The organism is Zooshikella ganghwensis (assembly GCF_018263875.1).
GTDB classification, from domain to species: Bacteria; Pseudomonadota; Gammaproteobacteria; order Pseudomonadales; family Zooshikellaceae; genus Zooshikella; species Zooshikella ganghwensis.
Genome location: NZ_JAEVHG010000018.1, coordinates 57,672 through 115,342 on the forward strand (window position 1 = coordinate 57,672; position 57,671 = coordinate 115,342).

42 protein-coding genes (2 of these 42 cut by a window edge) are annotated in these 57,671 nt (G+C 37.9%); 14 read left to right on the forward strand and 28 right to left on the reverse strand.

Going from position 1 to position 57,671, the window contains the following annotated elements:
- Nucleotides 1-177, forward strand: the 3' end of a protein-coding gene (locus KHS79_RS20340) for a type 2 periplasmic-binding domain-containing protein (protein WP_212721366.1). It extends 624 nt beyond the left edge of the window; 177 of the gene's 801 nt are visible here — the last part of the coding sequence; its start codon lies beyond the left edge, outside the window; it ends in the stop codon at nt 175-177.
- Nucleotides 178-186: 9 nt separating this feature from the next.
- Here the strand turns inward: KHS79_RS20340 and KHS79_RS20345 are convergent, their stop codons facing one another.
- The 5 genes from KHS79_RS20345 to KHS79_RS20365 form a co-directional block, all read right to left on the reverse strand.
- The gene (locus KHS79_RS20345; protein WP_212721367.1) at nt 187-906 is read right to left on the reverse strand and encodes a response regulator; all 720 of its coding nucleotides are present in this window, start codon (nt 904-906) and stop codon (nt 187-189) included.
- 76 nt (nt 907-982) lie between these two features.
- Nucleotides 983-1,297 (reverse strand): hypothetical protein, encoded by a 315-nt coding sequence (locus KHS79_RS20350; protein WP_212721369.1) that lies wholly within the window; start codon nt 1,295-1,297, stop codon nt 983-985.
- 66 nt (nt 1,298-1,363) lie between these two features.
- Nucleotides 1,364-2,923, reverse strand: a complete 1,560-nt coding sequence (locus KHS79_RS20355; RefSeq protein ID WP_212721370.1) for an ATP-binding response regulator — start codon at nt 2,921-2,923, stop codon at nt 1,364-1,366.
- A gap of 3 nt (nt 2,924-2,926) precedes the next feature.
- Nucleotides 2,927-4,144: a sensor histidine kinase gene (locus tag KHS79_RS20360; protein WP_212721372.1), complete on the reverse strand. Its 1,218-nt coding sequence runs from the start codon at nt 4,142-4,144 to the stop codon at nt 2,927-2,929.
- Between the two features lie 8 nt (nt 4,145-4,152).
- Nucleotides 4,153-4,518 carry a PAS domain-containing protein gene (locus tag KHS79_RS20365; RefSeq protein WP_212721374.1) on the reverse strand — a complete coding sequence of 122 codons (366 nt, stop codon included), beginning with the start codon at nt 4,516-4,518 and terminating at the stop codon, nt 4,153-4,155.
- A gap of 101 nt (nt 4,519-4,619) precedes the next feature.
- Between KHS79_RS20365 and KHS79_RS20370 the strand changes: the two genes are divergently transcribed.
- Entirely contained in the window at nt 4,620-5,831 is a 1,212-nt protein-coding gene (locus KHS79_RS20370) for an AMP-binding protein (protein ID WP_212721376.1), read from the forward strand.
- 228 nt (nt 5,832-6,059) lie between these two features.
- On the opposite strand, the gene KHS79_RS20375 is transcribed toward KHS79_RS20370, so the two are convergent.
- The 5 genes from KHS79_RS20375 to KHS79_RS20395 all read right to left on the reverse strand — a co-directional run bounded on the left by KHS79_RS20375 (nt 6,060) and on the right by KHS79_RS20395 (nt 13,009).
- On the reverse strand, nt 6,060-6,791 hold the full coding sequence (locus tag KHS79_RS20375; RefSeq protein ID WP_212721378.1) for a response regulator: 732 nt from the start codon (nt 6,789-6,791) through the stop codon (nt 6,060-6,062).
- Between the two features lie 19 nt (nt 6,792-6,810).
- On the reverse strand, nt 6,811-8,517 hold the full coding sequence (locus KHS79_RS20380; protein ID WP_212721380.1) for a GspE/PulE family protein: 1,707 nt from the start codon (nt 8,515-8,517) through the stop codon (nt 6,811-6,813).
- Nucleotides 8,518-8,818: 301 nt separating this feature from the next.
- Entirely contained in the window at nt 8,819-9,217 is a 399-nt protein-coding gene (locus KHS79_RS20385) for a response regulator transcription factor (protein ID WP_212721383.1), read from the reverse strand.
- 717 nt (nt 9,218-9,934) lie between these two features.
- Nucleotides 9,935-11,818, reverse strand: a complete 1,884-nt coding sequence (locus KHS79_RS20390; protein ID WP_212721392.1) for an ATP-binding protein — start codon at nt 11,816-11,818, stop codon at nt 9,935-9,937.
- 201 nt (nt 11,819-12,019) lie between these two features.
- Nucleotides 12,020-13,009, reverse strand: a complete 990-nt coding sequence (locus KHS79_RS20395; protein WP_212721394.1) for an ABC transporter substrate-binding protein — start codon at nt 13,007-13,009, stop codon at nt 12,020-12,022.
- A 446-nt stretch (nt 13,010-13,455) separates the two neighbouring features.
- On the opposite strand from KHS79_RS20395, the gene KHS79_RS20400 reads away from it, so the two are divergent.
- Together KHS79_RS20400 and KHS79_RS20405 are read left to right on the forward strand one after the other, a co-directional pair.
- Nucleotides 13,456-13,890 carry a response regulator gene (locus KHS79_RS20400; RefSeq protein WP_212721396.1) on the forward strand — a complete coding sequence of 145 codons (435 nt, stop codon included), beginning with the start codon at nt 13,456-13,458 and terminating at the stop codon, nt 13,888-13,890.
- A 35-nt stretch (nt 13,891-13,925) separates the two neighbouring features.
- The gene (locus KHS79_RS20405; protein ID WP_212721399.1) at nt 13,926-14,675 is read left to right on the forward strand and encodes a sensor histidine kinase; all 750 of its coding nucleotides are present in this window, start codon (nt 13,926-13,928) and stop codon (nt 14,673-14,675) included.
- A 42-nt stretch (nt 14,676-14,717) separates the two neighbouring features.
- Here the strand turns inward: KHS79_RS20405 and KHS79_RS20410 are convergent, their stop codons facing one another.
- The 4 genes from KHS79_RS20410 to KHS79_RS20425 are packed head-to-tail and all read right to left on the reverse strand — an operon-like array spanning nt 14,718 to nt 20,193.
- Nucleotides 14,718-15,188: a response regulator gene (locus KHS79_RS20410; protein ID WP_233468525.1), complete on the reverse strand. Its 471-nt coding sequence runs from the start codon at nt 15,186-15,188 to the stop codon at nt 14,718-14,720.
- A gap of 3 nt (nt 15,189-15,191) precedes the next feature.
- Nucleotides 15,192-16,385, reverse strand: coding sequence for a sensor histidine kinase (locus tag KHS79_RS20415; protein ID WP_212721402.1), 1,194 nt, complete (start codon nt 16,383-16,385; stop codon nt 15,192-15,194).
- Between the two features lie 2 nt (nt 16,386-16,387).
- The gene (locus KHS79_RS20420; protein ID WP_212721405.1) at nt 16,388-17,263 is read right to left on the reverse strand and encodes a CheR family methyltransferase; all 876 of its coding nucleotides are present in this window, start codon (nt 17,261-17,263) and stop codon (nt 16,388-16,390) included.
- Nucleotides 17,263-20,193, reverse strand: coding sequence for a response regulator (locus KHS79_RS20425; RefSeq protein ID WP_212721408.1), 2,931 nt, complete (start codon nt 20,191-20,193; stop codon nt 17,263-17,265). The genes KHS79_RS20420 and KHS79_RS20425 overlap by 1 nt, the downstream gene beginning before the upstream one ends.
- Before the next feature lie 388 nt (nt 20,194-20,581).
- On the opposite strand from KHS79_RS20425, the gene KHS79_RS20430 reads away from it, so the two are divergent.
- The 3 genes from KHS79_RS20430 to KHS79_RS20440 all read left to right on the forward strand — a co-directional run bounded on the left by KHS79_RS20430 (nt 20,582) and on the right by KHS79_RS20440 (nt 26,690).
- Nucleotides 20,582-24,880: a response regulator gene (locus KHS79_RS20430; RefSeq protein ID WP_212721411.1), complete on the forward strand. Its 4,299-nt coding sequence runs from the start codon at nt 20,582-20,584 to the stop codon at nt 24,878-24,880.
- Nucleotides 24,881-25,183: 303 nt separating this feature from the next.
- Nucleotides 25,184-26,011: an SDR family oxidoreductase gene (locus tag KHS79_RS20435; RefSeq protein ID WP_212721414.1), complete on the forward strand. Its 828-nt coding sequence runs from the start codon at nt 25,184-25,186 to the stop codon at nt 26,009-26,011.
- Between the two features lie 391 nt (nt 26,012-26,402).
- Nucleotides 26,403-26,690: a hypothetical protein gene (locus KHS79_RS20440; RefSeq protein WP_212721416.1), complete on the forward strand. Its 288-nt coding sequence runs from the start codon at nt 26,403-26,405 to the stop codon at nt 26,688-26,690.
- Nucleotides 26,691-26,929: 239 nt separating this feature from the next.
- Here KHS79_RS20440 and KHS79_RS20445 read toward each other — a convergent pair whose 3' ends face one another.
- The 4 genes from KHS79_RS20445 to KHS79_RS20460 all read right to left on the reverse strand — a co-directional run bounded on the left by KHS79_RS20445 (nt 26,930) and on the right by KHS79_RS20460 (nt 30,099).
- The gene (locus tag KHS79_RS20445; protein ID WP_212721417.1) at nt 26,930-27,688 is read right to left on the reverse strand and encodes a substrate-binding periplasmic protein; all 759 of its coding nucleotides are present in this window, start codon (nt 27,686-27,688) and stop codon (nt 26,930-26,932) included.
- A gap of 203 nt (nt 27,689-27,891) precedes the next feature.
- Nucleotides 27,892-28,188, reverse strand: coding sequence for a hypothetical protein (locus tag KHS79_RS20450; protein WP_094785598.1), 297 nt, complete (start codon nt 28,186-28,188; stop codon nt 27,892-27,894).
- Nucleotides 28,189-28,337: 149 nt separating this feature from the next.
- The gene (locus tag KHS79_RS20455) at nt 28,338-29,348 is read right to left on the reverse strand and encodes an endonuclease/exonuclease/phosphatase family protein (RefSeq protein ID WP_212721419.1); all 1,011 of its coding nucleotides are present in this window, start codon (nt 29,346-29,348) and stop codon (nt 28,338-28,340) included.
- 94 nt (nt 29,349-29,442) lie between these two features.
- Nucleotides 29,443-30,099, reverse strand: a complete 657-nt coding sequence (locus KHS79_RS20460; RefSeq protein WP_212721421.1) for a 2OG-Fe(II) oxygenase — start codon at nt 30,097-30,099, stop codon at nt 29,443-29,445.
- Nucleotides 30,100-30,538: 439 nt separating this feature from the next.
- Here KHS79_RS20460 and KHS79_RS20465 point away from each other — a divergent pair, with 439 nt between their 5' ends.
- A complete protein-coding gene (locus KHS79_RS20465; protein WP_212721423.1) occupies nt 30,539-31,345 on the forward strand; it encodes a substrate-binding periplasmic protein in 807 nt (268 codons plus the stop codon).
- Nucleotides 31,346-31,384: 39 nt separating this feature from the next.
- Here KHS79_RS20465 and KHS79_RS20470 read toward each other — a convergent pair whose 3' ends face one another.
- The 5 genes from KHS79_RS20470 to KHS79_RS20490 all read right to left on the reverse strand — a co-directional run bounded on the left by KHS79_RS20470 (nt 31,385) and on the right by KHS79_RS20490 (nt 39,050).
- Nucleotides 31,385-33,583, reverse strand: a complete 2,199-nt coding sequence (locus KHS79_RS20470) for a type I secretion system permease/ATPase (protein ID WP_212721435.1) — start codon at nt 33,581-33,583, stop codon at nt 31,385-31,387.
- A 3-nt stretch (nt 33,584-33,586) separates the two neighbouring features.
- Entirely contained in the window at nt 33,587-34,975 is a 1,389-nt protein-coding gene (locus tag KHS79_RS20475; protein WP_212721436.1) for an HlyD family type I secretion periplasmic adaptor subunit, read from the reverse strand.
- 98 nt (nt 34,976-35,073) lie between these two features.
- Complete coding sequence (locus tag KHS79_RS20480; RefSeq protein ID WP_212721438.1) at nt 35,074-37,233, reverse strand: type I secretion system permease/ATPase; 2,160 nt, start codon at nt 37,231-37,233, stop codon at nt 35,074-35,076.
- Between the two features lie 592 nt (nt 37,234-37,825).
- The gene (locus KHS79_RS20485; RefSeq protein WP_212721441.1) at nt 37,826-38,203 is read right to left on the reverse strand and encodes a hypothetical protein; all 378 of its coding nucleotides are present in this window, start codon (nt 38,201-38,203) and stop codon (nt 37,826-37,828) included.
- A 283-nt stretch (nt 38,204-38,486) separates the two neighbouring features.
- Nucleotides 38,487-39,050, reverse strand: coding sequence for a hypothetical protein (locus KHS79_RS20490; protein WP_212721442.1), 564 nt, complete (start codon nt 39,048-39,050; stop codon nt 38,487-38,489).
- Between the two features lie 820 nt (nt 39,051-39,870).
- Between KHS79_RS20490 and KHS79_RS20495 the strand changes: the two genes are divergently transcribed.
- The 3 genes from KHS79_RS20495 to KHS79_RS26165 all read left to right on the forward strand — a co-directional run bounded on the left by KHS79_RS20495 (nt 39,871) and on the right by KHS79_RS26165 (nt 46,709).
- Nucleotides 39,871-42,135, forward strand: a complete 2,265-nt coding sequence (locus tag KHS79_RS20495; RefSeq protein WP_212721444.1) for a hypothetical protein — start codon at nt 39,871-39,873, stop codon at nt 42,133-42,135.
- Nucleotides 42,136-42,769: 634 nt separating this feature from the next.
- Nucleotides 42,770-43,534, forward strand: coding sequence for a substrate-binding periplasmic protein (locus KHS79_RS20500; protein ID WP_212721446.1), 765 nt, complete (start codon nt 42,770-42,772; stop codon nt 43,532-43,534).
- A 997-nt stretch (nt 43,535-44,531) separates the two neighbouring features.
- A complete protein-coding gene (locus KHS79_RS26165; protein ID WP_212721448.1) occupies nt 44,532-46,709 on the forward strand; it encodes a PKD domain-containing protein in 2,178 nt (725 codons plus the stop codon).
- 93 nt (nt 46,710-46,802) lie between these two features.
- Here KHS79_RS26165 and KHS79_RS20510 read toward each other — a convergent pair whose 3' ends face one another.
- The 4 genes from KHS79_RS20510 to glnK form a co-directional block, all read right to left on the reverse strand.
- Nucleotides 46,803-49,493 carry a family 20 glycosylhydrolase gene (locus KHS79_RS20510; protein ID WP_212721450.1) on the reverse strand — a complete coding sequence of 897 codons (2,691 nt, stop codon included), beginning with the start codon at nt 49,491-49,493 and terminating at the stop codon, nt 46,803-46,805.
- A gap of 114 nt (nt 49,494-49,607) precedes the next feature.
- Complete coding sequence (locus KHS79_RS20515) at nt 49,608-50,039, reverse strand: secondary thiamine-phosphate synthase enzyme YjbQ (RefSeq protein ID WP_094785580.1); 432 nt, start codon at nt 50,037-50,039, stop codon at nt 49,608-49,610.
- Between the two features lie 147 nt (nt 50,040-50,186).
- The gene (locus KHS79_RS20520) at nt 50,187-51,434 is read right to left on the reverse strand and encodes an ammonium transporter (RefSeq protein WP_027709602.1); all 1,248 of its coding nucleotides are present in this window, start codon (nt 51,432-51,434) and stop codon (nt 50,187-50,189) included.
- 47 nt (nt 51,435-51,481) lie between these two features.
- Nucleotides 51,482-51,820 carry a P-II family nitrogen regulator gene (gene glnK, locus KHS79_RS20525; RefSeq protein WP_094785579.1) on the reverse strand — a complete coding sequence of 113 codons (339 nt, stop codon included), beginning with the start codon at nt 51,818-51,820 and terminating at the stop codon, nt 51,482-51,484.
- A 598-nt stretch (nt 51,821-52,418) separates the two neighbouring features.
- On the opposite strand from glnK, the gene KHS79_RS20530 reads away from it, so the two are divergent.
- Nucleotides 52,419-52,757: an accessory factor UbiK family protein gene (locus KHS79_RS20530; protein ID WP_212721452.1), complete on the forward strand. Its 339-nt coding sequence runs from the start codon at nt 52,419-52,421 to the stop codon at nt 52,755-52,757.
- A 173-nt stretch (nt 52,758-52,930) separates the two neighbouring features.
- Nucleotides 52,931-54,457, forward strand: coding sequence for a YifB family Mg chelatase-like AAA ATPase (locus tag KHS79_RS20535; protein WP_212721455.1), 1,527 nt, complete (start codon nt 52,931-52,933; stop codon nt 54,455-54,457).
- A gap of 5 nt (nt 54,458-54,462) precedes the next feature.
- On the opposite strand, the gene KHS79_RS20540 is transcribed toward KHS79_RS20535, so the two are convergent.
- Nucleotides 54,463-56,166 carry a putative bifunctional diguanylate cyclase/phosphodiesterase gene (locus tag KHS79_RS20540; RefSeq protein ID WP_212721459.1) on the reverse strand — a complete coding sequence of 568 codons (1,704 nt, stop codon included), beginning with the start codon at nt 56,164-56,166 and terminating at the stop codon, nt 54,463-54,465.
- Between the two features lie 420 nt (nt 56,167-56,586).
- Here KHS79_RS20540 and rep point away from each other — a divergent pair, with 420 nt between their 5' ends.
- A protein-coding gene (gene rep, locus KHS79_RS20545; RefSeq protein WP_094785575.1) for a DNA helicase Rep crosses the window boundary here: on the forward strand, nt 56,587-57,671 show its 5' portion. The gene runs 937 nt beyond the window's last position; only the first 1,085 of its 2,022 coding nucleotides appear in the window; its start codon is at nt 56,587-56,589; its stop codon lies beyond the right edge, outside the window.

Below are 57,671 nucleotides of genomic sequence, written 5' to 3' on the forward strand. Positions count from 1 at the left end.
TTTCCAGATAGCTATTTTCACATTATGATACCAAGAAAACACCCCAAAGCACACCATATCTACCAGTTAATCAATAGCATATTGATTGATCACTCAACGATTAATAAAAAAATAGTAGGCGTAAATCTTAAAGTTAAAGATATCTGCCCTCACATTAACAATCCCCCCTGGAAATAGTATAAATAGCTATTGTAAGGCTTCTATTTCAGCAACTAATTTTTTAAACATGCTTTCTCCATCATTAATTAGATCTTCTACACTATATCCCTTTCGACCCTTAAAGTCTCTAAATAAAAGTTCGAGTTTTTCTGCAGACTCAGATACTGAGTGCATACCATACATTCCAGCTGTACCACATATATTATGGAATTCAATTAAAAGTCTATCTATCAAAACTATATTTAAAGAGTCTTTTTCTACTTCATGCCACAAATCTATTAGCTCATACCTTTTGCTAACCAAATGCTTTTGATACTTCATTACTAATGCTGAAATTTTTTTTGGCATTTTCGCTCTTATATTATCTAGCAGTACATGGTTCGCCAATAAATTCTGAATCCTTGTCGGAAAATCTTCTGGCGAAAATGGTTTATTAATAACACCTAATACATTTTTAGGCTTACCATTTGAAAGTATTAATGACTCATCTAGACCAGAAACAAAAATTATGGGTATATCTGAGTTTATTTCATAAATTTTATGTGCAATATCAATACCCTTATAACCCTTTAATTCCGAATCTAAAAGAACTACATCAGGTATAAAGTTTTTAATCTCATCAACGCATTCTTTAAGGGATACCGCTGAATGCAATACTATATCACTACCTTCAAAAATACACCGAACAAGTTCACGTATAATTTCTTGATCTTCAACATGAAGTAGCTTTCTATATATGTAAGACATAGTCAAACCTATCTTATACTATACTGTTACTTTATTATTTAGCAAACACTTCAAAGCATGTTTCTGTGGCTTATATCTACTCCAGAAAAGACAAAAAAACTTTAATATCGTTACTTAACTCATTATATTTTAGCTTAACTTTGTAACCATTTTTACTTAGAGCAACTAGACTAACTATAGCATCACATATAAAATTTATTTTTTGTCCATTTATTAACGCTTTGCTTAATAGTTTTATACTTTGATTCAAAGTAAGCCTTTCATTTGTTTCTATGATAATACCCATCTCAGATATTGATATAATTTTCACTCTTACAAAGTCATCACCTACTATAATACCTGTTGGCCATGCTACCTTTTTACTATTTTTTCCTCTTACATAATAACTCATTTTAAAATCCCCGATACTTTGATTAGGGAAACATGGCAATAAATATCCATAAATTAATTTTTAAGGTTATGCCGCCAATGGAAACTTAATAATAAATTCTGTTCCATCTGAGCTTGTCGAATAAGATATTAAGCCATTGTTACATTCTATAAACTGTTTAGTGATAGCCAAGCCAAGACCAGTTCCACCAGTCTTATTCTTTGTAACAAATGGTTGGAAAACTGTATCTTTAATGGCGTCTGGAATACCAGGACCATTATCCCTGATTGATAACATCACATGATCGAAAGATGATTGTAAAGAAATTTTAATTATTGGACTGGTTGTGTCATACAAAGCTTCTTTTGCATTATTTACAATATTAAATATTGAGCGGACCACCTGACCTTTATCGACAAAAACAAGATATTTTCTATCATAATCATAAATCAACTTAATATCATCCTCATGACATAGAAAAATATTCTCAGTAATTGAGTCTAATATATCGCACAAATTAACTTTTTCTAAGATTGGTTCTTTTGGATTTGAAAATTCCAATATTTCCTCAATATATCTTTCAATTTCTGCTGATGACTTTTCAATAAGAGACATATATGCCGCTATTTTAGACTGTTCTATTTTTGCTTTTTTTATCAGCGATGTTGCACCAATGATTCCACTCAGCGGTTGTCTTAAATCATGAACAACACAACTTGCTGCTTGTCCCATATCTGATAAACGTTGCTTATGTTCTAGTTCCTTACGTAAGTTTAAATTATCTATAGACTTTGCTGCTTGTTGTACAAACAGCTTTATTAAATAAATCCTACTCTCATCAATTATATTAGTCTTATCATCTTTTAATATTAGTAAGCCATAATGACTCATCGGCATATACATAAAATTATCACTATCTATTTCTACATCTAAAAGTTTATCACTAATAATCTGCTGAAATATTTCCTCACCCATCCCCCTTCTGTCACCAACACTTATAACAATCTCCGGATCATTATGATGAAAGAATAATAATGCTGTTCTATTTGATGTAAGATTAACTATTTGATGAAGGGTGTTTCTAAGAAGTGTATTTAAATCATTACCACATACATTTAAGTCAGACGTAATACAAATGAGATTTTCCAAATCACGAAGTTTTCCCCAGTCACAAATACTCTTTGTCGCTATTTGACGAATTTCATCTGCTTCAAATGGTTTACAGTGGTATCCAACATTAGGCCCTGCTGATTCTAATATAGTTTCTACTGAGTAATCACTATAAGCTGTTACAAATACTATCTCAACTTTACTATCTACCTTTCGTATTTGTTGTACTGTTGTTAACCCATCCCAACCAGGCATTCTCATATCACAGAATATTAACGCATACGGTCGTTTCTCTTCTACGGATTTTTTTACTTTATCTAATCCTTCTTTACCACAAATCGCTTCATCTACCTCAAAATCAAGAAGATTATTATGCTTACTTGATAGTATTTCAGGCTCATCAAATAAAGCCGCTGCAGCCGACATCATTTCATTACTATACTCATTAACATCTTTTGTCTGCAGGATTTCAATAAATGCATCCCTAACTACCTGCTCATCATCTATAACCAATATTCGAGTATTTAAATATTCCATTTGTTAAGCCTCTTCAATTACTGGCAAAGTAATGCTTAGACAACACCCTTTGTCAATCCCTTCACTTGTCAATTCCATACGCCCCCCATGACTTTCAATAACAGATCGACTATTATTTAGACCTATGCCACTACCTTGTATTTTGCTCGTATAATTTCCATCACTTATTTTTTTACCTATTTCACTATCAAACCCAACACCATTATCATTAATATTTATCTGAATACAGTTATCAGCACCAAATAATGTGCTTATTAAAATCTCACCTGATATTTTATCATTACGGGCTACAACAGCTTCACATGAATTTTTCAGCGTATTGACAATCACCTGAGTTAATCTTGTTTTATCGCCTTTTACATACATATCAGTGGGAATGTCATTAATAATACATTGTGTATTCGTTTTAATGAGCAGGTTATGAACGACTGCTTCTGCGTCAAATATAATATTACGGATCGAAACTGGTAACTGTTTTGTTCCTTCACCATCTCGTGCAAATTGTTTTTGAATACTGATAATATCTTGGATGTGATGTACATTCCTTGCAATTGACTGTGATGACTCAATAAAATTTCTCTGACGTGATTCCAATGCACTACAAATACTTGTTATAAACTCAGTAAGTGCTTTGCCTTTTCCAATGCCCAAGCATTCATCTAAATTACTACTATTACTTTTCATAAGCTTAGTAACACGTTGAAGATTATTAATTTCTTCCCAGTTATCTTTAGCAACAAGCTTTGCTGAACTAATTCCAATAGCTGTAATAGCATTACCTATATCATGAATAACACTGGTTGCCATATCCAGCCTTGCAAGACTATCAGCTCTTTTCATCGCTTCTTGTTTTGCACGATTTTCCTGAATAACCATCATCGATGAGTCATAAAAACCAATCATCCAGTGGTTTATGTTAATTCGATATATACTAAAATCAAACCAACATCCATCATCATTATTCTTTTTACTTACCATTACTCTATAGTTTTCACAGACGCTACCTGACTCACCTGTAAAATTTTTTATTTTTGGAATTAAGCTAGGACTAATTTTTTCTAGCACACAATAGAGGTTGTGAAACTGTAGATTTGGTACAAGTGGAATCATTAACTGAACAGCATAGGCATTCATCATATCAATAACGCCATCATTATCAGCACTAATGATTCCGTAAGGCGTTTGGTATAAGAAACTTAATAGTTCCTGTTTTTCAAGCATATATTTTCCTATTGTTTAGCAACGCATAACCATTGGTTATTTCTATACTTTAATAAACGAAGCTTGACATTTGTAGGCTTTAGCTTATAGGTAAATATATAATCTAAGGTTTCATCTAAGTCAGTATTGTTTTCTACAGCAGCATTAAATTTATGAGACACCATATAATTATTGGTACATGGAGCTACTTGCGTAAAGAAATTCTGACCTAGTACTTGATCAACAGAAAGACCAGCCAATTCAGACTCGTATTTATTGTAGAACTCAACTTTACCTTCAGGGTCCAACTTAACAATCCCAAATCTGGCACTATCAAGTTCTGACTCATCAGTTTCACTTAGCGCTTGGCTCAAGTTTTTTTGTGTAAATTCCATTTTTCATTATCCTGTTATATATTGTTTATACTTACAATCTTCATTTGGTTTATAGTTTTATGAAAATTGATTAAAATTTCCTTCTATTTTAAGAGGAATACATGGAAAAGTATAACTCTACTTTATCAAAAGATCAGATCTATCGTATTATCTGTCAATTATTAGCTCATGAAATATCATTACAACGAAAATCACCTGTTGCTTGGCAGCAAATAAACCAATGGGATATGCATCGCCCTATATATGACAATGGTAGTGGAGCAGATTCTATTGAGATTAATTGTCTTCAAATTAGAGTTGAGCAATTTTTTCAACTCAATCGCTCTAATCCACCGCCATTACTCAGTAATGTAGACTCTCTCAATCAGTGGAGCGAAGCTATTTATGACTATTTTATGTCCAATTCAATTTACATTGGTTTTTTGACCTCTGGAACAACTGGTACACCAAAACATTGCATTCACAACCTGAAGACATTACAGGAAGAAATAAGTTACTTAGCAGAATTATTTAAAGCAAGTAAGCGTATAGTTTCCTTAGTGCCCTGCTATCATATTTATGGTTTTTTATTTACCGTTTTACTTCCATTAAAATTAAAGGTTAACTTACTTGATGCTAAAGCTTTATCCCCAATTCAGCTAAGTAATCAACTAGCATCTGGTGATCTAGTAATTGGCTATCCTGATTATTGGAAATACTGTATTAATAACTCGTTAGTAATACCAAAAAATATCCATATTGTTTCATCAACGAGCCAGTGTCCAGATTATGTCAAAAATGCCATGATCAGTTTATCAAACACTTCTTCATTTATTGATATATATGGTAGTAGCGAGACTGGTGGAATAGGTTATAAAATATGGCCAGAAAAGTATTACACTTTATTTCCGTTTTGGGAAAATATAAATTCTCTTTTGCATAGAAAAAGCTTGGAGATAACAAGTAATCATTTTTCGATGCCAGACCGGATGATATGGGTTAATGATAGACAGTTTGAGGTATTAGAACGTTACGATAACTGCGTACAAGTTGCAGGTATTAATGTATCAGTTACTAAAGTAGAGAGGTATTTATGTCAGCACCCAGCAGTCAAAGCATGTTGTGTTCGAAAAATGTGTGAAGACGAGGGTGATAGGTTAAAAGCATTCATTATGATAGAGCCTACACATAATCAAAAGGAGCTAATACTTAGCTTGACACATTGGGTCAACAAGTTCTTAACTGCTGTTGAACGTCCCAAACACTTTACCTGCGGCTCAGAGCTTCCAACAAATGAATATGGAAAACTTACAAATTGGTCTATCACTAGCTAATTTGATCAAGCATTATTTCTACATAAAATATAATTCATGCTAAAATTTAAAAATACTGTAATGCCAGATAAATATGTTATTTTAAATAAAAAATACTACCTTATATCCTTAAACACATGCATAAAGTTGATCTCTGTGTTATTTGTGATAAAGATAAACAGTACACATGTTATCCATCATTCTCTTCTTGCTCGCTTAGTTTCATGCAATACAAACACCCACAAAAAATCATAGTTGATTAATTTTATTTTTTAGAGAGCAATATAATTCATTCCCCTCATCAATTAAATTAGCCATACTGGTATTATTTTTAAAATCCCTAAATTTATTTTCTAAGAGTGCGGCAGTTTTTGATATAGTAGTTAGATTATGGATTCCTGCTGTTCCCGATACTTTATGTAGTTCTAAAACTAATTTATCTAGAATTTTTTCATCATTTTTCTTTGACTGTAAATTTGACCAAAGATACTCGATATCACGTATAACACTATCTTTTAAGTGCTGCTGGTATTTTAGTTTTAGTTCAGAAAGACGGTTATTTTCTAAAGTTAAATTTTTGTTGTGTAACCGGCATCCAGTATTATGTATTTCTTGATTAAGCAATTGTGCTACTTGAGAAGGAAGTTTTTTAGGGATGAAAGGCTTCGAAATAACACCCAGTACGTTATTTGGCTTACCTTTAGTAAAAATCGTTTTTTCATCTAATGCTGAAATAAAGATAACCTGTAAGCCCTTATACTGAGCACTAATTTTGTCAGCCAAATCAACACCATCCATATCTCCAAGCAGTGCATCAAGTAATATCACATCAGGTTTTAAACTTTTTAGTCTATTAACGCACTCATCAAAACTACTTGCTGAGACAAATTTAACCCCAGTGTCTTCAAAACCAAACTCAACTAAATCACGCATCATCTCTTGATCATCAACGTGGAGTACTGTTTTGATCTCGGAATACATATATTCACCTATTATTAAGTCATCCATCATCAAAGAGGTTGACGGAACAAGACACTTCTTCAAACGTGGTCAACCCCATTAGTACTTTTTTTAACCCATCTTTGGCAAAGGGAATATAGTGTTTACTGTTTACCGCAATACGGTAAAACTCTTCATAATCCTGTGTTCTTAATATACAATTTCTCAGGGTATTCGTTATACCCAAAAATTCATGAACGGCAACACGCCCGGAAAAACCAGTTTGTGAACATGCTTCACACCCTTTTCCACGGTATAAATAGGGTAAATGAGTCACTCCACGCAGATCAAAAAAATTACTTAAATACGTCTCTTCTGGTATATACTCTTCTTTGCAGTGTTTGCATATCCTTCGTACCAGCCGCTGTCCTAATATCCCAATGACAGAAGGCGCTATAACAAAGTGTTCAACCCCCATTTCAATCATACGCGTCATAGCTTGTATGACATCATTCGTGTGTAAACTCGTTAATACCATATGGCCAGTTAATGCAGCATTAGCAGCAATGCGTGCAGTTTCTAGATCTCTGATTTCCCCCACCATAATTACATCAGGGTCTTGTCGTAACACCGACCGTAAAACAGAAGAGAATGTTCTTCCCGCTTTTTCGTCTACTGATACTTGTGTGATATCTGGATGCTCATATTCGATAGGGTCTTCAATGGTTATAATATTAATACCCGAATCACAAATATAATTTAATGCGCAGTGCAGCGTTGTTGTTTTACCTGATCCTGTTGGACCAGTTACAAAAATCATACCATTAGGCGCACTGAGTGCTTTTTTTAAGTGTTGTAAAATATCATGTGTAAAACCAAGTTCTTCAAAATTAAGAAATCGGTCTAAAAACTCCGCCCCCAGCAAACGCAGCACCATCGTTTCACCATAAAGAGAGGGAAGACTGGAGACACGTACATCAATGACATGATCTGCAGATAAACTAAAGTTAAACCGTCCATCCTGGGGCTTTCTTCGTTCAGTAATATCAATACCTGCAAGCACTTTAAAGCAGCTGATTAATGGTGGTGCTACTTCCGAGGACAATAAGGCTTTTTCATATAAGACACCGTCTTTACGAAAGCGAATGATCAGGTGATGACTTTTTGGCTCTAAATGAATATCGGTTGCCTTATCTTTTAAAGCCATGTAAATAAGTCTATCGGAAAGCTGTCGAAGCTCATATTTATTCGCTAATTGAGTTAATGGTTCTTTGCTACTGCTTGCCAATAACTTTAGTGCAGGCTCACTATGAACCATTAGGTTATCTAACCCTTCAGATGATCCATAGTACATTGCAATGGTTTTTTGAATCTCATCCTCAAAGCTGAAAAGAGGACTTATAGGGCTTCCAACAAAATTACTGATAATATCTTTAGTAGCTTGATCTAAAGGGTCTTTTAATGCAACGCTCACCCGTGAACCCAGCTTATAGACAACCATTGCAGAATACTTTTTTGCAATTTCATGAGGTATTAACGGTAATAACGATTCATCAATCAGCGTCTCTCTTAATGGTAAGTAAGCATACTGATTTTGATCACCAATTTTACTTCCCCATTTTTTTCTTGAAATATAACTACCTTTTACCAACTCAAGCACCAAAGTACCAATATCATTACCATTTGACTGAAGCAGCTTGTTAAGTACAACATCGTCAATTTTTAGCTCTTGCTGAAGCTCATTCATAAACTCAGAGCTATAAAACATTAGACCCCATTATCCTTATTAAACAGCGCGTCTATATCACTCTGAGAAACTGACTTATCATCCATATTACTCAGAGATATCTTTATTTCTTTATCATTTAAAAATTCATTTAATGAGTATCTCGATGAATAATTTTCTTCATCTAATATCGCTTTATACTGGTTAACTAGGCGCTGACCACATCGCCAACAAAAAAGTGAATTAGAGTAGTTAGCTACACCGCAACAGCAAACCTGGCGATCTAGGTTAATACCGCAAATAGTACAGAATCGAGCATAAGCTTCATTTTTATGACCACATTTCATAATGCACAACAAGATTCTGAGTTTTGATCAATTCCACAAATATCAAAAAGTTTTTGACGTATATAATCATCACCTTGATTTTTTAAAATGTAACCTTGAGCACCATTTTTAATACAGGTTTTAACAATGTGAACAGTATTTCTAGATGTAAGCATAATAATTTTGACATGCTGCTTACGCTTTTTTATCTCTGCGACCAGTTCACTTCCAGGCAAGCCCGGCATCGTCACATCGAGTAAAATAATATCTGGATCTAGTCTTTCTAATTTCTCTAGTGCTTCTCTCGCTCCATTCGCAAAACCAATTACTTTAAATCCAAAAGACTCAATAAGTTCAGTCACATATTCAATTATATGCTCCTCATCATCTATGAGCATGACATTTGCAGTTATCATTTTCACCTTACTCTTTCAGATATTTATTAATTCAATCACTTAAGATATTAAAAAAATATTATTTCTTTAATAAATCTAGGTGGCAAGTCAATTTCCTTATAAAAATATAAACAAACCCGTTGGCAAGGCTCTCGCACCAGTAAAGTCACACTAAAAATGATAAAAATGCCTTTACATGATCATCTCACAACTCAATTTCAATTTCTGTTTTATAAACCATTCGACATAGAACAGTATAGTAAACATATGCAAAACATATAATATTTACTTGCTTTCTGCTGATAATTGCTTTATTAAAATAACTTAACACCCTGATTACTGTTAAAGTTTATAGGAGATTATATTACAGCACCTTCAACAGAGTTCACCAATAATTCTACCTTTACAACCTTTTTACACAAAATCATTACTGCTGGTTACTTTGCTCATTTTATGTTAGATAAGTTTGTATTAAACATTGAATACCATACTAAAAAATAAGGATATTTCAGTGTCTTTTCTGGCAAGACAAAGATGCTTAAATCAGCTTTAAAAGCAAGCGCTTTTAGGATTATCTTGCTCATATAATAAAGATTAAACATATGCACATAATATATGATAAATAAGGATAGCTAAACTAACAGTACGATAATGGCCAAATATTATGTAAGTTATAGATAGTGCCATTCTGGTTTATGACCATTTTTTTAGTTATTAACAATATAAGCCTCGTTAACACTAACTGCTGCTTAACTGTGAAGTTGGTGTTTTCAGTTTTTGTTGATGATTGACAACAATATTACGTGGAAAGCTACACTCAAAGGTTGCCCCAATGCCTTGTTCAGATATGACTGTTATCTTACCACCATGTTGCTCAACTATTTTTTTACATATTGCTAACCCTATACCCGTACCACTATACTCATTCTTGCCATGAAGACGTTGGAAAATTTTAAAAATCTTACTATGATATTTTGGCGCAATACCAATACCATTATCTTTCACACTAAAAACACCCCAGCCATCTTCCCAGTTAAAGGAAATTTCAATGAACGGTTGTTTTTCACAGTATTTCAGAGCATTACTGATTAAATTTTGAAACAGTTGAAAAATCAGTGTGCGATTAGCATGTAGATACGGTAACTGACTATGCTGAATCTTGGCTCTTGTTTTATTGATATTCTCCTGTAAGTTCTGGGATACATTAGCGATTATATCTTCCACACTGATTACTTCTTTGCGTTCTTCAGCATCCAATCTTGAGTAAGTAAGAATATCAGTAATTAACTCTTGTGCACGCGCAGCACCATCGGTGACATAAAACATATATCGGCTAGCTTTTTCATCAAGCAGGCTATCACCTAGTTTCATTTGTAATTTCTCTGAGTAGCTACGAACCATTCGTAATGGTTCTTGAAGATCATGAGAACAAATATAGGCAAAACGCTCAAGCTCTTCATTAGATTGACTCAGTCGTTCAATTAAATTGTCTTTTTCCTGTTGTGCCGCTAATCGCTCACTAATATCAGTAACCGAAGCTAGAATACTCTTACCTGATGTAAATTGTATGGGCGTCAATGTCACCTCTATAGGAATGGTCGAACCTTTTTTATGTAGCCCAAAGACCTTTTTGTCTTTACCCATAGGACGTTTATTCATAGCTTGTTGATAATAACTAAAGTGAGATTTATGTATTTCACGTAAGTCCTGTGGTACCAACATCTCGATAGGCTGACCTAACAGCGTGTTTCGATCATACCCAAAAATAGCCTCTGTCTGTCTATTAACCATAGTGATGATACCGCTCTCATTAACCAAAATGAGTGCATTTGACTCACATTCAACCACCAGACGAATACGTTCTTTCGCCTCTTCAAGATCTGCTTCTAAAATTCTCCGATGCTCAACTTCCTTAACTAAGGAATCCCGCGATACCGTCGTATGAAATAACTCTTTAGCCATCTTATTAAATGATTTTGCTAAATTGCTGATCTCATCCTTTGAGTCGACAAAATCAATGCTATTGGCTTTTTTTAAAGAAAATTGATCCATTTTGGAGCTAAGCTTTGCTATTGGTCTTACAATATAACGGTGATAGTAAATTGTTGATAAAATAACAATAAAAATTAAAAATGCAAACATGCTTCCAGTTGCTATAGATAGCTTACTTTGTAACTTATTAAACTCACCAACAACCTCATTGACTCTTTTTATATTTAAGATCGTTAAATCCTGTAAAATAGCTTCTGTCTTAAGGGATAGTATTTTCCACTGTATAAACGCTGATTCTATTTTGGCTACATCTGATTGTTCTATCGATCGAATGAGCTTACGCTGTATGCTTTGGTTACTGTCTCGTATTCTTGAGAACTGTAAAAATAAGCTTATTTCCTTTTTATCACCTAAGGTTATTTGTAGTTGATCAAGCAGCTTATCTGTTTCATCACTTGCATTTTCAACTGCTTTCAAAAAACGATCATCTTGCATAAACTTGTATGATAACAAATTCACATCTTTCTTTTTTTGTAAGGAGTTTATATGGTTCAAAGTCTGATTTGCAGATTCAACTTTATCGACTGTTCTACGTAACAGTGCTTCAGCTGTTTTTAAATCAGTTAACATATAAGACACGCATACTATTGAAAATAATAGCAATATAGCGTTTGGTAATAATAATTTCGTACTTACAGTCATTATAAATAACAACTATTTAGTAAAAATTAATTTTTTAACTCAACTTTAAAAACATTGTTATTTCGCTGTCATAACAAATAGGGTTCATATCAAGAGTAGGTAAACACAGCATAAAATAAGTGATGAAAACTAGTCATAGAGAGTAACAGCCTTGGGTTTAAGTGCTTCTAAAAACTCAGTGTATATAGTATTTCTAAAATTTGGTACTTCTTCTTCAAATGCACCTTGGTTTTTAAACCAGTTTGCTTCTACTTTCAACGTGGTTAATAAAATATTGTCAAGCCTTAATTCTAATGTAAAATCATTCCAAACATTGCGAATGGTAGACTCAGATAGTTTGGACAAATGCTTAATAACAATATCAATGGCTTGATCGGGATTATTCTGCAAAAACTTTTCTGCACGAATGAGTGCTCGCAAGCAGCGACTTAGCGCTTCCTTACGCGTTTGCATTGTATGAAGCTTACTCACCAAAACAGAAAACTCCGTGTAAACCTCCGAGTAAAATGTGACTGCTAAGTTTTCACCTAACGTTTTTCGAGCCGTAAATAAATTAGTATTCCATGTCGCTACAGCATCAACAAGGCCACTTTTAACCGCTTGCGCCATCATTAAGGGAGGTGTATCAAGCAATATCACGTCATTCTTTGACATACCATGACTTTTAAGAAAAAGGTCAAGAAAGAACTCTGCATTAGTATTTTTTGTGACTCCAATTTTTTTGCCCTGTAAATCAGTAGGTTGCTCTATACCTCGGTCCTTCCTTGCTACCAGTGCGGTGTTTCGAGAAGAGTGGTGTAAACCTGTAATGATTGCCAATTTTTGACCTGCTACAGTTTGCAGTACCACAGGTGTTTCATATACTGTTGCAAGATCCGCTTCTCCAGCAATAACACTGGCTAAAGCATCACGTCCCGATGAAAACGTTTTATACGTTATATCTAAATTTTCGTCTTTAAAAAAACCTTTAGCTTCAGCAATATAGATTAATGCGAAAACCGGTTGTGCCCCTTCTGCAATAATCAACGACTCATTCTGTTGAGGATAGAAAAAACGAACCCCGACGTATATTACACTAATAATAACTATAACTAAAAAAGCTGATCCCCATATCTTCAAAAGTTTTTTCCTTATACGCTTATAGATAGTCATTAATATTCTTAAGATTCAATGTTAATTGTGGATAGAGTAGACTGTATATTACTCACAATATTGAACTATTTATTACAACCATTTTCATTGCGTAGTATGCTTATTTATTTACAAGTCTTACTATATTTATTTTATACTTATAATGAAGTATTTTAGCGGCTTAATCTGAGCTGTTAAGAAAATATTAAATCATAAGTTCTTAAAGGATATAGATTTAAACTCATATACCCAAAACGAAGGGTTTTTAGGGGTGGCAGTTAAATGCTCCTCGGCAATAGCTCCTGCATTGCTCTACTATATGACATCCATGTCATTATGCATAAACTGCATTCCCACCATCCTTGGTGGTCAAAATCGCTGACAACAAACCCTAAAAATGGTTCGTGAAGGGTATACCATAAAGGATTATTGCAATGTGTTCTATTGAAATACTGCTCGTTGAAGATAACCCTGGGGATGTAGAACTTACCCGAGAGGTGTTAGAGGAAGCAAAGATAAAAAATCATTTACATGTTGCTATGGATGGCGAAGAAGCTCTAGACTACCTTTTTCAAAGAGGCAAGCACGAAAGCTCTACGATACCAGATATTATCCTACTTGATCTCAATCTACCAAAAGTCAGTGGACGAGAAGTACTACAAGTTATTAAAAAGTGTCCTGAACGCCGCCGAATCCCTGTTATTGTACTTTCCAGTTCAGAAGCTGCTCGTGATATCCAAGACAGCTATAATCTACACGCAAATTGTTTTATAACTAAACCTGTAAAATTTGAAAAATTTCTATCGGTGGTACAAATGATCGAATCATTTTGGATCGATATAGTTAAACTGCCTAATAAATATGCATAGGTTCAGTGATATAGTTAGTGAGGTACACAAGGACAATGGTCAACGAAGAAGAGTTTGAGGCGCTGGTCTATGGTATTTCTCACGATATGGGTGCTTGCTTGCGTAATATAGCGAGTTTCTCAAACATGTTAAGTGCCCGCCTTGAAACTAAGTTAAATGATAAAGAACGTTATTGGTTTCAGATATTGCAAAACAACGCCGAAAAAGCGCAACAAATGATAAATGCCTTATTAACATACTCCCGCTTGCATCAGCCTCAATCGTCAGTACATATAAATGTTACTGAGTTACTTCAACAAGTGTTTCAAGAAACCAGACAAAAATATCAAAGTGACATATACCAAAACATCAAGCTTTTATCACCAACACAAATACCTACCTTCATAGGTATCGAAAAACATTGGCAGCTTTATTTTAGTAATATCATTGATAATGCATTCTTGTACCAACCTAAAAGCAAGCCAGAGCATACTCCTACAATATGGGTTCATTGTACTGAGTTAATTGATGGTATGTTAAATCTTACGATTGAAGACAATGGAATTGGTGTTTCAGATCAGCAGCTAACCAACTTGGCATGCCCTTTTATGAGAGGACACAGCGATAAAGACTACCCGGGACTTGGTATGGGACTGGCACTATGTACACGAATCGTTCACCTGCACAAAGGTGAGTTACAATTTAGCCACTCTCCTAATGGTGGGCTTACTGTTTCCTGTACTATTCAAATGGTCGGGAATAACGCATCTCAGCTTGAACATACTGCTCAAGAAGCAGTGCTATAAAAGTGGATTCGTGTAAAATTTACTTAAACAACAAAGGAGGGCCTAAATGCTGGCCTCTTCAAGTACTTTTATAAAATAACGCTCTTCTTCTCTTTCATGTAGCTTGAATTTTGGAATATGCTGACAAATATCTTCAAGCGATCGGCCCTCCAATGGTTTGATTAAGTATAAACTTGCCCCCATATTTATTGTATCCTCAACGTCTTTGGGTGATGATGACCCACTTAATATCACCACTGGGGTACCTTCCCATATTTCACTATCTTTCATAAATCGCAACACTTCTCGGCCATTCATCCGAGGTAGGTTAAGATCCAGCAGAATTAAGTCAGGTTTGTCTTGTGTGGTATACAGCAATGGGCCTTTCAATGCCTCAACAAACTCCTCTCCATCGCGATAAAAAGTGATTTTTGCGTGTATTTTATAATACATCATGGTTAACATGGTGAACTCAATATCATCAGGGTTATCCTCAACCATGACTACATGTGCAAGTTGTTTTTCTAAGTCCATATACTATTTCTCTGCGTGAGGAATGGGTAATGTGAAATGAAAGGTTGAACCTCCCCCCTTATGATCAGTCACCCATATCATTCCACCATAACTGGCAATTATCTTACGGCACACAGCCAAACCAATGCCTGTTCCTGGATATTCTTCGCGCCGGTTGAGTTGCTCAAATACATCAAATATTTTTTTTCGGTACGGTTTGGCAATACCAATTCCATTATCCGATACACAAAATTCATAGTATTTGCCATTACAGCTAAAATCAATATCAATAATAATTCTTTCATTATTGTTAAATTTTATAGCATTGCTCACCAGATTCTGAAAGATTTGCAGAATTTGAATTTTATTACCATTTACAGTTGGTAGTTCAGTACAGTTGATGGTAATGTCTTTTTGCTCTAAAACATACACAATGTTTTTTTTAACACTTCTGACAATATCATTACAATCAACCATCGTATGCGCATACAAACAATCCTGAGAACGTGAATATTGCAAAACTCCCTCAATCATCGATAACATACGGCCCGCACTATCAATAATTCTTTCTAAACACGTTTCTTCTGCTTCAGGAGATTTATTTTTATCTTTCTTCATTTGCCTGTAAAGTGTGGCAAAATTAAGAACATTTCGAGCGGGCTCCTTCAGATCATGGGATACGATATAAGCAAACCGCTCCAGCTCTTCATTGTTATACTGAAGAAAATCATTCAGCTGCTGAACGCGTCTGTGTTGCTGGTAAAGCTCAACATATACTTTGACTTTACTTGTTAATATACAAGGGTTGATGGGTTTAAAAATATAATCCACTGCACCAATTTCAGCGGCACGGTTTGCATAACTTTCTTCCTTACTGATGGCTGTGACAAAAATAATAGGCGTTTGACGCATCTGTTTGTCTTCTTGCATCAGCGTTGCTGTTTCAAAACCATCCATACCAGGCATTTGTACATCTAACAGTACTACAGCAAAACGATAACGTAGCATTAATGAAAGCGCCTCATTGCCTGAACTGGCTTCCAAAATATTTACATCTAATGTTTTTAAAGTTTTTCGAGTAGCCACCAGATTTTCAGGGCGGTCATCAACTATCAGAATGTTGGGACGCTCTTGAAGATTGGTTTCAAGCTGATAGGCACCTGATGCTCGATAGCTTGTCTTAGCGCTGAATTCACCCTTCTTTATACTGACTGTCACAGTTAATCTCTCCCTTTTGGAAAAACTTTACGATAAATACTCTGCTCTCTATCTACCAGTTCATAAATATGTTGATAAGGGGTTGAGTAAAGGGATTCATAGCGACCAATGCAAAGAAAGCCACCGTAGCGGAGGCTGTCAGTAAACAGCTGAATAACACGATTTTGTAGATCGTTGTTGAAATAGATTAGGACATTACGACAGCAGATGACATTCATTTCACCAAACACGCCATCGCAGACAAGATTGTGATAGGAAAAAGTTACGCCTTTTTTAAGCACATTATCAAACTTAGCATAGCCATACTGCTTATGGTAATAATCACTTAAAGAGTATTTACTGCCTGATGCATTATAGTTTTCCTCATATGCCGATATTTTATTTAATGGATAAATACCATTGTTTGCAGTATTTAAAGCCTCACGGTTGAAATCTGTTCCGTAAATTATCGACTTTTCGAGAAAGGAGTGCTCTTTTAGCAAAATAGCCATTGAGTAAACTTCTTCACCGGTTGAGCAGCCTGCATGCCAGATTTTGACATACGGAAATGTCTTTAATGTGGGCACCACATTGTTTCGGAAACTGGCGTAAAAACCTGGATCACGAAACATCTCAGTTACCCCTACAGAAAGGGTTCTCAGCAACTCATCAAAGAATTTGGAGTTATACAATATCAGCGGTATTATTTCTGAAATACATTGGATATTGTAGGTCTTTACCATAAGGTACAGGCTTTGTTTGAGTGAACTCGGAGAGTAGAGGGAAAAATCATATCCATACAGTTTGTTTATTGCCCTAATCAACAGATCCAACTCTATTTGTTCTATATCGATCTGCTTACTAGCCGAGTTTATTACTATAGCTGTGCTTTCAGGCATTACGCTTCCTGTTGCTCGAAGAGTAAAACGCGAAAAAGCGTGAGTAAAATGTCAAGATTAACGGGTTTCGTTAAATAGTCATTGGCGCCAGCATCCAAACAGCGCCGCTGTTCATCAGGCATTGATCGAGCAGTCAGTACAATGATAGGTAAATCGTTGTGTAAGGCGCTTGCACGAATATGTTTAATGGCCTCGTAGCCATCCATAATAGGCATCATAATGTCCATTACCACGAGTTCTATGCCAGCTTCGCTATCTAGCTTTTGCAGTGCTAGCTCACCATTATCGGCAGCAACCACCTCAATACCGTAATGTTTTAACTGCTTTGATAATGCAAACACATTACGCAGGTCATCATCAACAATCATAATTTTACGTCCCTGCAAGGTTGTGCTCTCATCACAGTGCATACTGACAATACGTTGTTGGCTAACATCAAGGGATGACTCGACACTATGTAAAAACAAGGATACCTCATCCAATAATCTTTCTGGTGAGTGGTCTCCCTTAATGATGATCGAGCCAGTGTATTCTTCAAGCCAACCTGTTTCTTCTCGAGTAAGTTCACGGGCAGTGTAAACAATGATAGGGGGCAGCGAGGTATCACATTGCTTTTCTGCTAATTTTAGCCACTCAAAGCCTGAAATATCTGGTAACTGTAGGTCTAGAATCACACAGTCGAAACTTTCATTCTGGACTTTATCCAACGCTTCCAGACCATATTTAGTTAGCACAATATCATGGGCTTCACTACGCAGCAGTTTGTAAATCGCTTGTTGATTGTCAGCATTATCCTCTATGACCAATATTCTCTGAAGAGTGCTTTGCTGAATATTAGCCACACTGGCCAATAGCTCGTCCAATTGTTCCGTTGTAACTGGCTTGCTATAGTAATCAACAGCACCCTGCTGTATTAATTTATTTTCATCTGCATCTGAGCCAGAAACAATATGCACCGGAATATGGTGCGTTTTTTTATTTTCTTTAAGCTGCTTGAGCACCTGAAAACCATTGATATCTGGCAGCGTGATATCAAGAATAATGGCAATTGGAGGCTCTGATAATGCCGTTATCAAAGCTCTTTTCCCCGTGGTTTCGTGAACGATATGAAAACCTTTTTGCCTGGCTAGTTTGACTAGCGTATCAGCAAAGTACTGGTCATCCTCAACGATCATCAAGTACTTACCTAATCCACCAGTCGGTAATGTTTGAGAGGTTTCAGAAGATTCAGTGTTAGTGTTATCGATGGCTTTTTGGGTTTCTAAATGAGACGATGACTGAGCTATCGTTTCAAGTGGTAGCCTGACTGAAAAAGTACTTCCTTTGCCTTTTTCACTGTAAAGAGAAACGCTACCACCCAGCAAACTAGAAAGCTGTTTCACAATCGACAGACCCAGACCTGTGCCACCATATTTACGATCGACTGAACCATCCTCTTGTTGAAATGAATTAAAAATGAGTTCTTGTTTATCTTTACTGATGCCTATGCCTGTATCCTGAACAGAAAATACGGCAGTACTACCTTGCTTTTGAAGACGCAGTGTCACACTTCCTTTAGTAGTAAATTTAAACGCATTAGCTAACAAGTTTTTTAAAATTTGTTCAAGCCTATGGCCATCAGTCACTATTTGTTGCGGTAACTTAGCATCAATATCCAGAATAAATTCCAAACCTTTTTCAGTGCTGATAGCAGACAGCTGCCGATACAATTTTTCTGCTATCGTTTTTATATCAACTGGCTGCTTTAAAATATTCATTTTACCGGCCTCAATTCTTGATAAATCGAGAATGCCGTTAATCAGCTCAAGTAACTCCATGCCACTTTCATAAACAATGCTGGCATCTTCAACCTCTTCTTCCGAAAGGTTACCTGCATCATTGTTTTTTAAAGCACGGGCCAGAAGCAACAGACTGTTTAATGGTGTACGCAGCTCATGACTCATATTCGCAAGAAATTCAGATTTATACTGACTAGCCCGCTCAAGCTGTTCTGCTTTTTCTTCAAGCTTTGCTTTTTGTAAAGTTATTTCTTCAGTTTGCTTGAGGATTTCCTGATTAGTTGTTTCTAACTCAGAGGTTTTCTGTTCTAACGCTTTATTCATTTGTTCGAGCTTGACATGCTGATGCTTTAATTCATCCTGGGAGCTTTCAAGCTGAGCTGACTGATCTTTCAGCTGCTCATTGATGAGTCTTAATTCTTGTTGCTGTTTTTGAGTTTCTTCAAGTAATTTTACAGTGTTGTTTCTAGAATCAGCTGCAGTCAGTGCCAAGCCTATACTGTCTGCTATTCGTTGTAGAAATTGCTGGTGTAAATCGGTGAATTCACTACCCGCTATTTCAATAACAGCAATTACATTTCCTTCATATTTAATAGGTATTATCGCCAGTGACTTTGGCAAACCATTGCCGAGACCACTATGAACATTAAAGTAATCACTGGGTAAATCTGTTTTCACAAATACCTTACTTTTTTCAATAGCACTGGCAAGTATGGTATCCCCACGAGGAATATGTCGCTTTGCATTAACAACACCCGTCAGGGCATAGCCATTGAGCAGCTCCAAGTCACCATTTTTAAGTACTCGATAAAAAGCGCCAAGCTCAGTATTCAGGTGAATGCTAATACTGCGTAGCGTGGCATAAGCTAGGTCACGGGGTACAAGATCACCGATTAAGTCCCTTGCCAGTTGCTCTTGTCCAACACGAAGCCACTCTTGATCATGCAGTTGTTGTGTCAAGCGAATGAAACGGCTTGCGACCTGGCCTACAATATCATTTCGTGTGAGCAAAGGTTTGATATCATCAGAAACAATATGAGATGTATTTACGAAATCAAGAAGACTTTTTAACTGTCGTACCATACGTTGAGACAATATGATAACAAGTATACCAACAGCAAAGGATAAACCCAAAGCCAAATAAAATGACACGAGATTTGCTCCTGGCTCACTGGGTGAAAAAAACCATGTAATCACCATTACTACACACCAAACCAGAGCAACTAATAAGAGAGAAAACGCTGAGCTAAAAATCAACTTGCAGTCCTCGATAACCCTTGCAGTAATATCCTTGTGATTACTCAATATGCTAATAATGAACTTTAGACCATACTATAACTACTTACGAAAAGCTAATAATTCAGGGTTGGGATAACTCATTGTAAAAAATACGTAACTTGGTAATCAACCTTGCTTAAAAACATTGCGTCTATAATGTACAGTCTTATGTTACACTACCTAGTTAGTGGTACACAGCTTATGATATGGATATACGCTATTTAGCAAGTCAGAAATACGACTGCCATTCCAAGGAGGCGGAATGCCGAAACGTGTAAACTATATTAATAATAAACATTTTTTTTATGTACTTATTATTTCACTTTTTTTGCTGATCACTGTATCAGCAACATTATTTTATATCGAACGAGGTCGAACCTATGACGAGTACAACCTTCTATTAGAGAGTGAGGCTGAAAAAATACGTTCAAAAATCACTAGCACTATAGAGACCCTAAAAAGGGATTTATTATTTTTAGCATCTACGCCCCCCATTCATGGCATCGCCAGAGCAAAACAAAATAACAACCAAGATAAGCAAGGAAATAGCTCTACCTCTTTATGGAAAAGCCGACTAGAACAAATCTTTACTGTCTATTTAAGCACGCATCAAAATATCCACCAGCTTTATTATATTAGCGTTAAAAATAACGGAACAGAGCTGGTAAAAGTTATTCATAAAAATGGAAAAGCTACTGCTGTTAGTAAAGAATCACTACAGTCTAAAGCGCATAGAGACTACTTTAAAGAGTCCTTAAAACTCCAACCTGGCGAGTATTATATATCAGATATAAATTTAAATAGAGAAAATGGCAAAATAGAAAAACCTTATCAGGCTACTTTACGTATCACTACACCTGTATTTGATGATAAAAATAAATATTTTGGAATACTGGTGATTAACTATGATGCCAATACGTTTTTTGGAGAACTACAAAAAACGTTGCCAGATAACTTTAGTCTTTATTTAACCAAAAACTCAGGTGAATATCTAATAAACCCTGAAGCATCTAAAACATTTAGTTCTGACTTAAATACTGATTACAGTTGGACTAAAGACTTTAAAGATATATCAAAAACGCATAGCTTACCAAAAGATTTGTTAGTTAAAAACTATAATGGCCAACATTTTTTAGTAAAAAGTAAGGTTTTACCCATTTACCAAGGTATTAATGATAAATCATTAACTGTAAAATTAGCGATACCTGAAAATTTTGTATTTTCCCATATAATCAAGAATGTATTTATTGATATTCTTGCGATGTTTGTTAGCGTATTAGCTCTTAGCGGACTTTTATATTTTTATCGTTTAACACGAGTAGAACAGCAACGGATCAGTGTTGAGCAAGCTCGTTCAGCGGCCATTGTAGAAGGGTCGCAAGATGCCATTATTGGTATCACTCTAGATGGTCATGTGACAGACTGGAATAAAGGCGCAGAGTATATATTTGGTTATAATGCTCAGGAAGTACTAGGCAAGCCAGTTCTTGACCTGATAATTCCTTACGACAAAAAAGATGAAGAGCTATTGATTTATAAGAAAATCAAGAGTGGACAACATGTATCACAACTCAATAGCAAAAGACAATGTAAAGATGGATCTTTAGTTGATGCTTCCATCACTGTTTCTCCCATCAGAAACAAAGAAGGAGAAATAGTAGGGGCTGCAAAAATCATTCGTGATATCAGTCAACAAAAGGCCATAGAAGAAGAACTGTGTACCCTTAACGCTTCCTTAGAAGAACAAGTTGCAGAACGTACAGCGGAGATTCAGCATTATTTAAATTTACAGTCAACCATATTAAAACAGGCACACACTGCTATTATTATCACTGACACAAAAGGTACTATCACACTCTTTAACCCTGCGGCTGAAAAGATGCTTGGCTATGTAGCCTCTGAAGTCATTGATAAGCTCAATTATATAACGCTGCTAGAAAAAAACGAAATTATTGAACTTGTCAATATATTTTCAAACAAAATGGACATCGAGGTAGAGCCGAGCTTCAAAGTATTAGTTTTAGAAACGCAATACTCCCTCCACCCTAATAAAGAGTGGATGCTATTGAAAAAAAATAAAATAGCTTTTCCTGCTTATCAGGAAATAACACCTCTACTCGATGCAGAAACAAAAGTAACAGGTTATTTATTTATTGCGACAGATATGAGTCAGCAAGTTGCTGACCGTATTAAGCTGGAAAACATGAAGGATCAATTAGTTAAAGCGTCTGAAGTTGCTAAATTGGGTATTTGGACATGGGATGTCAGAACAAATGAACTTGAATGGAACCCAATGATGTATGAAATGTATGGCGTTAAACCTAAATCTGAAGGTGAAAAGTTAACGTTTAATACCTGGTTTGAATCGTTACACCCTGATGATAAACTGCTTATGCAGGATAAAGTAAAAAAAGCAATCTCTGAAGGCATACCATTTGATCCTATTTTTAGAATTGTAAGAAACGACGGCGAAATTCGTTATATAAAATCAGATGCCACGATAGAGCACGATATAACTGGAAGTACAACAATTATGCTCGGTATCAATCGTGATATTACTGATCAGCTTAGAAAAGAGCAACAACTTCGAAATGCTAAACAAATGGCAGATAAAGCCAATATTGCAAAGTCAGAATTCGTTGCCAATATGAGTCATGAAATTCGTACTCCAATGAATGCCATTTTAGGTATGGTTCAGCTCCTTAAGAAAACTAAGCTTGAAAATAAACAAGTTGATTATTTATTAAAAACAGAGTCCGCTGCAAAAGTACTCCTTGGAATACTTAACGATATTCTTGATTTCTCAAAAATGGAAGCAGGCAAGCTAGTACTTGATCCACATACCTGTCATGTTGACCAACTGTTGAGAAATGTTAGTACGATTACTTCAGTAAACATAGGACAAAAAAATATAGAGGTACTATTTGATATTGACCATAGTCTGCCTAGCCATATTATGGTTGACGAATTACGGTTACAACAAGTCCTTATCAATTTAACATCAAATGCAATTAAATTTACTCATGAAGGGGAAGTTGTACTCAGCGTACAAGTATTAGAAAAAAATAATAGTGATACCCTTTTAAAATTTAGTGTACAAGATACCGGTATTGGTATTTCTCAAGAAAATTTAGAGCATATTTTTAATGTCTTTAGTCAAGCAGAAGCCTCTACCACAAGAAGGTTTGGGGGTACAGGATTAGGCTTAGCTATTTGTCAACGTTTAGTGACCTTAATGGGTGGCAAACTTGTTGTAGAAAGCAAACTTGATCATGGCAGTAAATTTAGTTTTACAATTCCCTGTAAGGCCGTTGAACCATCATCACACTTATCCGTCATTGAAGCAAAAGGTAAGCTACTTTCATTACAAAATTTCAAATTACTAATTATTGATGATAATGATCATGTAAGAACATTGCTCACCAAAATGGCACAAGCCCTAGGCTGGCAAGCAGACGCCATTAAAAGTGGTCAAAATGCTATTAATAAACTACAAAGTGAGCAATACAACTGTATTATTATAGATACTTCAATGCCTGACATGGATGGCTTTGAAACTATTAGGTATATGAAATCCTTTTTCCCAGAAAATTGCTGGCCTATAGTCATTATGATGACTGTACACCAAACTAAAGAGTTGCTGGATCGGCTTTCAGAATATAAAGAAATACAAACTGTGCTAACTAAGCCAGTAACTGCTTCAACTCTATTTGATGCAGTATTAGATGCTGTTAAGCCTGCCGAGATGATGCCTTCAAACGAGCCAGAAATAGTCAGTGAACGTTTAAAAAGTATCTCTATTTTGTTAGCTGAGGATAATTTAACTAATCAACAAGTTGCCAAAGAACTGCTTGAGCTTGAAGGTGCTAAGGTTGATGTTGTTAGTGACGGCTTGGCAGCTGTCAACACGCTTAAAAGGTCTAAGAATGACTTTGATGTAGTACTTATGGATATTCAAATGCCTACAATGGATGGATATAATGCGACTAAAGAAATTCGCAACAACCTGGATTTAAAAACACTACCTATTATTGCAATGACTGCCAATGCGATGCAAAAAGATAAGGAAAAAGCACTATCTATAGGAATGAATAACTATATAGCTAAACCTTTTGAATTAGAACAGGTTGTTAGCACAATTTTAAACGAGGTCAGCAAATATCATGATACATCGAATCAAAACTCAGGAAAACAAGCTTTAACTCAAGCAGCATCTGCCACTCCTCTACTTGATGAGCAAGAAGCGCTTGCTAGAATGGGTGGTGTTCAACGTATTTATCAAAAAGCACTAAATAATTATTTACAAGAAATACCAACGATTATAGAGCAGTTACCTTTAGATACTAACCTGGTTGATCCTGAGGTTGCAGCACGCAAGCTGCACACAATCAAAGGTATGGCAGCCACAGTTGGCGCAAAAGCTGTAGCCCAATTAAGTGAAAGTCTTGAGAAAATGATACGTAATAATGATCAATCAGACTATTCAACGCTAATAAAGCGACTAAAAGAATTAATAGAATCAACAAATAGCAAAATAGAAAAGCGGTCAGTTGAAAAATAACACTATATTCATTGGTTCTGTAACGTTTTACAGGTCAAACAGTACGATAATGAGGCTGTTTTTTCGCCATCAACAGACCTACTAAATACTTCAAAGTTGGTTACTGCATCAATTAGTGTTGTACTACAAGCAGTGTATTATTACCTTTGGTTGATTAACGTAAACTATACCCATAATGAATCATTTTTTGGTGTCAAAATAAAGTGGTATATACTCACAGCGAAGGGCTATTTAGGCGAGGCCACCGAGCGATGGTAACAAAGCCTAAAAATCATTCGCGAAGAGTATAAAGGTCATTAGGCTATGTCTCAAAAGTCGATTCTTATCACAGGATGTTCGTCAGGGATTGGGCAGCACGCTGCTCAGGCTCTGCAACAACGTGGGTATCGTGTTTTCGCAACGGCAAGAAAACAAGTAGATGTTGATTCACTCAATCAAAAAGGACTGGAAAGTATACAACTCGATCTGGATAGCCAAAGTTCAATTGAGCAAGCACTTGAGGAAATTCTACAACGAACAAACGGTACTCTAGACTTTTTATTCAATAATGGTGCTTATGGCCAACCTGGAGCCATTGAAGATTTACCAACAGAAGTATTGCGTCAACAGTTTGAATCGAATGTCTTTGGCTGGCATCACCTCACGAGAAAAGTGCTTAAGGTGATGCGTCAACAAGGCCACGGCAGGATTGTCCAAAACAGTTCCGTTTTGGGGTTTGTGTGTATGCCTTATCGAGGTGCTTATAATGCTTCAAAATTCGCAATTGAAGGATTAACGGATACACTTCGTCTTGAATTAAAAGACTCGCCTATTAAGGTTTCACTGATTGAGCCAGGACCAATCATTTCTCAGTTTCGAGCCAATGCTGCAGCAAAGTTCAAGCAAAACATTGATTGGCAGGCGAGTCTACACGTTGAGAATTATAAAGCTCAGCTTGAGCGGTTGGAGAAGGCTGAAGGTACGACAACATTTACGTTAGGTCCTGAGGAGGTGACAGCAAAGCTGATACATGCCTTAGAAAGCAAAAAACCAAAAGCTCGTTACCGAGTAACTTTCCCAACATATCTATTTGCCTTGTTAAAAAGGCTATTAACCACTCAAGCAATGGACCGATTATTAGTTAAAGGGTAAAGCTTTACGATAGAAACAACCAGCTCATCAGTAAAAATCTAACCAATGCTATCCTAATCCAACACCTATTACCCATGTTCCTCTGAAAGTTATTATTAAACATATAGCAGCTGATAGGTATTATCAGCTGTATGATGAACGAAGGAAGCATCAAGTCGTTTAACACAGAAATACGGTGTTACCGTTATCCCAAAGTAAGCGGCTGTTATCCCTATAAAACACCATGTTATCCCAGAAGCATTAAGTGTTATCCCTTTATTTACTCGAGCTATCCCAAACTTTCTTGTGTTATCCCAAACTCGTGGCAACTGGAAGTCCAGCTAGTTAAAGTGAAAACCACAAAGCAGTTCACTTAACAACAACGAAACGAGTAAAAAATAAGGAAATGATCATGAATAAAGTAGCCATGTTTTTAGGTGCATTAGCATTTACTTCTGTAGCTGCTAATGCAAATACACTGACTAATATTAGTAATGATACTGCAGTTCAAGCACTTACTAATGGTCAATTTTTAATCCATTTAAAATTTAAAAATGCGAGCTCAGACTGGAGTAAATTCAATTATGAGTTGAAAACTCAAGCAATGGATGGACCTATCTATAAGTGCACTAATATAGCTGTTAGCTCTTCGAGCTATACTGTCGTAGAGATTGGCCAAACAGAAAGCTGCTCTCAATGATAGCATTGAATCACAGGGCTTTACGGCCCTGTTGATTACTCTGAACTGGCTATAGCTCCAATCTTTGTATTTTCACAAGCAACTTCAGCCAGGATATCAAACATCATATCTAAGCACTGCCAGCATGCTCTCTGAAACTAATCAGCATAAGTCATCAACAGATAACAAGTTAGAGAAACTTGCCTTAGCGCAGTCTCTACCGATCACAAACTATGTTATAAGCCTTTAGTTGTGCTTTGTTAGAAACGCAACATATCGTAATAGTATTGTTGGTATTTTCCAGACTTTATTAAAACTTCAAGTCCTTCATTGAACTTTTGCTGAAGTAGCAAACTATATTTTTTTCTCTTGCTAAATAAGATATAGTATTTTTGTATATGTATCGGCTTTTTATTGTATGTAATACTTTCAGCTTGCTGTGGCTTAAACTTCTTTTTCAAAATATAATCACCAACCTCTTTAGCAAGAGGAAAAACTTGAATTCTACCTGTCAATAACTTACCAAAATTTTGCTCATCTGTTCTTACACGTTCTACTTTAATAACAGCACTAGCTTCTGCCTGAATAAACGCTTCACCATAGTCGCCATAGCCAATTGTGGCTCCAATCTTTATATTTCTTAAATCTTCAATTTTTTCCCAGTCAAAAGAATATTTTTTCAAATGAAAAAATACCATTTCTTGGCTAAAAACAGGATTACTGAATAAGAACTTTTTATCCCTTTCTTTGCTGAAAATCCATCCGACTGTACCATCAACTAAGCCTTTTTCAGCTTCAGTCAATGCCCTTTTCCAGGGTAGCCACTTATATTGAATATTAATCCCTGATAAAGCATAAGCTTCATAAACAATACGAGATGCGAAGCCTCCATAAGGTAAATCTTGCGACATATAGGGAGGCCACTCTCCATTTGCAAATTGCGTAACTTCGTTAGCAAGACTGACTGTATTGAAAAAGGTTAAACCTATCGCCGTAAAAATAGTCGATATACAGTTCACTGTGCTTTCCTGTACCTTCAAACATATGCTTAAGTTTAGTTAGCTTTTGTAAGATGAACGACTTTATTAGCGTTCATCATAGGCATGATAAGCATGGCCTAAACGCACAAGTTCTCATGGTCACAGTATAGTTAACCGTACCGGTTGAATATCGATTCAATGTCAACCGTTGTTAAATGAGGCTAAAGGACATTAGCAAATGGTTACTCACGAAGGGTATAGTATTTTGCTAGTGTTCTATCAGCACTTGGTACCATTGCATGGGTATTATGCCGAAATGTATCGTACAGCTCTTTACGGTGACATTTCACCGTAACAACACAACTAGAGCACTGGTGGCTATCAGATAAGTTCCATTCAAGTAGCGACACCGTATAATCTTTCCCTTCAAAGCGAACAATATCTTCCTTCGCAGGTAATGCTGTTAGCTCAACAACAAACGACTTCTGATAGCTTTCTGGGTTCTGACGGCTGGCAAAAAAATCAAAGGCAACTTTCATGGTCAGGCTCCTCTAGCCTTTTATCTGCCACCAACATAAGCCATCTTAATGAAAGATAAATGACATATAAGTTACAAATGCAAGACATTTTAAGTCTATCTAAATCAATAAGTTATATAACTTACCCACAAGTCTGTGAGCACATTTCCTTAATCAGCGACTTTATTTAATGCCTCTAGCTCAGAACCTTTATCCACCAAGTGAAGTTTAGTCACAATTGGTAAGTGATCTGAGCCAATATGACCAGTAACTTCCATGGAAATAATCTCGATATTTTCACTATGCAGTACATGATCAATGGGTATCTGTAACAGTGGCAGAGGAGCAGGCCATGTCGGCAGAATGCCAATACCTTGTCTCGCATTTTTAAGCTTTGCCTGCTTCATCAAACGTGTAAAAACAGGGGACCAAGGGGTTGTATTTAAATCCCCCACCAACAGGTAGGGTGCAGCAACACTTTGAAAAAACTTTGCAGTTGCTTCAATCTGAAAGTCTCTTAACAAAGAATAGGAAACACTCACCGGCGGCAAGGGGTGTGTCGTGAACAGTGAAAGCTCGCCTTGCTGTGTTTGAACAGAAACAAATATACTGGGTATTCCGGTATTACTGAGCTGTACTGTTTGCTTATTGTTAAATGGAAAACGGCTGAGTAAGGCAATACCAAAATTACCTTCCTCAGGTTTAGTTATTTGGTATGGATAGTCTTTAATGCCATCTTCAATGCCTTTTAACCATGCCTCAGTGACTTCCTGCAATACAACAATATCAGGTTGATAATCTGACAGCTGTTGTACCAGTTTTTGGTACTGAGTATTGGATGACAGTACATTCGCATGATAAATGACTATAGACTTTTTCTTTTTGCCAGTTGACTTTGGGGAGGATTCTAACGCACTAGAAACTAACATTGATGGTGGCAGGTAAAGCATTGGTACTTGCCAGTTTAGCCCAAGAACAAGCAAAGCTAATACCGCAGGAAACAACCGGCGAGTTACGAGTAGCAATAAAAGTACTATGATAGCACTATAAAAATAAAATGCTCGAAAGTGTGTTAATAACTCCAGCCACCAATGACTACTTCCCCAGTACGCTAATACAGAGCAAAAGGTTGCACTAAGTAATACCAAAAAAATTAGTTTATCTACAACTTTTTTAATCATCTATGCTTACATTATTCCCAAAATAATTTACCCACCGTGTTGGGTATAAGCTACCGATTATAATTCGTGGGTAACTCTTCACTTATGTTACAGCTCACAATCCAAGACTTTTTTCTGCCACGGACTGCCGTCGGAACCAACCCGCAATACTCATGCGTGATCTCAAAGAAGGTAGGACCTCATGAGGAATTTCACAGCTCATAAAGCAAACACAGGTACCTATTTCTGGCAACACCGTTTTCACGACTTTAGAGCTATTTACCGAGTATAGTTTTAAAGCCCCCCCATCCGCCTCAAGCCAACCACTATTCAAATAAAAAACAATACTGACGACTCTGCTCTCATGCCCATTAAAGGCATCCAGATGACGCTTGTAAAAGCTTCCTTTGTCGTAAATAGCATAATGGCATTCAACTTCATCCAGACCAAGCCAGAGATTTTGATTCAACTTAAGCCTGAATACATCTAGCAAACTTAGTAATGCCATCTGTGTTGGTGATCGTCCATCAAGCCATAATGTTCTATCACTGCGAATTGATTGATCAAGCACCTTTTGGTTATGGCGTCCAATCGCAGCAGGCATTAATAATTGTTTATTATCAAAATAATTAATCTCGTCAACCAAACCTTGCAATAATACACTGGGTAAAGCATTTTGTTGAACGGACCATCCTTGTTTAACCAAATCCTCTGTCACTAAAGTAAATAACCTTTCTTGAGAGAAGGATTGAACAGCTGGGCTGCACTCCATATTAATTACACCTCAAAGTATCTATATACTCATTGTGTTATGAAACACCTATGCAATATAAGCAATACCAAGCTTTTGTCAATTTATACCCTTCACGAATCATTTTTATGTGCGCTATCCATAGCGCTCACCCTAACGGGCCAGCGAAGCTGTTCTAATGTGTTCCTGACACATTAGTAGGGTTTGTTGTCCTCGCTCTTGAACACTAAGAATGGTGTAAATGCAGTTTAACGGCCACTCCTAAAAGTCCTTCGTTTTGGGTATATATTTAAGGAGTGATCAGTTTCATTTAATGACCAATAAGCTTACCTAATAGATCAGCAAGTTGGACCTTTGCCAGTATTTTCCATTACCTACAATACAGCTATAATACTACATAATTTCGTTTTATATTTTTATACGAATATATACCCAATACGTCGCCTTTTGAGGAGGTATTATGTTTTCTTATCGCATTAAAAATACCTCTTTATACATATATTTTTCAGTTTTTATATTAACAATCATATTAGTTTATCCAAGCATCAGCCAAGGGAAAACATTACCGATTATTTTCGCCACCTTCCCCCCTATGAATTACTTAGATGACGACGGTGAAATCAAAGGGATCAGTTATGAACTGGTAACCCAGACAGTAGAAGCCATCGGCTACACCCCAGAAGTAACCATATTACCTTGGAAACGTGCTTATAAAGAAGCAGCTGAAGGCAACTTTGCTATTCTTTTTACTTTTACGCAAAACGAGGCTCGCATAAAGCAATTCTTATTTACTGACTATCTGATAAAAATTGCAGATGTGTTTTTTAAACGGAAGGAACTGGATATAACCTGGAATGAATTCACAGACTTAAAAAGTTACGTTATCGGTTATACTGACGGTTATAACTATGCACCGGTTTTTCTTGAGGCCATCCGTAATAAATCATTTGTTGCTCGAAAGTCACCCGCCTTAGAAACGCCAGAAAAACAGCATTTAAAGAATTTATTCAACAAACGTGTTGATCTCATTATTTGTGAAATACACCAATGTAAATTTTATTTAGGTCAAAATAAGAAGTGGAAAAATGCTATTGACTATATCCCTAAGCCTATTGGTAAAGTAAGAACATTTCATGCAGGAGTTAGCAGAGCTTGGCCTAATGCTGAAGAGCTACTTAACCAGTTTAATCGGGAGTATCAAAAGATAAAACAGTCAGGTCTTCGAAAAAATATTGTGCATAAATACATTGATGATGAGCTTGAGTGAGACTGCCGCTCATAAGCGGCAGTCATGCTTAGTGATATTTCAGAGCGTTTCTGCCAAAGAGATACTTTTCCCTGTTTGTAATTTCCATAATTGACTATAACGGCCTTCCAAGTCGATTAATTGTTGATGAAGGCCCTGCTCAAGAATCTGCCCTTTTTCCAGAACAATAATATTATCGCACTGTTGTAGTGTATTAAGACGATGAGCAATCATTATCAGCGTTCTGCCTTTGGCAATCTCAGGGAGTTGCGCCAGAATGACACTCTCTGACTCATAATCTAAAGCACTTGTGGCTTCATCAAAAATGAGGATACTTGGATTCGTAATCAGTGCTCTTGCGATTGCGATACGCTGACGCTGACCACCGGATAAGCTACCTCCACGCTCACCTACAGGTGTCTCATATCCCTGAGCCAGCTGCATGATAAAATCATGAGCGCCTGCCAACTTAGCGGCATGAATCACTTCTTCTTCCGTAGCTTCAGGGTAAGCTAAAGTAATATTATCTTTTACTGAGCCATTAAATAAAAAGCTCTCTTGCAATACGACACCTGTTTTCTGGCGAATCACAACAGGATCGGTGACAGCCAGATCCATTCCATCAATCAGTACTTGGCCACTTTCCGGAACGTACAAACGTTGTACTAATTTGGTGATGGTGCTTTTACCTGACCCTGAAAGCCCAGTAATACCAATCATTTCACCAGCATTAATGGATAAATCCAAGCGACGCAGCACTTCAGGCCCATTATCCTGATAACGGAATGTAACTTTTCTAAGCTCAATATCGCCTTTAATCGCAGGCGGTGTTGACTTACCGCTGCCGACTGCTTCAACAGGTGCATTTAGGATATCTCCAACTCGACGCAGCGATACGCCTGTCTGTTGAAAGTCTTGCCAAATCTGAGCCAATCGTAAAATAGGCATGGTGACATGGCCTGCCAGCATATTGAAAGCCACCAAGCCACCCACTGATAAATCTCCAGTCATTACTAAGTCAACACCAAACCATAAGGTCAGTGCTGCTGTAATTTTTTGAATCAAACCAATACCTTGTCCAGCCCAAATGCCTAGTGTTGCGGCCTTAAACGATGTTTTTACATAAGCTGATAATTTATCTTCCCAGTGACGACAAAATTGCTGTTCTGTCGCTGAGGTTTTTATCGTTTCAATACCTGTTACAGCTTCAGTTAAAAATGCAGTATTTGTGGCATTTTTTTCAAACGTGCGCTGTACGCGATCGCGCATCACTGGAGTGATACAAAGCCAAAATAATGAGTACAAAACCAAAGAACCGACGACAATCCAAGCCAGCAGGTAAGCATAGGAAAATAATAGTGCTAAGAAAATACCAATAAAAAATAAATCCAGAACAAAGGTCAATGCTGAGCCTGTCAAAAAGCTCCGAATTTGGTCCATTTCCCGTACACGGGCAATAATTTCTCCGGTTTGTCTTTGCTTAAAATAATTGAGCGGTAGCCCTAACAAATGCTGATAAAGCCGGGAGCTTAATTCAGAGTTAATTCGACTCGCCGCATGAGAAAATAACCAGGAACGCAAAAGACCAAATAGAGGATCAAAAACAGCTAACACCAAAATAGCAAAAGCAAATACTTCTAAGCTGGCCAAACTTCGGCTGACTAAAACTTTATCAATAACCCCCTGAAAAAGGAGCGGTGTCACAATGGCAAACAACTGAATAAATAGCGAGACAAAAATAACGTTACGAAACTGCGGCCAAAACTTTTTAATTGATGGTATAAACCAACTATAACCAAAAGGTTTTTGCTGATTATTCCCTGTTTCTTCTTGACGTGAAAATAAAATCCATTCTTCAGGCCAGTCGCGCTTTAACTCATCCAATGATTGGTGCCAAGATTGTTGGGTTTTACCGCAAAACCCGTAAACAACACCGTCTTCACATTGTTCTACCACATAAAAGCTGTCACCTATCTTTGCCATTACCGGTAATGGTGTCAGCTCAATCCGATCTGGTTTAACCAACACTTGCTGGGTACGTAAACCCAATCGTTGAGCACAGCGAGCAACATCTAATGCCTCATAAACTGTATGATATTTGCCATGCCGGTGAACCACTTGTAAAGGATCAACCGCAATATCAAACAGTTTACCAAGTTGCACCAAACAATAAATGGCACTATCAAGTGGCTGGGTATTGTCATTAAGCTTTCCATTATCTTCAGCCATATGACGGGGCAATGCAGCGTCCATATTCATCGTTTAACGCTCCCGTAACGCTTCTGACTGATATTCTTGTAAGGGGCTTAATAAATATTCAATCACCCGGCGATCGCCTGTTTTAATTTCAGCCGTAATACTCATACCAGCCCCAAGCTTAATCTCTTCACCATCCACATTGATAACGTCTTTTTCCATTTCAATACGGGCTGGAAAAACTAAACCAAGCTGTTCATGTTCAACGGCATCGCGTGACACATGCTTAATAGTGCCAGCAATTGTTCCGTATTTTGTGTAAGGAAAACTATCAATTTTTATTTCTACCGGTTGCCCGGCTACCACAAAACCAATGTCTTTATTTAAAACCAGTGCTTCAGCTTCCAATAATGCATTTTCAGGTACAATAACTAATAATTGCTGTGCAGGACTGACAACACCACCAATGGTGTGAATTTCTAATTGCTGGACAACACCATCAACAGGCGCCTTTAACGTTTGCAGACGATTTTTTTCAATCGCTTTAATACGTTCCTGAGTGTATTCTGCCACCCGTTTCTGTGCTTCATTTAATTCCTGTCGATCCTCACGCGACCACTGCCGTATAGTTTGCTTGCGTCGATCTTTGATTGTCACTGCAGCGGCTTCAAGCTCTTTAACTTTATTGCGTAAAACTCCCAACTCGCTGCGTAATGACAGTGTTTCCTCCTCCAGCTCCAGCATCTGTAACCGAGGAAATGCATCCCGCTCCACCAGTTTACGCTGCGCCGCCAAACGTTTTTCTTTAGTGGTTAATACTTTATTCTGACTGATAATCTCTGCTTCAGTTGAACTTAACTGAGCCGCATTTTGACTAAGTTCACTATCAATGGTTTCCAGCGCTGCTTCTCGCTCATCTACCTGACTTTGCAATAAATGCCGAGCTTGCTGAACATAGTGCTCTGGTGCATTTATTTCAGGTTTAAATAAGTCTACTGGATTTTCTTGCCGCAATGCCTGCCAACGCGCAATATCCACTTTGGCAAACTGCAGTTGTTCCGTAAGACGTTTTACATCGGCAGCAGCACCTGTCGGGTTAAGCTCAATCAGTACATCGCCTTTTTTGACAAACTGTCCATCCTGTACATGAATACCTATGACTTCAGCCGTTTCAATGGGCTGAATAACTTTGGTGCGGCTACTGACAATTAATTTACCGGTGGCACTGGCGATAATGTCGATACGCCCAATAATGGACCACGCCAGCGCAATAATCACTAAAGCACAAATACCGAGTAAAAATGCACGTCCGTAAGGCGTCGGTGGACGCTCTGTTACTTCTAAATAAGCAGGTAAAAAGTCATATTCATGGGCTTTTCGTTTTTCTGGTTTAGGTTCTTTGCGCTGTTGTCGCCATGCAGAAAGTGCGACTTTTAAATGCTGTTTGATGCTCACTTTACTACTCCAGAAGGGCTTTACTTTTACCCTTCATGTATAAAATCTAATCGCTATGGGTATACCCGTGTTATTTCAGCTAAAAACAGCACTACGTGCTAAATCGTAATACTATTTTCTTGCTCCATATTTTCCTGTTGAGCCCACAGGCGGGCATATAGTCCATCTTGTGCTAATAACTGTTCATGCTGGCCCATTTCCACAATTTGCCCATCCGCTAGTGCAATTATGCGGTCACACTCTCTTACTGTGGATAAACGATGCGCAATCACGATGACGGTACGACCACGACAAATGTCGCGCATATTACGTTGAATAATTTCTTGGGAAACATCATCCAATGCACTGGTAGCCTCATCAAAAATGAGCAGGGCAGGGTCTGTTAATAATGCTCTGGCTATGGCAATACGTTGCCGTTGTCCACCGGATAATGAGCTTCCCCCTTCAGCAATAATGGTATCGTAACCATCTGGCAGCTCTAACACAAAATCATGCGCACCGGCCATTTTGGCCGCAGCAATGATTTCATCTAACGGTGCGGCAGGGTTTGATAAAGCAATATTATCCCGAACAGAACGATTAAAGAGATAGTTTTCCTGTAAAACCACCCCAATCTGTTGACGCAGACTCGATGGCTCAAGCTGTGCGACATTTGCCCCATCAATAAAAATATCACCTTGCTGTGGTAAATATAAACGCTGAATAAGTTTAGTTAATGTGCTTTTCCCTGAACCTGACGGACCCACCACCCCTATAATCTCGCCAGGCTTAATCATTAAATTAATACCTTTTAATACTGGAGGTAAATCAGGGCGATAACTAAACATCAAGTTTTGTATTAACACCGAGCCTTTTACACGTTGCACTAAATCCTTTTGGCCTTGTTGCTGCTCCATCGGTGTATTCAGTACATCCCCCAACCGGTCAACAGATACTCTAGCTTGCACAAACTGCTGCCATAACTCAGCTAAACGAATCACAGGCTGGCTGACATGATTTGCCATCATATTAAACGCAATTAATTGACCTATAGATAATTCGAGATTTATGACCATCCTGGCGCCAAACCAAAGCACCAATGCCATCGTGACTTTTTGTATTAACATTACGCCATGTGAAGTAAAACTTTGTAACTGCTGGGTACGATAGTTTGCATCAACAAAGTCTTGCGTCTGGCCTTCCCAGCGCTGCTGCATTTGTGGTTCAACCGCTAGGCTTTTAACCGTTTCTGCCCCTGATACTGTTTCAGTTAAAAAAGCATTATTTAGCGCACCGTACTGAAATTGTTCTTCAATACGCTTTTGCATGGGGTTAGTGACTAAATAGGAAAGCAATAAATAAATGGGCACTGAAGCTAACACTATCCCCGTTAAAAACGGTGAGTAATAATACATCACTGCAAAAAATACGAAGGTAAACGCTAAATCTACAATAAGCGTCATACCAGCCCCAGTAATGAACTCGCGGACTGTGGATAACTCCCGAATTCGCATAACCGTCACACCCACACTACGTGCTTTAAAATACAGCAGGGGGAGACGCATTAAATGATTAAATAATTTCGAGCCTAGATGAATATCAATACGATTGGTGGTATGAGCAAATATGTACTCCCTTAAGCCTTTTAATACAACCTCCAAAATACCCACAACAATTAAAGCAATGACCAATACATCCAGCGTGGATCGGCTCTGATGGACCAGTACCTTATCCATCACCACCTGAAAGCCTAGTGGGGCTAATAAAGCTAACGTCTGAAGAAAAACCGAGGCCAGAAGGACTTCACCTAAAAGGCGTCTAAAGCGAACAAACTCAGGAATAAACCAGGTTATATCAAACCGCCGGGTTGCTCCCGCCTGGCGTTTTTCACCTGACACTGAAATTATTTTCCCAGCCCATATCTCAGCTAATTTATCCACTGGAATTATTTCTGGTTGGGGTTTATCAGGATGTTGAATCAATGCCTTACCATCAGCAATTTTAGCCAGTACAAAATACTCGCCGTCCTTCGAAGCAAAGGCTAATGGCAGTTGATCTTGAGAAAGTTTTTTATACTCACACTTAGCCACTTTAACTTTCAATTTTAACGCTTTGGCAAATGCTTTTGCCGCTGTTTCTAAGCGTTGTTTTTGAAACTGCTGTTTAAGTTCATTGGCTTGTTCGGTGTCGGTTATTTCCTGAAATAACAAACCCAGTGTGGTTATACAGCCTAGTGCTGTACTAACGTCCCGCGGTAGCGAGGTTGATTGCTCAGTCATTGACTACCTTATTTAACTGCAAACTGATCCTTCACGAGTACTTTTAAAATCTCGCTGAAGATAAAAACCATCACTGCTTACTATGTAAATCTATTTTCCTTAATACCAAAACAATTCCTTTGTTATACACTTCTTTATGGGCATGCACACCGTTGGTAAGACCCAAATAAAGTGATTTACCAATTCAAAACACATTGAAAAATGTGGTAGCTTCCAAGCTGCTTTTGTATGCCCAGCGCAAAGGGTCTTTAGGGACTGCTGTCAAGTATCTGAGCTGGCAGATAAATGCGTCTTTGTAAACCTCACATCCACCATCTGTATTGATCAAGGGTGCTGACAACAGCTCCTAAAAATAACTCGCAAAGAGCATAACTTAAGGGGTGACATAATACCGGAGTTAAAGAGACAGCACCAGCCAATGCTTATACCCATAATGAAGGGCATTATCCCAGTGCAAACTAAATTGCTTATGGAGATATAACACTAGACACCAGATCAAGAATCAAACAACTCTTTTTAAAGTAGGTTATACCAAAAATAGAACATCAGTACAGAAATCAAAGGTGGAACACCCTGTACTCAGTAACTAAAGTCAGGAGACCTTTAGATAGGCTGCTTCTAAGAGCACTGCCAGCTCTCCGTATTCCATTTCATAATCACGTGTAATATCAATTGACTCAACGGGCTGCTGACCTGCCAGTTCAAGCAAACGCTTTAGCTGATTGCCAGTGATTTCAACTATTCCCACTTTTTCAAATAGAAATCGGTTAAGCAGGCGACCAAAGAACTTGTCCTCTCTGTCCATTATTTGCTCAGCTAGTATTAAACGATTGTTTATAGCCACAAATAACTCTTTATCTGATATAGGAATCTTTGAGTATAACTTATGTAGATTTCGAAGCCATTTCCTCGCACCTTCGTAGGCATGACCGCTAGGAAATGGCTCCCAAACAGGTTTCTTTCTCATCACAACTCAGCACAATACTCTATACCCAAAACGAAGGTTTTTAAGGGGCGGCCGTCAAGTGATGAAGCCCCAGGAGCTTATATTAATAAGTGACTGGGATGGCAGTTAAATGCTCCTGCATAAACTGCATTCCCACCATCCTTGGTGGTCAAGAGCGCTGACAACAAACCCTAAAAATGATTCGTGAAGAGTATATTTGGGTTCAAACGATAAAATCTCGCCATTTTCTCATATAAATATAGTTTACACTCACTTTTGCAAAGGAGAGAAACTAAACACTAAGTTATCAGTTTAAAATTTCAATCTTAGTGCCTAAGGAACTGCGTATTACAAGTACTTTGATGCTATCACCGACCGATACGCGATTATAAGTTGATGTTGAAACTGATGCCATACCATCATAATCTTCAAAATAGACACTTTTTCTTCGATCTCGTTTGCCCCATTTATCTTTATGCACAACTTTAATTTCTTCGACAATGCCTTCCGTATTATATAAAGAAAGCATCCCTGGAACTCCCTTAGCTAAGGCAGCATAAACTATGCTTGATAATACAGCTGCAATTATTGGTATACCTATATAAGTCACAAGATAAAATTTAAGCATCTTGAACTTGGTACGCTCTTTAGGAATTAGTTTTTCATTAAATGCATGTGAAGCGACAAGAATCGGCATCATGATAAATAAGTGTATCAGCGCAATATTTTTAGCCCAATAACTAACCTGTTGGCTTGGATAGAAAATTGCGAAAAAATCGCCATAAACTGCAAAGATAAGGATTATATTGAAAAAAACAGCATAAATAGTTATTAATATTATCTTAAGTGGCATAGACCAAGACGTTTGCATTATTTCATTACAGTGGAATTTTTTGTGCTTTCCTAGAATTTATCATGACCGGAAATAACTATATTTAAGTGCATATTAAGCTAAGACAAAAGGCGACAGATTATAATTTTATACAGACACAAGTGTCAAGAACCATACATCAGTTAACAATGTTCTCATATTGAATGTACATGTGTGAAAGTATTTTTTTGGCTTATCTAAACTTGAATCAGAACGAAAATCCTATCAATGTAAAATTGTAATTTTTTTATAACAACCTTACCTAACCAAATATATTTATATAAAAATATGAATAACTATAAAATACTTTAACAATCCATTCACCCTTTATCTATATTCGACTTAACATTTTATTAAGATAGCAAAATAGTAATATTACAACCAAAATAAGGCTTGCTACTTCTCTCGAAATAAACCAGCGTTTTATTTATGTAAAATTACTAAAAAATCATTCAATATTAATACAACACTTTTTTCTTATATATGCTTCACATCAAACCGCCTTCAAACGCAACAAAAACTGGTGGTTTTTTAGTTTCTTTTCTGATATTTATTAAGTACTTAATAATCACATCAATTGAACCATGGATCTATTTTTTATCATTAACAAACGAAAAAAATATAAAAAGACATCTTCAAATTTTGTGATTCATAAGTAGTGTATAACTACTCTAAAAATTAAAATTTTAAACTATGCCATCAAGAGTAAACTTAAGATTAATTTTAAAATTATACTCAAACAAAAATCTTAGTTACTCACACAACAAGAACAGGAAGTTCATATCTTTAAATTATGTGTAAAATAAGAGGGTTTGATGTAATGAAACCGATACCCAAAATGTCCTCTCTTGGACTATATCTTTCCTTTGTATTACTTTTGTTGGCAGGGCAATCCAATGCAAACCGATATCCAATTTATAACGTCTACTTAATTAATAATACTGATTATAATATTCGAATTGAAACTGAAGATGGTCATGCCACCATGGTTCCACCTGGCAATGACTCAGGCGAAGCCTATATTTCACCCTGTGATTTTTCTCAGATATTTAACGCGAAGCATGTTTACCAGCTTCCACAGGAAGACAGAGCCATTAGAACACGCTTTGGTATTAGTGACCAAGGAAAGTCACCTTATCTTGAGTTGTTAACTAATCCTTTACAGAACAAATTTAAAGTCGAAAAACGTCCTTCCACTTATGAAGATATAACAGAAGATGTATCAGGCTGGATTGATATAGAAGCCCAAGAAAAACTTAACGCCGGACTAATTAATAGTGTATGGCTTGCTAAAAAGCACGATGTGAATGCTAAAGGCTATAACAAAATCTATGCGCGGGTAGCAATGCTGCCTATGAGTCCTGGCGCAGGATATCGCTTATTTGTGGCCCTCGTTCAAGCCAAGGATGACTTGGATAGCTTCTATGGCTATGCTAATGGTCTTGGTGCACATCATTTTGGGCGTTTTATACGTGAAGTGCGACTTATCAATAACACAGATTATGACCTTATGATTAAAAAGGTCAAAGAAACGCCTGAACGTTATGATGTTCTAAAAACCTGGATGCGTGGAAAAAATAGTAATCAGTTACACCCTTGCAACCTATATAAAGGTGACAAGCTAGAAGATTTCTCCACAGATGATGATAATACCTACAAATATGAAATAGGTTTTATTTCGGAACCGACACCTACTACAGGTACAATATCTACAATAGATGTTTCAGTTGATCTTAAAGATGATCGGTATAAGCTGGATAAAACTGAATATACATACCTCACAAACACTCTTGCAGATAAAACAAGTACCCCCATTACCAATTGGCTTGACTCTTCATATCGTCAGCAAGCGCTTTATAGTTATTGGACACCTAAACACCATCAGTTTGGTAAGCAACAAATTAGCGTTCATACTGCAGTGTTATCGGATGTAATGTACGTTATTTTATCCCAGCAACAAATTAATGATGATAGCAGCTCCTCACCTACTGACAATAAACAAGAAGTCGTGTTTAAAGGTGTCCGCTGGTATAACAAAGGTGGTGGTATTGTACATGAAACACCTCAAAGCTGGATTGCCCGTGGCGCTATGGAGTATGTATACGATGAGTCAAGATCAGACAAGCGCGTAAAAGAAGCTCGTTTTTTCACCGAAAATAATGGTATCGACTCTATTAGCACCTCTGCTCTAAGAAAGTGGAGCTTTGTTTATAGCAATAAAGGCGTTCTGGAAAGGGCGATTTATACTGTTTCCAGTATCAATACTATGTATCTTGACCTTTACTACGACGATCCTCATCAGCGCAGTGGACTCGATCAAAAAGACCTGGATAAAAACCTTTATCCAACACGTGTCGTAAGGTTTGAGTGTTCAGAGACTGAATGTCGCAATAGAGCACGTATCCCATATAACCAACTTCCTGAGCTTTCAAGTGCAAGTAGACAGCAACATGGTTCTTATGGAGTGAGTATTAACCGCTCAGAGGGTTATCCATACTTATTATCCTGGTATACGATCAGTTATAACTATGGCAGTGATAAATACGGCTATATTAATAATCCACAGCAAGAACGCATTACTAAGTACGACTTTTATCAAAACTGGTATGCTGGCGATATGTCTGAGTCCCATGCTATTGCACCGGGTTACATTCAGTTTGTGCGTGGTGAAGGTAATTTGCTTAAAGCCAAAAAAGTTTTTTCAAAAAACGCAACCGTAAGTACAGGTTATCCACAGACCCAACAGGATAACTTTACGTTCAAAAAGTACCATGGGAATAACTTTTTACATGAAATCAATGTTGATTGGTGGGTTAACGATGCTGATACCACCAAAATAACCAACCTAGTACAAGTAAAACCTATTTATATGCCTGAGCCGTCCAGTTTAACCAATAGTGATTTTCGATTTAGAGATATCCATCCTATTGGTGAGATTATGCCTATTCATGATATGTGGATGACTGAGAGAGAGGCTTCATTAACCACGATAGCTGATAGCTCACCAACTGATGATGCTGAGGATGATGGTGACTCCCTAAGTGATCAGTTTATCAATATTATCAAAACCATTATGGACCAGTAGGAAAGTTAGAAATTGAGGTAGCTTTTGATGTACGTTAGTAACTGATAATTACTAGATAATGCACATCCAACGGTTTGCTGCAAGGACGCAGTAACCAAGCCAGCTCAATTTGAATAGCGATATTCTAGAAAAAACTACCAAATTACTTTTTATTATGTTTCTCTCGAAAAGTGATTTTTGAAGACAACACACTCAAAAAAATCCTTCACTGTGGGTATAACATCTCCTTTATATCAAACGTTTGTATACCTTTCACGAATGATTTCTAGGTTTTGTTATCTTCACTCCTCCCCCCAATCACCTATTAATATAGGCTCATGGGTAATATAAGCTCATAGCTCTTTGTCACTCGATGGCCGCACCTAAAAACCATTCGTATTGGGTATATTTTCACTTATATCTCATAAAAAGACCAACGTACGACTTTATTTAACAATTTTTATTTGAATAACATCTCATTATTGATAAATATCTTATTACTGATAAAATTGCTCAACTTTTAATAGGCTTACTCACTAAAAGCGTTATACATGCTATTAATCGTAAAGCACTATCATATCGTCACTGGATGACTTCATCAGTGTTTATGTAAGGTCAAAAGTCACGTCTAAGCCACTTCAAATTGGTTACAATAATGTTGTTACGTACGTTTACTACTACTTTAATTTGCTTATCTCTTAGTCAGGTTGTTCGTGCGAGTGAACCAGAATTCAAGCTGGTGACGGAGAACCTTCCTCCCTTTAACTACAGTGTTCGAAATAAAAGTTTTGAGCATAAACAGGAAAATATTAAGGGTATTTCTGTTGAAATAATTACCGAGTTATTTAAACGTACAGGTTTCAACTACTCTCTTAAACTAAGACAATGGAATCTCGCATATTCGTACGCACAACGAAAGCCTTATCGAGGCGTTTTTGGTACAGTAAAAACTAAGGAAAGAGCAGATTCATTCCAATGGGTTGGCCCACTGCTTGATAATAACTGGGTTGTTTTCGCCAAAAATGACTTCAAAGAAAAAATAAAACATGAACACCAACTTAAAAAATATGAAATTGGTGGTTACAAAGGGGATATACGTGTTAGCTACTTAAAGTCAAAGGGCTTTAATGTCACGGCTATCAGTAATGACCGTTATAACCCTCAACTGTTGGATAATGGTTTAATTGACTTATGGGTATCTGGTAGCTTTTCAGGTCCCCACATTGCCAAACTATCAAAAATTAACGTTAAGCCTGTTTATACAATCCGTAAAGCAGCTGTTTACTTAGCAATGAATAAAGACACTCCCAAAAAATATATTGATGCTTTAAATGCCGAACTTAAAAATATGCATGACGATGGTTTCATTGAACGCGTTATGTCCTCTCATAAAGACGAATTGACTGTTTCTCAGAAATAACTGCACATCAAAAACATATTTAAAATAAATTTGGTAGACTACCTTAAGGAAACTTCTAAAAATAAGTAATTTTTTGGAAGAGCAAGGAAGCTTCTCAGGAAAGATCACCGTATATAAAGACTATATTTGGGCTAAGCAACTACTATATGCTTATCGATAGCAACTGCAGCTTTTTAAAAGCACGAACTAGAACAAAAGTACGAAACCGACACACCTATCACGAAAAAAGTGCACTTTTAGAGTCACCTTTAATGGTATTCCATCTCAGTAATGCTGTTTTAATCAGCTAAACGATCAAGGATGATCTTTTAGCCCCCCTCTTCTCCCCTTTACTTACTTATAACTGTAGCCACATCAATTAACTATAACCACATCAATTTATCTCTGCGAAATATGCAAGATATTAATTCGCATTTTTTATGCCAAACAATACCAAAATAAAAATTTCGACTTACTCAATGTATATTATGTACTTTTACTGATTTTCTAATAGAGGCAATTTACGAAAGGGCTGTTATCTATTTCGCTAACTTCTAAACTTACCCAAACATATCTAACGATTGTGATTAAACCCTTTTTTTAATGATAATTTTTTTGCTTAAATTTATTACAGTAGAAAACAGGAATCATGGTTTATTTTAAGTAAACATTACTTTAACCATATTATGGACAGATTCACGGAAGGGCACTCTATAAATAGTGCATTTCTAGAGGTGCCCGGAATATAAATAAGGAATGAAGACAGATAACTACGGCGTAGTGATTGCTAACAAAATAAGTAGGTATCAAGCATATAGCCACACCATACAACAAACTGTTGTTTATTAGTTCACATGTGTTTTCTAAAAAATTCACACTTTTAATATCTAAAATCAACAGCAAGTTTATCGTCAGCAAACTATGCACTGTACATCAGAATGATGTCTTTATTTTTGCTATACCAGCAACAAAATTGACACCAAATTAATAGAACCAGTTAAAATATTCAGGTTTTTACATGAATCCCAAACTGTCCAAATTACTCATTTACAGCACATGCTTTCTCGCATTGACAGCATGTGACGATGACGATAAACCCAAGCCTCCTGGTGATGGTGACCCACCTCAAACCAATCAAACACCTATAGCATCAGTAAATTATCAGTGTCAGCAATTAACATGTAGTTTTAGTGGTGCTGACAGCAAAGACCCTGATGGGCAAATTGTTAAATATGTCTGGCAATTCGGTGATGGCCAAGGCTCTACAGAAATTTCACCACAACATACTTATACTGAAGCTGGCACTTATAAAGTCTCACTCATGGTAGCAGACGACAAGCAAGCTGCAGATAAAAAGACGATTGAAGTTACTGTCAAAAGCGATGGTCCTGGTGATGATGGTGACACACCAGATGATGATCCCACAAATGCTAATAATGAATGTAACAACTGGGAAGCGAAACACAAAGACTGGATTTGGTGTGACGATTTCGAAGGTGGTCTCAGTTTAGCTGAAAAATACGGCAAAAATAGTGTTCAACAAGGTGAGCATAGCGATTCACTCACAACTACAGACAATGATGCTGCAAATGGTAAGCATGCCCTGGTACTCAAATGGGGTAAAGACCAGAAAAATGCGGGATCATTCCGTCGTAACTTTGGCTTAGTACCTTTCAACTCATCGGCTGATGATTTGGGTAAAACACCCTATCAGTCAGATAAATTCGAAGAAATATACTACCGTTTTTATATTAAATACCCTGAGAAACAGCAAGGATCACCTAAGAAACTCGTTCGTGCTGTTGGTGTTGCTGATGGTAAAAGTCAGTTTGGTCCACAGTCTTTTATAGCTGGCTTAATTCATAGTCCATCAGATGAAAAGCTAGCACTTGATACATGGACCGGCTTTGATCCTGCAAATCCAGACTCAACACTAAAGACTGTCAAGTGGGATGATATTGATAACCTGACAGCACTTTCTGATACTTCAGGCGATGATGATATTCCTCCACCACCACCTCCAGGCCAGAAAAATGTAGCAGACCCTGACGATGATGGAGACATTCCCCCACCTCCGCCACCGCCTGGTGATGGGGATGATACATCTGATGATGGGGATATTCCTCCACCTCCACCGCCAGGAGATGGCGATGATGATGGTGATAAACCTGATGATCCAGATACTCCAATTCCTCCACCACCAGGTGATGGCGATAAGCCAGGGGATGGTCAAAACCCATTAACAAAAGGTCAGTGGCATTGCGTTGAGGTTAAAGTCAAGCTCAACTCAACAGAACCATACGCTAGCAATGGCACTATGCAGGTCATGATTGATGGCAAGCCGCAAGATGAATTAACGGCTGGAGATCTCAACTGGACAGGAAAATGGCGTAATTACGGTATTAATGCAATCCAGTTTGAAAGCGTTTGGGAAAACAACAGCGATCAGGAACGTCAAAGCTATATCGATTCCTTTGTCATTTCAAAGGCACCCATAGGTTGTCATAAAGGTGATGGTGATGACGACGGCGATAACCCTGATGATCCAAATATTCCACCACCTCCGCCTCCTGGGGATGGCGATGACGATGGTGACAACCCTGACGATCCAAATATTCCACCACCTCCGCCTCCTGGGGATGGCGATGACGATGGTGATAACCCCGATGACCCAAATATTCCACCACCTCCACCTCCTGGGGATGGTGATGACGATGGTGATAACCCCGATGACCCAAATATTCCACCACCCCCACCTCCAGGGGATGGCGATGACGGAGATGATTCTGGGGATGATGACTTGCCACCTCCACCGCCACCGCCAGGAACCCCTGATGATGACGGTGATAAACCCAACGATCCGGATATTCCACCACCTTTACCGCCATCAGGGCCTGATAAGGGTGACGAAAAACCCACTGCACCCACTGGCTTATCGATTTCAGTTTCAAGCGTAAATGGTCAAAAAGCAGTGACGCTGCAATGGCAAGATACAAGCAACAATGAGCTTATGTTTGTCATTCAAAAGCGTGAAAAAGGGAAGGACTGGCAATACCTAAATACTGTTGAAACCAATACAACACAATTTATTGATAAAATAGTAGAGGCCGGAAAGACCTATAAATACCGGGTAAAAGCCACCAATAAAACCGGTGACTCCAACTTTAGTAATGTGGTATCTGGATCTGCCACTTAGTCAAAAAAATACCCACGACAGTGGGCAGTGAATAACTATAAAAAGGGCTGTTAAACAGCCCTTTTTTTATCAGCTATATCTATTGAGAATTATTTATGGCGATAACACAGTTGTCCGACTACTCCGCCCATTTGTGGAAAATGTTTTTAGTTTTATTTGCCCTGCTACTGGGTCAAATGGTTGTTGATACTTTTGAGACTTCAATGATGGCTCACTGCCATCAATGGTATAACGTATAGTCAAACCAGGAAAAGCTGTATTAGCATGTATTTTACCACCAACCAATTTAGCACCAGGCAACGGTAAGCGATAATGGTATCCTCCCTGCCAACGATCCAAGCGTGGTAATTCATAACTACCCATACGAAGCGCAAACTGTTGCCAATGTTGATTTAATTTTGAAAAGCGTTTTTTTCTATCTTGCTCGTCAGCCCATGTCGGCTGATTTGCCCATGCTCTTTCAGCCAGTGCAATTAATTTAGGTAATGCTAAATACTCTAGTTGCTCAGCAGATTTAATATTTTCACTCCATAACTGTCCCTGTATTCCCAAAATATTATTTCGTTTATCTACTTGTAAGCGTGTACTATTTTCCCACTGATTATCATTTAATGAATTACCCATCCGGTCCTGCCAAGCCGATTTAAAAATATCAAATGGAGTAAACTCAAAGACAGTACGCGCATTCACAAATCCTGCCCAATAATAACCTAATTCATCTGGATCTTTTTGATATGCTAAATCAAAATATAAATTTGTAGCATTGGCGAGCACAACAGGAAACCCTGCGTTAGCCAGTCGATATCCATAGTCTTCTGTACCCCACCCCCAAACATTATTCCATACATAAGGGCGCATAGAACCTGGTTCGATCATTGGGTTAATGATTACTGAATCATCATCTTTAGCAAAAGCAAGCTCTTCCCAACCACCAGTTTGTTTACGATAAACTTGTACCATTTGATGTACATTATAAACAAACTGACGCTTAAGTCTTTCAACCTGCTGATCAGAAAGTTCTTCAGTACCACCATATAATGCCGTACACGCAGGTGATTTCCGCCAAACACCTTCAGGTACTTCATCACCTCCTAGATGAATTACTGGCACCTCAACACCCGCTTCCTGATACATCCAGTGCAACTCAGCTAATATTTTATTAATGAATAAATAAGTAGAAGATAGGCAGGGATTAATAACATTGTCATGCCAACCCTGAACAGATTTATAAACAGACATATCCTGTAAATCACTGAGTAAGAAGCGAGCAGCTTGATCTGTCAACCCTTCCTGCTGTAAACGAGCATAACGCGCTTCCATTGATTTGATTGCAGCACGAGCATGCCCAGGAAAGTCTATCTCAGGTATAACGGTAACGTGATGACGCTGGGCATAACGCAGCAGCTCAATAAATTCTTCTCTTGTGTAAAACCCTGAACCATTGTTGCTATCTGGAAATGGACCTGATCCAAAAGAAGGCACAAGATGTTTTACTTCATCAAGTGTATGCCCTCTTCGACCACCAACATCGGTTAACTCTGGAAGCCCAAGAATCGCTATGCGCCAACCTTCATCATCCGTCAGGTGCAGATGCAATTTATTTAATTTGTATAGCGCTAACACATCTATCAATCGCTTAACCGTTACTAAAGAGCTGAAATGTCGAGCCACATCAAGATGTACACCACGATATTCAAACCGAGGATAGTCTTTAATATGCATTACAGGAAATAATAAATGCCTGTGAGTTTCTTGTTTAACGGTATTACTTAAATAATTTTCTACTGGAGCCAAACCTAATAATGTTTGTATACCATAAAAAATACCTGCAGGTTTTTCAGCATAAATATTTATACCTTGCAGTTTATCAATTGTTAGCTCATAACCATCATTAACAATCTTAGTTGATTGTTGATTAATTGTTGGTTGGTTAATTAAACAAATACTAAAAGGCTTATATTCACATCGCTTTGCAAAACTGACAGGCCAGTCTAACTCAACAGTGAGCATTTTTCTTAAATACTCAGCTTCATTACGAAATTCATCACTAAATGCAATCGTTATTGGCTGATTGATCATCAGTTGTTGATTCTCTGTCTTTTGCACTTCAGCAGGACTTGGTATTACCAGTGACGTACTATTACTGTGGTTATTTGCAAGTATTGGCGTATCTATAGCCAGTAGTTCACGATTTCTGTCAAAACGAACCTCAGCCGTATCAACCGGCCAACGGTCCCCATCAAACCGCTTAGTTTGCTTGTCTGAAGTATGATCTGCAATAACGACATCGTTAATCAGAATAGGTTGGCTATTCTTACTGGGAACAAGATAAAAACCCGCAGGTGCATCTGATTTACTGATTGCCCAATACTGTGCGGTTAGCTGAACTGTCAGCGCTTCGCCAATACTTATGCCTGTAAATCTAGATTTTGGCTCAATATAGAATAAATCACCATTAACATGTTTAATGGAAAGCGTGTCATTAGGCGAATATGCTAGTATTTCTCGTACAAAGTTAAAATAGATACGCCAGTTTTGGTGGGTTAAACTTTGGCTACCATTATTCTTTATGGTTAATTTTGCTGTAAAACTATTTGCACTGTCTTGTAAGTTATCAATTACTTGCCAGTGAATGCTTATATCGTCAGTAGCGTTTTTTATATTTGAATTGTCAGCTGAAGTTGAGAGTGAAAGAAAACTTAGTGGAATAATTATAAATAAAGCTTTGAGAATGTATTCGTACTTTTTTAGGCACTCTATAAATCCATTTGCCCTTATATTCATAATTTCACCTATAGGTCATTTTTAGACTTATTGTAATGATTTATTCATTACAACTTAATTATTATACCTATAAGTAAACTATTTTATATGCTGAAACATTACGCCTATTTTAAGCTACTTGTCGAAACTTTCTCCAAAAAGCGTTGCTACAATTCGATGACTACTTCCATGGGTATGATGTTCTCCAAGATAAATGCCTTGCCAGGCACCTAAAGCCAACTGCCCTTGTGAAACAGGCACAACCAACGAAAAACCTACCAGTGAGTTTTTTAAGTGCGCTGGCGTCGCATCAGCGCCATGACCTCGAGACTGAAAGTGTTCAGCATTTTCGGGTACTAAGTAATTTAAGTGTGACTCAAAATCAGCTCTGACTGAAGGGTCTGCATTTTCATTAACCGTTAAAGATGCCGATGTGTGCTGCATAAACAAGCTCAATAGCCCTACCTTCATCATGCTTACTTCTGGTAGCTCATGTAAAAGCTCCTCAGTCACTATGTGAAATCCTCGTTCCCTTGGTGTCAGTTGAACAATTTTCTGTACCCACATAAAAACCTATCCTGACAGATGAATATGAGCACCTAATAAAAAAGGAGGCATTAGCCTCCTTTTATAATAACTAGCTTAGTAGCTGTTATTATTGCCTCAAACGATCATTAATGATGATTCATTAAAGGCCATCCCATATTCACAATTTTATTTACTGGTAAATTCAGGATAGGCTTCCATACCACACTCCGCAATGTCGGCACCTTCGTATTCTTCCTCTTGACTGATACGAATACCCATTATTTTCTTCAGGAAAAACCACACCACAAAGCTACAGCCAAAGACCCAGGTAAAAATCGTCACGATCCCTAGTAACTGCTTAAGCAATGTTGCATCGCTATTAGTCAGAGGTACAGCTAATAGACCCCAAATACCAACCACACCATGCACAGAAATAGCACCAACTGGGTCATCCAAGTGAAGTTTATCCAAGGCTACGATAGAGAACACCACCAGTAGACCACCAATGCCACCAATTAATGTTGCACCTAGTGCTGATGGTGTTAAAGGTTCAGCGGTAATTGCTACCAAACCTGCCAGCGCACCATTCAAAGCCATGGTTAAATCTGCTTTACCAAACAGTAAACGAGCCGTTACCAATGCTGCTATTACTCCACCCGCAGCGCCAGCATTTGTATTAACAAATATTTGGGCAACCGCATTAGCATTTTCGATGCCTGTCAGTTTGAGCTGAGAGCCACCGTTGAAACCAAACCAGCCCAACCACAATACAAAGGTACCCAACGTCGCAAGAGGCAGATTCGCTCCAGGAATGGCATTCACCTCACCTTTCTTTCCATATTTACCATTACGTGGTCCCAGTAAAATGACAGCCGCGAGTGCAGCTGCAGCACCACACATATGCACTACACCAGAGCCAGCAAAATCTTGAAACTTAGCTTCTTGCAAAAAGCCACCACCCCATTTCCAAAAGCCTTGAACGGGGTAAATAAATCCTGTTAGTACTACCGCAAACATTAAAAATGCCCACAGTTTCATACGCTCTGCAACAGCACCAGAAACAATGGACATTGCAGTTGCTACAAAGACAACCTGAAAAAAGAAGTCAGAACGTGCCGCATAATAAGTTGACCCCTCACTAGATAATACAGCTTCTGCTGTATGCTCATCACCGATGAGTGTCCCTAATACAGGTAAAATACCACCTGCAGCATCTTCTCCTGGATACATAATGGCATAGCCACACAACAGGTACATTGTGCATGCTACAGCGAAAAGTGCGATATTCTTGGTTAGAATTTCGACGGTATTTTTAGCTCGGACTAAACCAGCCTCTAACATGGCAAAGCCCGCAGCCATCCACATGACTAGTGCACCACATACTAGAAAGTAAAACGTATCGAGCGCATAAGACAGTTGAGTTAAGTTTTCCACAATCAGCCCCCCTTTTAGGCTTTAAATAACGTTACCCGGTGACACGCTCAGATAGCATCCGTCCCTGTCTCACCAGTCCGAATCCTCACTGCCTGCTCAAGGGCAACCACAAATATTTTGCCATCGCCAATTTTTCCCGTATTAGCCGCACTTGATATCGCTTCAATCACTTGGTCCAGCATCTCGTCACCAATCGCAATTTCAATTTTGACCTTAGGTAAGAAATCCACAACATACTCAGCCCCTCGATATAATTCGGTGTGACCTTTTTGTCGTCCAAATCCCTTCACTTCAGTAACTGTAATACCTTGAACGCCAATCTCAGAAAGGGCTTCTCGCACATCATCTAACTTGAATGGCTTAATGATTGCCGAAACTAATTTCATTTTAATCTCCTGCAGTTTTATGTCTTGCCCATGGGGGGGCTGGGGCAAGTTATTTATGCAATTTATATAAGCCTAACACCTAAATACAAGTAGATTTATAACCCTTCACATAACTTAGCGCTAACAGCACAAGGCTTCCTTTGCCAAACCCCCTTGTTCCATCAACATCAAGTGGTTATTGATTCGTTTCCTACTCGTACACTCAGCAGAGATAAATAAAGTCATCACATAAAGCTGAGCACTTCTTGAATAAGCATATGTTTAACAACAAGTGACCAGCAGGATATGTGCCATCTATAAAATTCATACTTTTATTTCAAGGAGTTAGCCGATATTTATTAAGCCAACAAGAGGGGGAGAAGCAGAGAATATGCACCAATTTGGTTCAAGCTAAAAAGCTTTGCTCTTTTTATGATCACTCAGCTCTATAGCTAATAATTTGAAGAGGTATAGCCTGTGCCATGCACTCTAAATGATCAGCTACACATAGTTTCTTGCAACATGACTATGCTAAAGTAACAACGCATTCATTACTGCCCTGTAGCATAAGTAACGTATGTTTCCTTAATCGTGCACACTCAACAGAACAGGCTTAAGCATGATCAACAAAGCATTTATTCAATCTCTTAGCGAACAAATCAGCGGCACTGTTGGTGAAAAAGTGCAGCAGCTTATGTCAGGTGAAAAGCCACAAATTCAAAAAGACCTTGAGAATAATATTCACATCCTTCTGCAAACGGCTTTTGCTAAATTAGACTTAGTAACAAGAGAGCAGTTTGAAGATCAGCTGGCGGTATTACAACATACCCGAGCAAAGCTGGAAGCGCTTGAAAAGAAAGTTGCTGCCCTAGAAGCACACCTAGCCTCAGAAGAACAATCAACACTTATTATTGAAAATGCTTCTCAACCTTCATCGCCAAAAGAAAAAGACCATTAATTTGGCTTTAAAAACTTAGTAAAGCGTTTATTAAACTCTCTCAAACAGCCACTAATTCACATTTTTTTGTGGCTATTTTACGAGTTCACAGTCTTTCATCCTCCTATTAGCAGTCTCACTGTACAAAATTTAAACTACCCTCCTCTTTATTAGTGAGCCTGCAAGGATGATTTATGTCTCTGGCTGTTGTGTATACACGTGCTCAGTTTGGTATTAATGCCCCTCTTGTTACAGTTGAAGCCCACCTTTCAAATGGCCTACCTGGCTTGGCTATCGTGGGCTTACCAGAAACAGCGGTTAAAGAAAGTAAAGACCGCGTGCGCAGTGCCCTTTTAAATACGCACTTTGAATTTCCTGCCAAGCGTATCACTATTAATTTAGCGCCGGCCGATCTTCCAAAAGAAGGCAGCCGCTTTGACCTAGCTATTGCTTTAGGTATCTTAGCTGCCTCAGGACAAATTGCCCCAGCCAAACTGGTAGATTATGAATTTATTGGTGAGCTTGCTTTATCTGGAAAGGTTCGCCCCGTCAAAGGTATTTTACCCGCAGCCGTTCAGTGCCAGCTCAGCAATCGAAAACTTGTCATTCCTGAAGAAAACTGTGCAGAAGCCAGTCTTGTTAAAAACTGTACTTTGTTAGGCATTAACAGCTTAAACCAGCTTTGCCAACACTTGCAGGATGACGAGGTGATTACACCATTTACTGCAAGTACTGCAAGCTATACACTTACTCAATCAAAGACCTCCTGTGATATTGCAGAGGTAAAAGGACAACCTCAGGCAAAACGTGCTCTTGAAATAGCCGCCGCTGGTGGCCACAACCTCCTGTTTTTTGGACCTCCTGGAACAGGAAAAACCATGCTAGCCAGCAGATTGCCAAGCATTATGCCTCCCTTAACAGAAAAAGAAGCACTGGAAGTCGCAGCAGTTAACTCAATCTCTCAAAAACCTCGACCTATTACCGAGTGGCTAAATAGAAGTTTTCGAGCACCACATCACACGGCATCTGCGATAGCTATGGTGGGTGGAGGCAGTAGCCCCAAACCAGGAGAAATATCGTTAGCTCACCATGGCGTTTTATTTCTTGATGAGCTACCAGAATACGACCGAAGGGTATTAGAAGTCCTGCGTGAACCAATGGAGTCAGGAGAAATAGTGATTTCTCGTGCTAGCCGACAGGTGACTTATCCTGCCAGGTTCCAGCTGGTTGCAGCAATGAACCCTTGTCCCTGTGGATACCTGGGTGATAGTCGTCAAGCATGCCGCTGTACTGCTCAACAAATAAGCCGCTATCGTCGTAAACTCTCTGGCCCATTACTGGATAGAATTGATATGCATATTGAGGTTGCCGCATTGCCAGATAGTTTGCTTACTCAACGTGCTTCACAACTAAATGTAGAAAGTAGTTCACAGGTTCAGCAACGTGTAATAAAAGCAAGAGAGCTACAAATAAACCGACAAGGAAAGGCGAACAACGAGCTAAGTGCAAAAGAAATAGAGCAATATTGTTCGCTTACTGGAGATGCTCAGCACTTGCTTAATAATGCCTTGAAAAAGCTGGGCTTATCTGCTCGGGCTTATCATAGAATATTGCGAGTATCTCGTAGTATTGCTGACTTAATGGAGAGTGAACAGTTACAAGTGAGTCATATCACAGAAGCTTTAGGCTATCGAAAACTGGATCGTACCGTTTCAATGTAAAAGAGTTAAACTATACAACCTACTAACTCATCAGTACTACGTTCGCAAAATGTGGTAATGGGTACTGGAGGGCTGTAAAAAAAACCCTGAAGCTGATCACAACCCATTTTGGTCAGTACATCAACTTGAGCCTGGTTTTCGACACCCTCCGCCACAACACTTAAATTCAAATTATGCGCTAAGTTAGTAATTGCCTGAACTATTACTGCATCATCAGTATTTGAATTAATCTTACAAATAAAACTTCGATCAATTTTTAAGGTTGATATCGGCAACTGTTGTATATGTGCAAATGACGAAAAACCTGTACCGAAGTCATCAAGTGAAAATGTAATACCCAGCTTTCCTAGTGCACTCATTGCCGCAGCAACTGCTGCTTCATCTTGCATCATGGCTGTTTCAGTGAGTTCAAACTCCAAACATTGCGGAGGCACATCAAACTTTTCCAAAGCATGAGAAATCACTGTAAATAACCTGGCATCTTTAAATTGTTGAAATGATAAGTTAATCGCCATACTGACCTGTTCACCACAAACGTCGATTAACTTTAATAGATCATAACAAGACTGATAGATAACCCAGTGCCCCAAAGGAACAATAAGCCCTGTCTCTTCCGCTAAAGGTATAAAATCACTAGGTAATAATAAGCCACGTAGAGGATGAAACCAGCGGAGTAAACCTTCAACACCACACAGCTTGCCTGTTGTGGTATCAATTCTTGGTTGATAAAGTAATTGGAATTCCTTTTGCTTTATAGCTTGACGTAGTTCTGTTTCCAAGCAATAACGCTGCTTTGCATGAGTATTCAAATCATGGGAATAAAAACTGTAACTGCTTCCTAGTTGCTGTTTAGCTTGCTTTAACGCAAGGGTGGCATTATGAATTAAGGAGTCAACATTTCTAGGACCATCCACAGCCAGAGCAATACCTATACTGCAACCTATTGTTAATTGGTGTCCAGAAATAATAAATGGGTTGGCCAATACTTTTAGTAACTCTTTAACAGTATGCACCAGCTCTGCCGTCTGACCAATATTATCAATAACGACGCCATATTCATTATCCCCTATCCGTGCAATATGTTCATGTATAGGAAACAGCCGCTTTAGCCGTTGCGCAACATCACATATTAACTGATCTCCTGCCTGATACCCTAACCACTCATTTACTTTTTTAAAGCCATCTAAATCAATCAATAATAACGCAGGAGGCTTATTATAGTGGTTATCGAGCAACATATTATTCAATCGCTGGGTAAAAGTACGACGGCTGGCTAACCCCGTTAATGTATCAATACCAGAAGAAGAATGTGTTTGTGCATACTGTTCTTCAGCTAGCTTTAATAGTGTTTTTAACTGTTCTTTGTTATAGCTTTTACGCAACACATAATAAGCTGCGCCTTTCTTGACTATCCGCTTATATTTATCTGCCGAAATTGAGTCTACTAACAGTAGAACAGGGTAGTCACAGCTTAATACTTCCAATAAGCCTGGGTACTCGTCCATAAACTCTTCAGCAAGCAAGATGACAAGCCTATCCCCCCGGCAACCTTCCAACGTTTCCATTTCGACAAGAGATGTAAGGTGATTTACCTTTAAAAAAAGATGTGAATCATTTTCTTTTAGCAACGATACCAAGTAGCTTTTCTCAGTAATTTTTTTATCTATTAAATATAATTTGGGTTGCCCCTCATTTTGCTGACCTGCCACGAATGTCGGTCCTCCAGTATACACTTGGTCATCGCGCCAACTTTATTGCCGTATATGATCACACAATCAATGAAAATCCACCAAATAATCTCAAACAACTTATCAATAAACTTGACCTATTTTGTCAGTTCGAACAGAGCTATCGTTCTTATACCAAATCAATGATCATGTAAATTGATATCATTTCCCAGTTTTTATTTTTTGAGTAAAAGTCACTAATCAGTGGTTTGATTGGCATATAACTAGCGTCAAAAGTGTACTTTAACCACTTTGTAATAGCTTGCTATGCCAGCTAGTCGTAAAGTACCTGCCTTCACTTCTTGAAACTTAGAAAGCAAAAGCTGCCAAAAATCCATTCGCGGCCAGGATTCAATTTGCTAAAATACACAGCTATTTGTTAGTCAAAGGAGCCCAAAATCTGTGCGTAGACTTAATCCCAGACAAGAAGAAGCTGTAAAATATATTGACTCACCTTTACTTGTCTTAGCTGGGGCTGGGAGTGGTAAAACAAGCGTTATTACCCAAAAAATTGCTTACTTGATTGAGACATGCGGCTTAAAAGCTAAACATGTTGTTGCGGTTACTTTCACTAACAAGGCTGCACGTGAGATGAAAGAACGGGTTGGTCAGCTCGTCAGTGGTAAAACCGCTAGAGGACTTACCGTTTCGACCTTTCATAATCTGGGCCTAAACATCATTCGCCGTGAACATAAAACACTTGGCTACAAACCAGGCTTTTCAATTTTTGATGAGCAGGATGTCAAAGCATTACTCAAAGAGCTCAGTGAAAAGCACTACAGCGAAGGAATGGATAAAATTGATTTAATCCAACATACCATTTCAAACTGGAAAAATGATCTCATCTCTGCCGATCAAGCAATTAGTCACGCAAAAGACGAAGAAGCAGAAGTTATTGCTACAATCTATCAGCACTATATACGCACATTGAAAGCCTACAATGCTGTTGACTTTGATGACCTCATTTTACTGCCGGTGAAGCTTTTTTCTGAAAACCCTACCGTTCTTGATAAATGGCAGAACAAAATCCGCTACCTGCTAGTGGATGAATACCAAGACACTAATGCCTCACAATACTTACTTGTAAAGCAGTTGGTTGGCGCAAGAGCAGCATTCACTGTAGTAGGTGATGATGATCAGTCAATTTATGCCTGGCGAGGGGCACGCCCAGAAAATATGGCGTTACTCAAGGATGACTACCCTAGTCTGAATGTCATTAAGCTAGAACAAAACTACCGCTCAACCAGCCGTATTCTTAAAGCAGCCAATACCGTCATTGCCAATAATCCTCACGTTTTTGAGAAGCGTCTTTGGAGCGACTTTGGTATGGGCGACGAAATTCGTGTTATTCGTTGCCGAAATGAAGAAGTTGAAGCTGAGCGAGTTGCGGCAGAAATTATTACTCATAAGTTAAAGCAGAATACCAAATTCAAAGACTATGCCATCTTATATCGAGGCAATCATCAAGCAAAACTGCTTGAGTTAAA

Coding starts and splice junctions, on each gene's coding strand:
- KHS79_RS20360 (WP_212721372.1), bottom strand. CDS start 4,144: ATGCTTGAAAAACAGGAACTATTAAGTTTCTTATACCAAACGCCTTAC.
- KHS79_RS20370 (WP_212721376.1), top strand. CDS start 4,620: ATGGAAAAGTATAACTCTACTTTATCAAAAGATCAGATCTATCGTATT.
- KHS79_RS20350 (WP_212721369.1), bottom strand. CDS start 1,297: ATGAGTTATTATGTAAGAGGAAAAAATAGTAAAAAGGTAGCATGGCCA.
- KHS79_RS20500 (WP_212721446.1), top strand. CDS start 42,770: ATGTTGTTACGTACGTTTACTACTACTTTAATTTGCTTATCTCTTAGT.
- KHS79_RS26165 (WP_212721448.1), top strand. CDS start 44,532: ATGAATCCCAAACTGTCCAAATTACTCATTTACAGCACATGCTTTCTC.
- KHS79_RS20380 (WP_212721380.1), bottom strand. CDS start 8,517: ATGTTTTATAGCTCTGAGTTTATGAATGAGCTTCAGCAAGAGCTAAAA.
- KHS79_RS20480 (WP_212721438.1), bottom strand. CDS start 37,233: ATGACTGAGCAATCAACCTCGCTACCGCGGGACGTTAGTACAGCACTA.
- KHS79_RS20435 (WP_212721414.1), top strand. CDS start 25,184: ATGTCTCAAAAGTCGATTCTTATCACAGGATGTTCGTCAGGGATTGGG.
- KHS79_RS20450 (WP_094785598.1), bottom strand. CDS start 28,188: ATGAAAGTTGCCTTTGATTTTTTTGCCAGCCGTCAGAACCCAGAAAGC.
- KHS79_RS20410 (WP_233468525.1), bottom strand. CDS start 15,188: ATGGACTTAGAAAAACAACTTGCACATGTAGTCATGGTTGAGGATAAC.
- KHS79_RS20385 (WP_212721383.1), bottom strand. CDS start 9,217: ATGATAACTGCAAATGTCATGCTCATAGATGATGAGGAGCATATAATT.
- KHS79_RS20400 (WP_212721396.1), top strand. CDS start 13,456: ATGTGTTCTATTGAAATACTGCTCGTTGAAGATAACCCTGGGGATGTA.
- glnK (WP_094785579.1), bottom strand. CDS start 51,820: ATGAAATTAGTTTCGGCAATCATTAAGCCATTCAAGTTAGATGATGTG.
- KHS79_RS20375 (WP_212721378.1), bottom strand. CDS start 6,791: ATGTATTCCGAGATCAAAACAGTACTCCACGTTGATGATCAAGAGATG.
- KHS79_RS20440 (WP_212721416.1), top strand. CDS start 26,403: ATGAATAAAGTAGCCATGTTTTTAGGTGCATTAGCATTTACTTCTGTA.
- KHS79_RS20405 (WP_212721399.1), top strand. CDS start 13,926: ATGGTCAACGAAGAAGAGTTTGAGGCGCTGGTCTATGGTATTTCTCAC.
- KHS79_RS20460 (WP_212721421.1), bottom strand. CDS start 30,099: ATGGAGTGCAGCCCAGCTGTTCAATCCTTCTCTCAAGAAAGGTTATTT.
- KHS79_RS20535 (WP_212721455.1), top strand. CDS start 52,931: ATGTCTCTGGCTGTTGTGTATACACGTGCTCAGTTTGGTATTAATGCC.
- KHS79_RS20430 (WP_212721411.1), top strand. CDS start 20,582: ATGCCGAAACGTGTAAACTATATTAATAATAAACATTTTTTTTATGTA.
- KHS79_RS20390 (WP_212721392.1), bottom strand. CDS start 11,818: ATGTTAACTGATTTAAAAACAGCTGAAGCACTGTTACGTAGAACAGTC.
- KHS79_RS20470 (WP_212721435.1), bottom strand. CDS start 33,583: ATGAATATGGACGCTGCATTGCCCCGTCATATGGCTGAAGATAATGGA.
- KHS79_RS20495 (WP_212721444.1), top strand. CDS start 39,871: ATGAAACCGATACCCAAAATGTCCTCTCTTGGACTATATCTTTCCTTT.
- KHS79_RS20345 (WP_212721367.1), bottom strand. CDS start 906: ATGTCTTACATATATAGAAAGCTACTTCATGTTGAAGATCAAGAAATT.
- KHS79_RS20355 (WP_212721370.1), bottom strand. CDS start 2,923: ATGGAATATTTAAATACTCGAATATTGGTTATAGATGATGAGCAGGTA.
- KHS79_RS20365 (WP_212721374.1), bottom strand. CDS start 4,518: ATGGAATTTACACAAAAAAACTTGAGCCAAGCGCTAAGTGAAACTGAT.
- KHS79_RS20465 (WP_212721423.1), top strand. CDS start 30,539: ATGTTTTCTTATCGCATTAAAAATACCTCTTTATACATATATTTTTCA.
- KHS79_RS20510 (WP_212721450.1), bottom strand. CDS start 49,493: ATGAATATAAGGGCAAATGGATTTATAGAGTGCCTAAAAAAGTACGAA.
- KHS79_RS20490 (WP_212721442.1), bottom strand. CDS start 39,050: ATGCAAACGTCTTGGTCTATGCCACTTAAGATAATATTAATAACTATT.
- KHS79_RS20530 (WP_212721452.1), top strand. CDS start 52,419: ATGATCAACAAAGCATTTATTCAATCTCTTAGCGAACAAATCAGCGGC.
- KHS79_RS20455 (WP_212721419.1), bottom strand. CDS start 29,348: ATGATTAAAAAAGTTGTAGATAAACTAATTTTTTTGGTATTACTTAGT.
- KHS79_RS20515 (WP_094785580.1), bottom strand. CDS start 50,039: ATGTGGGTACAGAAAATTGTTCAACTGACACCAAGGGAACGAGGATTT.
- KHS79_RS20420 (WP_212721405.1), bottom strand. CDS start 17,263: ATGCCTGAAAGCACAGCTATAGTAATAAACTCGGCTAGTAAGCAGATC.